This is a genomic window from Pseudomonas sp. USHLN015, assembly GCF_037153275.1.
GTDB classification, from domain to species: Bacteria; Pseudomonadota; Gammaproteobacteria; order Pseudomonadales; family Pseudomonadaceae; genus Metapseudomonas; species Metapseudomonas tohonis.
This window is the reverse complement of sequence record NZ_JBBCKP010000005.1, coordinates 392,804-450,474: the sequence shown is the minus strand read 5'-3', so window position 1 is coordinate 450,474 and position 57,671 is coordinate 392,804. Positions and strand designations below refer to the sequence as shown.

Below are 57,671 nucleotides of genomic sequence, written 5' to 3'. Positions count from 1 at the left end.
CGGCGACGCCGGCGCCACCATCACCAAGTACGAGCTGACCGACAACGCCGGTGGCCGCTTCGCCATCAACGCCACCACCGGCGTGGTGACCGTCGCCGATGGCAGCAAGCTCGACTACGAGGCCGCCACCAGCCACAACATCACCGTAAAAGTGACCAGCTCCGATGGCAGCACCAACACCCAGGTGTTCACCATCAACCTGAGCAATGTGAACGACAACGGCGTGGTCATCACCGACAGCAACGCAGCGGCCAACACCGTTGCCGAGAACGCTGCCAACGGCTCCACCGTGGGTCTCACCGTACTGGGAACCGATGCCGACGCCGGCGCCACCATCACCAAGTACGAGCTCACCGACAACGCCGGTGGCCGCTTCGCCATCAACGCCACCACCGGCGTGGTGACCGTCGCCGATGGCAGCAAGCTCGACTACGAGGCCGCCACCAGCCACAACATCACCGTCAAGGTCACCAGCTCCGATGGCAGCACCAACACCCAGGTGTTCACCATCAACCTGAGCAATGTGAACGACAACGGGGTGACCCTCACCGACGCCAACTCCGCAACCAACCAGGTCAACGAGAACGCCACCAATGGCACCACAGTCGGCCTGACGGCACTGGGCGTTGACGGCGATGCCGGCACCACTGTGACCTACTCGCTGACCGACAACGCCGGCGGCCGCTTCGCCATCAACGCCACCACCGGCGTGGTGACCGTCGCCGACGGCAGCAAGCTGAACTATGAGGCCGCCGCCAGCCACACCATCACCGTGCTGGCCACCAGCTCCGATGGCAGCACCAAGACCCAGGACTTCACCATTGCCGTCAACGACGTCAACGAAGCCCCGGTGGTGGTCGCAGGCGCTGCCGTCACCGGCGCCGAGGACACCAACTACGTCTTCAGCTGGAGCGACTTCAAGGTCAGCGACGTCGATGCCAACAGCAGCCTGTCGATCAAGGTCGAGAGCCTGCCGGGCGAAGGCAAGCTGCAGGTCAAGTCGGGCAACAGCTGGGTCGATGTCAGCGCCAACACCACCGTCACCAAGGCGGTGGTCGACGCCGGCGGCCTGCGCTTCGTACCGGACAGCAACGAATCCGGCCACGACAGCTTCGGCAGCGCGAACAGCGGTGTCGGCCTGAACAAGCAGACCTATGCCGAGTTCAAGTACAGCGGCAGCGACGGCACCCTCAGCACCGCCAGCAGCACCATGAGCATCGACATCGCGCCAGTGGCCGACGTCCCGACGCTCACCGTCAAGTCGGCGGCGACTGCCAACCTGTTCACCACCACCTGGGAAAGCGCGCCGAACAGCGACAGCACCTCCCAGGACGTCACCAGCGCCACCTTCGAGAACTGGAGCCTGGTCACCACCGGCGACAAGCTCTCCGGCGGCAAGAACGTGTTCGAGGTCTGGGCCAACGGCGACAGCATGCAGAACCAGGCCGGCAACATGGTCAACGTCAAGCTGCAGGGCACCGGCAACAACGACGCCCTGGAACTCAACGACGCCGGCGGCAGCATGTCGCAGACCCTGGGCGTGACCCGCAACGTCGCCACCGAGGTCGGCAAGGTCTACGAGTTGAACCTGGACTACGCCGGTCGCCTGGGCTTCGACACCAGCTTCACCAAGATCGCCGTCTACCTCGGCAGCACCCTGGTGGGCGAATACGCCTCCACCAGCAGCCAGACCAGCCTGAACTGGGAGAACATCCACTTCAGTTTCGTCGGCACCGGCAACACCGAGGCCCTGACCATCAAGCTGGCCGGCACCTCCACCGACTCCAGCGGTCGTGGCGCGCTGATCGACAACATCACCCTCACCTCGTCCCAGGGCGTGGTGGCCGGCGATGGCGGCGTCAGCGGCAAGACCAGCATCGCCCTGGCCAACTACATCGGCGGGTCGCTGACCGACACCGACGGTTCCGAGAGCCTGAGCTACCAGTTGAGCAACCTGTCCAACGGTTCGACCATCGTCGTCGGCGGCACCACCCTCAGCGCGGTCAACGGCGTGTACACACTCACTGCTGCACAACTGGCCACCGCCAAGCTGCAGGTGTCCGGTGACGTGCGCGGCGACATCGGCCTGGACGTCAAGGCGGTCAGCACCGAACCCAACGGCAGCACTGCCAGCACGGCGTCCCAGCACCTGACGCTGAACATCGTCGATGGCGGCGTGGAGCACACCAGCTACACCACCAACACCATCACCATGGCCGACGCCACCGGCACCACCAGCCTGGGTGGCGGCTTGACCGGCGAGTACTGGGGCTACAGCGAGAACGGCACCAGCCGGCCGAACCTCACCACCCTGAGCCAGGTCGAGAACTACATCGAGGGCCGCTCCGGCAACAACAGCAGCCTGGTGGGTTCCAACACCAACGCGGCGAATGGCTCGGTCAACGCCACCTTCATCGCCAATGTCATCGACTACGGCCTGAAGAACGGCAACCCGGTGTTCACCGACGACCTGGGTGACAACCGCACCGTCAACAGCGGCACCACCATCGGCACGTCCGGCAACAGCCAGAACAACCTGTACGACTTCCTCACGGCGGCCAGTACCGGCAACGTCTCCAGCCTCAAGGCCGGCGGGGCGAACCTGGGTGACACCAGTGACGCCATCATCCGCGCCCACGGCTTCATCGACGTCGGCAACGGCGGAACCTACGACATCCGCATCACGGCGGACGACGGTTACCGCCTGCTGATCGATGGCCAGGACGTCGCCAACGCCGACAAGATCCAGTCCACCACCACCGACACCTACAAGAACGTCAGCCTCACCGGCGGCTTGCAGGCGCTGGAACTGCTGTACTGGGACCAGGGCGGCTCCGCCACCCTGAAGATCGAGCTCAAGCCCAGCGGCAGCGATGACTCGGCGTACAAGACCCTCGGTACCGGCGACTACCAGCTGTTCCAGGCCACCACCCTGTCCAGCGGCCAGGAATTCGTGGAAACCAGCACCGGCTGGGCGGTTCACACCATCCAGACCACCACCGGCACCGAAGCCAGCGACCTGATCAACGGCAGCAAGTACTCCGACATCATCAACGGCGGCAACGGCCACGACGTGCTCTACGGCAACGGCGGCAACGACCTGCTCAATGGTGGCGAAGGCAACGACCTGCTGATCGGCGGCATCGGTAACGACATCCTCACCGGTGGCGCGGGCGCCGACGTCTTCATGTGGAAGGCGGGCGATGTCGGCAACGACGTGATCAAGGACTTCAACGCCGCCCAGGGCGACCGCATCGACCTCAGCGACCTGCTGCCCGATGCCGCGCACTCCGGCAACCTCCTCGATTACCTCAAGGTCGACACCGCCACCAGCACCCTGCAGGTGAGCACCACCGGCAACGTCAACAACGGCGCCGACGTGACCATCAAGCTCGAAGGCGTGGACCTGACCCAGTACGGGTCCTCCTCCTCGCAGATCGTCAGCTCGCTGGTCGCAGGCTCCGATCCGCTGGTCAAGACCGAGCACCACTGATCCGCAACGCCCCTCCCCGTCGCCGCGAACCGGCGGCGGGGAGGCGGTCGGATCGCCACTGCCATTTTCCCCGCCTCCCTGCGCGTGTAGATTGCGCAGGTCTGCTCATGTCCTCAGGAAAGGGGGTTCCCCATGCTCTACGTTCAACAAGACGACCAGGGTCAACTGGTGCGTGTGGAAGCGGCCGAGTTCGAAGGCTCCACCGGCATGCTCCCCGCCGACGACCAGCTCGTGCTGGCCTGGTACTCCAACCAGACGGTCGAGGCCAGCCTGCTGCAGCTCAAGCAGAGCGACCAGGAAATGATCCGCGTACTGGAAGACCTCATCGGCCTGCTGATGACCAAGGGCGTGATCCGCATCACCGACCTGCCCCAGGCCGCACAATCCAAGCTGCTCAGCCGCAACCAGGCACGCGAGGCCCTGGGCGGCCTGAACCGCCTGATCAACGACGAGGAGTCCGGCGTCATCTGACCCGGCCCCTGCATCCCACTTTGCTGCCGCTGCGCCGGTCCCTAAACCGGCAACGGCACATCCGCTCCAACCAGCTCCTCCTCCCGTAATGCCCGCCAAAACGCCCGAGGCACCTCGGCGTGCAGTTGCGCCATGTACTGCGCCGGGCGTGCCGGCGTCGCGGTGCCGGGAATCACCGACAGCACCGCCGGGTGGGCCAGGCAGAACTGCAGCGCCGCCGCCCGCGAGTCGATGCCCCAGCGCGCGCACAACGCCATCAGCCGCTGCGCACGGTCCCTCACCTCATCGGGAATGTGGTCGTACTCGTAGTGGTCGCCCCCGGCCAGCACGCCGGAGTTGAACGGCCCGCCGACGACGATGCCGACGCCGCGCTCGAGGCAGGCCGGGAACAGTGTTTCCAGCGCCTCGCGATGATCCAGCAGGCTGTAGCGGCCGGCCAGCAGGAACAGGTCCGGGTCGGCCTGCTGCAGTGCCAGCCGGCAGGGTTCCACCCGGTTGACGCCCAGCCCCCAGCCCCGGATCAGCCCCTCCTCGCGCATCGCCGTCAGCTCCTTCGCGGCCCCCGCCATCGCCTCGGCGAAGTACTCGCGCCAGCGCGGGCCGTGCTGGTCCTCGGATACGTCATGGATGAACACCAGGTCGATGCGCTCCACCCCCATGCGCACCAGGCTGTCCTCCAAAGAGCGCCGGGTGCCGGCGGCGGAGTAATCGAGGATGCGTCGGTTGGGCAGCTCGTCGACGAAGGGCTTGGCGTTCTCCGGCGCGGCGGCGGGCTCCAGCACCCGGCCCACCTTGGTGCTGAGCAGGTACTCATCGCGCGGGCGGGTTCGCAGCAGCCGGCCGAAGCGCTCCTCGGCAAGGCCCGCGCCATAGTGGGGAGCGGTGTCGTAGTAACGGAAACCGGCCTGCCAGGCCGCCGCCAGCGTGGCATCGGCCTGGTCTTCGGCGACCGGGTGGAACATGTTGCCGAGCGGCGCGCCGCCCAGCCCGATACGCGGCAGCTTGATACGCATGGGGCCTCCTGAAGTCCGTGATCCGGTGTACTTCAGGGGACCGGGTGGCCCGGCGGATGGTTCAAGGCAACGGCCGGAAGGCGGGCCCGTGGCTCATCCCGCCAGGATCATCGCCAGGGCGCCGGCACGCCGAACAGCTGGCCCTGTACGCCCTGGATGCCCATTTCCTGCAGCACCCGCAGCTCGCCTTCGGTCTCGACGCGCTCGGCGATCAGCGGCAGGTCGATGCTGTGGGCGGCGCGCTGCATCGCCTCGATGAACAGGCGCTTGTCGTTCTCCGCATCGATGGCGCGGATGTGGCTGCCGTCCACCTTAAGGTACGCCAGGCCCAGGCGCGCCAGGTTGCCGATCATGCTGAAACGGCCACCGAAGTGCTGCAGGCTGAGGGCGAAGCCCAGCTCGCGCAGGCGCCGGGTCAGGTCCTCCAGCACCGCCTGCTCGGGCAGCTGGTCTTCCTCCAGCTCCAGGGTCAGGCGCGGGCCCAGCTGCGGGTTCTGGCGCAGCAGGTCGAAGGCGCGGTCGAGGGCCTTCTGGTCACGCAAAAGCGCCCCGGACAGGTTCAGCGCCAGGGGCTGGTCATGGCCGGCCATCTGCGCCAGCACCAGCTCCAGCATCACCAGGTCGAGCCGCGCGGACCAGCCGAAACGCTCCAGCCAGGGCAGGAAGCGCCCGGCGGGAATGCTCGCGCCCTGCTCGTCTGGCAGGCGCGACAGCACCTTGTAGTGCAGCACCCGCGACGGCTCGCGGCTGGCCACCACCGGCTGGAAGAACAGCTGGAAGCGGCCCTGGGCCAGGGCCTTGTCCAGCAGCGCATGCCAGGCATGGCGATCGTCGCCGACGTTGCCGGCGCGGGTCTGCTCGATGCACGCCCAGGCGCGATCGGCCTGGCGCTCGGCCTGGGCCAGGGCCTCGTCGGCGAGCATCATCAGGTCCTGCTGCGCTTCGCCCGGGGCGAAGGGCACGAGGCCCATATGCGCCACCGGCTGGGTGTCGGTGGCGCCGGTGCTGGCCAGGCTGGCCAGCGCGCCATCGAGGCGGCTGGCCAGTTGCTCGGCCTCCTCGCGCACCAGGCCCGGCGCCAGCAGGATGAACTCGCCACCCCGGCTGCGTGCCAGCAACTGGCCCGCGCCCTGCCCCGCGCTGTTGCGCACCAGTTGCTCGGCCACGGCCTTGAGCAGCTGGTCGGTGCGCTGGCCGCCCAGGCGCTGGTTGAGGCCGGCCAGGTCGTTGACCCGCAGCAGCAGCAGGTAGCCACTGCTGGCCTGATCCTCGGCGCTGAGGCGCGCGTGCAGCTGCATCTCGAAATAGCGGCGGTTGCCAAGGCCCGTGAGGCTGTCCTGGTAGGCCTCGTCGCGCAGGCGTTCGCTGCGCTCGGCCTGCTCCTGGAACAGCGCCTTGAGCTTCTCCACCATCTGGTTCATCGCCTGCACCACACGGCGCAGCTCCGGCGTGCGCGGCAGCTGCGGCAGGCTGAGGAACTCGCGACGGGCGATGGCGTGGGACTGCTCCACCATGTAGTCCAACGGGCGCAGCTGCCGGCGCAGCAGCACGGCGCCGAGGCCGGCGCTGACCAGGCCGCAGAGCAGCAGCCAGCCGAGGCTGCCCAGTGCGCTCTGCCACAGCTTGGCGATGGCGAACATCGGATGGCTCTGCACTTCGACCCTCGCCGCCTGGGTCCAGCCACGGCTGACGATGGCATCGCCGCCGGCCGACTCCAGGCCGATCAGCGAGACGAACCACTGCGGCACCTGGGCCGCCACCGCGTCGGGCACGCCGGTGCGCTCGACCATCACCTTGCCGGTGGCCATGTCGATCACGCGGATGCGCTCGAAATAACCGCTGTCGAAGATCGAGCTGACCATCAGCTCGACCATCGCGGCATCGTCGATGTGCGGGGTCAGCGACAGGCCCAGCGCCGTCGCCGCGTCCTGCGCGTGGGAACGCAGCTGGTTGACATACTGCTCGCGCGAGCTTTCCAGGCTGACCATGAAGCTGCCGCTGAAGGCGACGACCAGGAACAGGCAGATAGCGATCAACAACTGTTTGAACAGGGACATCTCGACTCCGCTATTCGCTCGTGGGAAAGCCTTCGGCTTTCATCTTTTTCAACAGGTCCTGCCAGCGGGACAGACGCTTGGCGTCGCCCACCTTCTTGCCACCACCCTGGTTGCTCAGCCACAGGCCCTCGCCGTTGAAGGCGTAGACCGGCAACAGGTCACTGCGCTGGGAGGCCGGCAGGATGCTGCCGATCAGGTTGTCAAGCACCAGGGGCACCGCATCGGGCTTCTCGTAATAGGTCAGCACCATGTGCGCCTGGTTCAGGCGCAGCGCCTTGACGTAGGTGATGCGCAGCTTTTCCGCCGGCACCCCGAGGTGACGCAGGCTGATGTACTTGGCGATGGCGTAGTCCTCGCAATCGCCCGCGCCCCGGCGCAACGCCTCCACCGGCGTGGCCCAGTAGTCCACCTGGTTCCACAGGGCGAGGTCGTCGGTGAAGCGCAGCTTGGCGTTGAAGAAGCGGTTGATCTCCTGCAACTGCTCCGCCTCGCTGGCCCCCACCTGGCTGGCCAGCAGGTGCTGCCAGTCATCGATGCGCTGCTTGCCATCGCCCAGGGGGCCATAGAGGGATTCGGCGCGGCGGCTGATCAGGGTGAAGTCCCAATCCGCCTGCAGGGCCCCGGCCAGCAGGGCGAGCAGCAACAGCGAAACCGGGACCAGAACGCCCGGCGTACCGCCAATCCGCCATTTGCCGAAACTGCTGAGCAAAATCCGATTTCCTGCCGATGGCGCCGCCACGCGGCCGCCGATAACGAGGCGCGAATGGTGCGGGCTGGGAGCGGAAAAAACAATGGCACAGTGCCCCTATCGGATCGGTGCCGTGCTCACCCCATAGGGGTTTCAACGTGGCCGGAAATCATGGAGGCCCGTAGGTTGGCCTGAGGTACGAAGCCCAACGCAGCATGCTCGGGCAGGGCGATCGCCGGGAGTAAATGCCGGGCCGGGTACGCCGATTGGTGGAGGTAAAAAGCGACCTCCACCCTACGCCGCGCCCAGCACCGTGCCGGTGTCGATTGGGCAGGTGCCGCCGGGAGCACCCAGGGGTAGCCCGGGCTTCAGCCCGGGAATGGAGGAGGCAGGATCAACGCAACCCGCGCAGGTGCAGGAAGCCGAACAGCAGCACCTGGGTACGGTCCAGCCAGGGGAAGGGACGGGCCTTGAGCTTGCGGTTGAACAGCGCGGCTTCGGCGACGTGGGCCACCAGCATCACACCGGCCACCAGCAGAAGCGGGCGATGCAGCGGCTCGCCGAAGGGGTAGATGACATTGAGGATCGCCACCAGCCAGAACATGGCCAGGGCGCCCTTGGCGAACGACAGGACGTGCATAAGGGGTCTCCATTGCAGGGTTGAGCCCAAGAGTGTGCCGACTCCGGCCGCGCTCGCCTTCCGCACTTTCGTTGGGAAGGCGGCGCTGCCGGGCGATCAGCCGCCCTGCGCCTGGATCGGCGGCATGTGCCAGCGCCCGTCGAGGATGTCGGCCTTCGGCCAGTACAGCCGACCGGTGACGCTGAACGCGCCCTGCTTCGGAATAGGCAGCCAGTTGCCCTGCAACGCGCCGTCGGGCGCATCGCTTTGCAGCAGGATGTCGAGGGAACCGTCGGGGTTGAAGGCCAGCGCATCACGGTCGCCCAGGGCGAAGCGGTTCAGCGGGTTGGCCACCAGGAAGCCGTCGCCGTCGTAGACGGTCAGCGACCAGAAGGCCCGCACCGGCGGCAGCGCGTCGGCGGCGAAGTGCAGGCGGTAGCGCTTGCCGCCCTGCAACGCTTCGCCCCGGCCATCCTTCACCGCGTTGGGGTAGATGGCGTCCTCCGCCAGGTTGGCGCCGAAGCCACCCATGGCCACCGCCGCGCGCAGGCCATGGTCCTCGCCGTAGCGACCGACCTGCATCGGCGGCACGCGCCAGCCGTCCTGCAACCGGGTCGGGTTGGCCAGGGCGTCGCGCACGCGGCGCTCGGCCAGCCAGATGCCCAGGTTCACCGCCTGGCGCCGCCACCAGGGCCACTCCGCCACCGGCTTGCCCGGCTCGACACCCAGTGCCTGCAACTGCCGGAGCATGGGTGCATCGGCAGCGGCCGGCGGGTTGTCGGCCATCAGCGCCGCCAGGCGCTGGAAGAAGGCGCGGCCATCCAGCGCGCGCATCTGGAACAGCGGCGGCGTCGACTTGCGCCCACCGGCGGCCGGCGCCAGCGAGGCCTGCACCTGTCCGGGGCGCCATTGCGCCAGCGGCGTGAGGCTGATGCCGGCCTGGATCGCGTGGACAGCCGGATAGTCCGCCGCGCCGTTGGTCTGCACCCGGCCCAGCAGCCAGGCCATGCGCGTGGGCGCACGCAGCAGGCTGAAACCTTCCGGCACCTGGCCCTGCCAGCGCGGCCCCACCAGCAGGTAGCGGCCGGCGGCATTGCCGGTGGTGCGCGGCCCGAGGGAGGCGAAGACGTTGGTCCAGGCATCGAGGAACTGCATGACGTTGTAGCGCCCGGTGGCCGGCAGCTCGAACACCAGCGGCCCCTGGCCCAGGTCCAGCCAGGCCACCGAGTAGAGGGTGTCGACGTTGGGCCGGACGATCTCGCGGAACCCCGCATCGGGAAAGCGCGGCACGTGCATCAGGCGGTTGATCGGCGCCATGTCGGCGGTGAAGCTGTCGCGGGTGATCTCGGTGAGCACCAGCGGGTAGCCGTACAGGTAGCCCTGGGCGGCGTTGCGGATCAGCTCGCGCTGGCTGAACAGCAGCAGCGCGGGCAGGACGATGAGCAGGGCCAGCGCCAACAGCGCCCGGCGAAGCAGCGGAGAGGTCTTCATGGCGATCTCGTGGGCGGCGCCTGGCACGGCGCCGCTGGGTCGGGTGGGTCAGCGCACCGTCAGGGCGATGGGGGCGTCCTCGAAGTCGAAGCAGCCGAGGAAGGTCTTGATGTCCAGCAGGTTGCCGTCGACCTTCACATCGCCCAGCAAAGCGCCCTTGAGCAGGCCGTTCTCGCCGCTGATCACGGTGTCGAGGTAGGTCTTGTCGAAGGTCAGCTTCAGCGTGGTGCCCTCGGGGATGCCACGGTGCAGCTGGGCCACGCCACGGCGCACTTCCAGCGCCCACTCCTCGCCGATGTCGGGGAAGACGAAGCCCAGGGTGAGGTTCACGTCGCCGCTCTTCTCCGGGTCGATGCGGGTCACCCAGTTCTGCAGGAAGATGCGCGCCGGCAGGTTCTTCAGCATGTCCGGCGAGAGGAAGGCGTTGCGCAGCCCCTGGGACATCTGCAGCGCGGCGTCGCCGTCGAGCTTGCCCTCCAGCTCCATGGCGCTCATCAGGTACCAGTTGCGCCAGTTGATGTTCATGCTGGCGTAGCCCAGGCGGCGGAAGCTGCGGGCCTTGATGTCGCGGGCGAGCGTGTCGTCATGGTCGACGCGGATGGCGTAGCCGGCCAGCTCCGCCGCCCATTGCCAGTCCCCCTTCAGGTAGGCGTCGCCGGCGGCCAGCAGCAGCTTGTCGCGCCCGCCCATCAGGGCCATCAGGCGCTTGGCCTTCTCCGCCGGCGGGATCGGGTCGAGGTCCACCGGGTCGCCCTGGAACCAGCCCAGGTAGCCCTGGTAGATCTGCCGCACGCTGTGCTTCACCGTGCCGTAGTACTCGCGCAGGTAGGGCTTGTAGCCGGCCAGGTGCGGCGGCAGCTTGACCTTCTCCACCAGCTCGTCGGGGGTCAGGCCCTTGTTCATCCAGCGCACGGTCTGGTCATGGATGTAGGCGATGGCGTCGCGGGTCATGCGCAGCACCTCCTCCACCTTGTCGCGCCCGGACACCGGCTGGCCGTGCAGCGGCACCATGTAGTCGGCCTGGAAGGCACGCAGCTTGTCGAGGCTCTGCACCCACACCACCGGGTCGCGGAACTTGGTGCCGCGCAGGGTGTGGACGTTGGGCAGGGTCGGGCCCTGGGTCACCTCGGCGCTGATCAGCACGCGGTTGTCCGGCAGGTAGAGGACGATCTCGTCCGGCGCCTCGCTGGGCACGTGGAGGAACTGCACCTTCAGCCCGGCGATGGTGGTATCGAGGGACTCCTTGAAGGTGACGGTCGGCGCGATGAAGGTGGAGGCACCGGCGTGGGCCAGCGGGCCGAGGCCGGCGTTCATGTCCTTCTGGTCGCCGGGTGGCAGGGCCACGCCGAAGCTGTAGCCCGAGCGCATGCTGAGGATCGGGCCGACCAGCGCGCCCTGGGTCACCACGTTGTCCAGCAGGGTCTCCTGGGCGTAGATCTGCACCTCGCCGCGCCTGACCTGCTCCTCGCTGACGAAGCCCTTCACGCCGTTGATGTGGTCCGGGTGGAAGTGGGTGTAGACGATGGCCTTGATCGGCTTGGCGCTGATCTTGCGGAACTCCGCCAGCACCTTGCGCGACTGTTCGGCGGACTCGCCCGTGTCGACGATGATCAACCCTTCCGGCGCCTCGATCATCACGCTGTTGGCGAGGTTCCAGCCCACCGCCGACCAGACGTTGTCGGCGATCTTGTAGACCTTCTCGTCGAAGTGCCGGGTGTGCTCGGCGAGCTCGGCGTTGATGCTCGGCTCCAGGGTCTCGTCGGGCAGCGCGGCGTTGGCGGCCCATGGCAGGGTGGCGGCCAGCAGCAGGCCGCCGAAGCGGGTGGTGATGCGCATGGTGTCGGCTCGTTGTTGTTATGGGAGGCGACAGGCTGGCAGGCGCCGGTCAATAATTCCAATGCATTCCCCTACCGAATTCGATGCGCAATACGCATGAACGACCTACGCCAGCTCCGCCACTTCGTCGCCCTCGCCGAACACGGCCACTTCGCCCGCGCGGCGGAGGCCGTCAACCTCAGCCAGCCGGCCCTGAGCCGCAGCATCCAGGCCCTGGAGAGCAGCCTCGGCTGCAACCTGCTGGATCGCGGGCCGCGGCAGATCACCCTCACCGCCCACGGCCGCTTGGTGCTGGAGCACGCCCGGCGCCTGCTGGACGGCCGCCGCGCCCTGCACAGCGCCGTGGCGCAACTGGAGAACCTCGACAGCGGCGAGCTGCGCCTGGGTGCCGGCCCCTACCCCGCCGCGCGCCTGGTGCCGCGCGTGCTCGGCCGCTTCGCCGGGGCTCATCCGGGTGTGCAGGTGCAGTTGCGCATCGAGGACTGGCACGGCCTGCGCAACCAGTTGCTGGGGGACGCCATCGAGCTGTTCGTGGCGGATGTGCGCGAGTTCGAGGGCGACCCGCTGCTGGACATCACGCCCCTGCGGCGCCATGCCGGCACCCTCTTCTGCCGGCCGGGCCACCCGCTGCTGCGGCGGCCGCGGCTGCGGGTCGAAGACCTGGCGGCCTACCCGCTGGCCGGCACGCAGTTGCCCGCAGAGGTGGCACGGACGCTGGGCGCGCTGAACGACAAGGCGCAACCACTGGGCATCGAGTGCAACAATTTCATGGTGCTCAAGGCGCTGGTGGCCGATAGCGAAGTGATCAGCATGGCGCCCTGGGACGTGCTCGCCGAGGACGTCGCCGCCGGCCGCCTGGCGGTGCTGCTGCCGGTGGACAACCAGGCCGCACGCTCGGCCTATGGCATCGTCAGCCACGCCGGGCGCAGCCTGTCACCGGCTGCGCGGGCGATGGTGGAGTACCTGCTGGAAGAAGACGCCCAGCCCATTACCGGCTATTGAAACGGGCCGCGTTGCCAGCGCATACGTTTCAGATATGTGCCCTAACGGCGGTTCTGCTGCGACCAGTCGCTGCGGTGCGGGCGGATGGGGTTTTCGTGGGGGCGCACCTGGTAGGCCGGCGGCACGGCGTAGTTCGGGCGGCCGCCGCCCTGGTTCCAGCCCTGCTGGGGCGGGCGGTTGCCGCCCCAGTTCTGCAGGCGCGGGGTGTAGTCGTGGCGGCGCTCGTTCCAGTCCTGCCCGGGTTGGTTGCGGTTGTCCCAGCGACGCGAGTCGTGGCGGTCGTCATGGCGGTCGTAGCGATGGTCGTTGCGGCCGTCGTAGCGGCGATCATGGCGCGGCGGCTGGTAGGGCTGCGGGCGCACCGGGTAGTAGCGCTGGGGCTGGTAGATGCGTTCGGTCCGGTAGTAATAGGACGGGTAGCCCTGGTAGTACCCCGGTTGCTGCACCACGTAGCCGCCACTGCCATAGCTGCGCGGATAGCCACGGTAATCGTCGTCGTAGTCGTAGACGGCACAACCACCCAGGGACAGGCCCAGTACAGCGATCAACATCGTTCGATAGGACATGGCGGCCTCCTTCGACCGCTGGGACGGCGCCAACGAATGTCGGCACCCGGGATTTCTCCCACAATCTTCGACACCAGTTCCTACGACCGGTGTGCATCCCTCCGTCGGCAAAATCCATTTCCAGTTATTACCACGCACCAGCATGAAGCGCCTTGCCCCAGAGGCGGGCATGCCGGGCGCGCGCACGTCACGCCGCCTCCCCCTCGGCTCCCGCCCAGGCCTCGTCGCGCCTGGGCCAGGCGGTTTTGGCACGGCCTTCGCTAGGTGACTGGCGTGCAGGAGCAACCCGGCGTGCCGGGGTCCGCGGCACCACAATTGGACAATGGCTGGCTAGGGTTCCGGCTCGCGAAAGCGAGTGGCTGGTCCGAGAGCCGGCGACCTCCTCCGAGGTTACACGGCGGGACAAAAGCCCGGGAGAACGCGCCCCTGCATGCAGGGAAGTGCCGCGCCGCTCCCGCTGTCCCTAACCGAACTGGAGGTCATCCATGCGCAAGCCCCGTCTGTTCGCCGTACTCGCTGCCGGCCTAGCCGCCGCCATCAGCTTCAACTCCCACGCAGCGCAGAAGGACAGCTTCAACGTCTGCTGGACGATCTACGCCGGCTGGATGCCATGGGAATACGGTGCCACCCAGGGCATCGTCGACAAATGGGCGAAGAAATACGGGATCGACATCAAGGTCACCCAGCTCAACGACTACGTCGAATCGATCAACCAGTACACCGCCGGCCAGTTCGACGGCTGCACCATGACCAACATGGACGCCCTGACCATCCCCGCCGCCGGTGGCGTGGACTCCACCGCACTGATCGTCGGTGACTTCTCCAACGGCAACGACGGCCTGGTGATCAAGGGCGAGGGCAAGACCCTGGCCGACCTCAAGGGCATGTCGATCAACCTGGTGGAACTCTCGGTCTCCCACTACTTCCTGGCCCGCGCCCTGGAGCGCGCCGACCTCAGCGAGAAGGACGTGAAGGTGGTCAACACCTCCGACGCCGACATCGCCGCCGCCTTCGACACCGACGACGTCCAGGCCGTCGCCACCTGGAACCCGATGCTCGCCGACATAAAGGCCAAGCCGGGCAGCACCGAGGTCTTCGACTCCAGCAAGATCCCCGGCGAGATCATGGACATGATGGTGGTCAACAGCGAGACGCTGAAGGACAACCCCGCCCTGGGCAAGGCCCTGACCGGCGCCTGGTTCGAGATCATGGCGCTGATGTCCAGCGACAGCGCCGAGGGCCGCGCCGCCCTGGAGCACATGGCCAAGGCTTCCGGCACCGATCTCGCCGGCTACCGCTCGCAGCTCGCCACCACCCGCCTCTTCTACACCCCCAAGGAAGCCCTGGAGTTCGCCACCAGCCCGAAACTGCCGGCGACCATGGACAAGGTGGCGAACTTCTCCTTCGCCCACGGCCTGCTGGGCGAAGGCGCCAAGGACGCCGAAGCGGTCGGCATGAGCTTCGCCAAGGGCGTGGTCACCGGCGACAAGGCCAACGTCAAGCTGCGCTTCGACCCGACCTACGTGCAGATGGCCGCCGAAGGGAAGCTCTGACCGTCGGCACGGTCCCGTAGGTTGGTGCCAAGCGCAGCGCGGCCCAACGTTGGGCCTCGTTCCTCGGCACCAACCTACCCGCCCCTATCACCGAGACCTCGCCATGCGCCTGATCAACCGCCACCCGGACCGTGCAGGAAGGCTGCTGCTGATCCTGCTGCCCTTCGCCCTGCTGTTGCTGGCCTACTTCACCGGCTCGGCATCGCGTCTGGCGGAGAACCCCAACGACAAGCTGCTGCCCAGCGCCACGCAGATGGTCGAGGCGGTGCAGCGCCTGGCCTTCACCGAGGACAAGCGCTCCGGCGACTACCTGTTCTGGCAGGACAGCGCCTCCAGCCTCAAGCGCCTGGCCACGGGCCTGGCCATCGCCGCGCTGCTGGGCCTGTGCCTGGGCATCGCCGCCGGCACCCTGCCGCTGTTCGGCGCGCCGCTGTCGCCGCTGCTCACGGTGCTGTCGATGGTGCCGCCGCTGGCGATCCTGCCGATCCTGTTCATCGTCTTCGGCCTAGGCGAGCTGTCCAAGGTGATGCTGATCGTCATCGGCATCGCCCCCTGCATCGCCCGCGACCTGGAGCAGCGCGCCCGGGAAATCCCCCGCGAGCTGCTGATCAAGGCGCAGACCCTGGGCGCCAACACCTGGACCCTGATCCTGCGGGTGGTGCTGCCGCAGCTGCTGCCGCGCCTGCTCATCTCCCTGCGCCTGGTGCTGGGCTCGGCCTGGCTGTTCCTCATCGCCGCCGAGGCCATCGCCTCCACCGACGGCCTTGGCTACCGCATCTTCCTGGTCCGCCGCTACCTGGCCATGGACGTGATCCTGCCGTACGTGGTGTGGATCACCCTGCTCGCCTGGCTGATGGACCTGGGCCTGCGCCAGCTCACCCGCCTGGCCTTCCCCTGGTACGAAGGAGCCAAGGCATGAGCGCCTTCATCGAAGTGAAGAACCTGTGGCAGGCCTACGGCGACCAGGTGGTGCTGGAGAACCTCAACCTCAAGGTGAACGAAGGCGAGTTCTGCACCCTGGTCGGCGCCTCCGGCTGCGGCAAGTCCACCTTCCTGCGCATGCTGCTGGGCCAGGAGACACCCAGCCGGGGCCAGCTGCTGCTGGACGGCCAGCCCCTGGTGGCCGAGCCCGACGCCAGCCGCGGCGTGGTGTTCCAGCGCTACTCGGTGTTCCCCCACCTGACGGTGCTGGACAACGTCGCCCTCGGCCTGGAGCTGCCCCGCTCGCCGCTGCTCGGCCGCCTCTTCGGCAGCGCCCGGCGCGAGGCCCGCGAGCAGGCCGCCGCCATGCTGGCCAAGGTCGGCCTCGGCCACGCGCAGGGCAAATACCCCGCGCAGCTCTCCGGCGGCATGCAGCAGCGCCTGGCCATCGCCCAGGCCCTGGTGATGAAGCCCCGCGTGCTGCTGCTCGACGAGCCCTTCGGCGCCCTCGACCCGGGCATCCGCAAGGACATGCACGACCTGCTGCTGGGCCTGTGGCAGGAAACCCGGCTGACCGTGTTCATGGTCACCCACGACCTCTCCGAAGGCTTCAGCCTCGGCACCCGGCTGATGGTCTTCGACAAGGTCCGCCACGACCCGCACGCGCCCAACGCCTACGGCGCACGCATCACCTACGACATCCCCCTGAACAGCGACCGCCGCGCCGCGCGCGCCGCCGTCGAAGCCCTGCCGGAGCGGGTCACCCGCGCCCTGCAGACCGCCCCGGCCCACTGAAAGGAGCCTGCCCATGACCGCATCCCTGGCCCTGCGCCCCACCCTCTATGAAGAAACCGTCCCCGGCGGCGGCCACACCTCCTTCGTCCTCAAGCGCGGCCAGTTGCTGCGCATCAGCGACATCGAGGGCGGCGCCAACGTCAGCCTGCTGCTGTTCAACGCCGCCGAGAAGAGCGAGCGCCTGAACCTGCCGGACAGCCTCAAGTGCCAGCACACCGCCAAGCTCACCGCCGGCCACTGCCTGTACTCGGACATGGGCCGCGTGCTCGCCGCCATCACCGCCGACAGCTGCGGCTGGCACGACAGCTTCGGCGGCGTGCTCAACGCCGAGGAAGTGCGCGAGAAGTACGGCCAGGGCCGCTACCAGGAACTGCGCAACGGCTTCTTCCGCAACGGCGTCGACAACCTGCTGGTGGAAATGGGCAAGTGGGACCTGAACCTGCAGGACCTGCTGATGTGCCTGAACCTGTTCAGCAAGGTCACCGTGGACGCCGACGGCTGCTTCCACTTCCAGCCCGGCCACTCGAAAGCCGGCGACTACGTCGAGCTCTACGCGCCGATGGACACCCTGGTGGTGCTCACCGCCCTGCAGCACCCCATGGACCCCGACCCCGTCTACGCGCCCAAGCCCGTGCAGCTGGCCTGGCACAAGGTCGAGAGCGACGGCATCACCCTGCTCTGCCGCACCTCGCGCCCGGAAAACGGCCGTGGCTTCCACAACACCGAACGCCTGTACATCTGAGGGCCGCCCGATGAACCCGACTCCCAGCGACAAACACCCCGAAGCCGCCGTCTACACGGCCGTTATCGCCGCCGGCGAACCCTTCATGACCGAAGTGAAGGCCGGCCAGACCCTGCGCCTGCTCGACCTGGAGGGCAACCAGGCGGTGGACACCCTCTTCTACAGCGCGCGCAACCCGCGCGAGCGCTATGACGTGCAACGCACCCTGCGCAAGCAGAACCGCGTCTACCTCGGCCCCGGCAGCGTGCTCTGGTCCAACCTCGGCAACCCGATGCTGAGCATCGTCGCCGACACCTGCGGCCGCCACGACACCCTCGGCGGCGCCTGCGCCCAGGAAAGCAACACCGTGCGCTACGCCCTCGGCACCCGCTACATGCACAGCTGCCGCGACAACTTCCTGCGCGCCAGCCTGCACGACGGCCGCCTGGCCAAGCGCGACATCAGCGCCAACATCAACTTCTTCATGAACGTGCCGGTCACCCCCGAAGGCGGCCTCACCTTCGAGGACGGCATCTCCGCCCCCGGCAAGTACGTCGAGCTGCTGGCTCACATGGACGTCATCGTCCTCATCTCCAACTGCCCGCAGCTGAACAACCCCTGCAACGGCTGGAACCCGACTCCGGCGCAGGTGTTGGTATGGGAGTGAATAAGCAGCGGCAAGGGGTGAGCGGCAAGCTGCAAGGGGTGCGGCGTTGGCTGTTCCTTCTGTGCCAGAGCCGTTCAGGGCAATGCCTCGGCAAGAACCCCGGACCACGACCGTAGGAGCGAGCTCTGCTCGCGAAGCCTCGCCAGCCACGGACGACCGTGGTGCAGACGAACACGGCGGGACGGCCCGTCATCCCTTTCGAGGGCTCCGCAATGTTTGAAAAACTCCTGATCGCCAACCGCGGCGCCATCGCCTGCCGCATCCTCCGCACCCTGCGCCAGCTCGACGTGCGCGGCGTCGCCGTGTACGCCGAGGCGGACATCGCCAGCCTGCACATCCAGCAGGCCGACGAGGCCCACAGCCTGGGCGACGGCCCGGCCGCCAGCACCTACCTGGTGGTGGACAAGATCCTCGCCGTGGCCCGTGAGAGCGGCGCCCAGGCGATCCACCCGGGCTACGGCTTCCTCTCCGAGAACGCCGCCTTCGCCGAAGCCTGCGAGGCGGCCGGCATCGCCTTCGTCGGGCCGACGCCTGCGCAGCTGCGCGTCTTCGGCCTCAAGCACACCGCCCGTGCCCTGGCCAAGGCCGAGGGCGTGCCCATGCTCCAAGGCACCGAACTGTTGGAAAGCCTCGACGCGGCGCTGGTGGCCGGCGAGCAGGTGGGCTACCCGGTGATGCTGAAAAGCACCGCCGGCGGTGGCGGCATCGGCATGCGCGTATGCCGCTCGGCCAGCGAGCTGAGCGAAGCCTTCGAGGCGGTGAAGCGCCTGGGGCAGAACAACTTCAGCGACGCCGGGGTGTTCATCGAGAAGTACATCCAGCGGGCCCGCCACCTGGAGGTGCAGGTGTTCGGCGATGGCCAGGGCGAGGTGATCGCCCTCGGCGTGCGCGACTGCTCGGTGCAGCGGCGCAACCAGAAGGTGCTGGAGGAAACCCCCGCGCCCAACCTCCCCGCCGGCATGGCCGAGGCGCTCTGCGCCGCCGCCATCCAGCTGGCCAGGGCGGTCAGCTACCGCAGCGCCGGCACCGTGGAGTTCGTCTACGACAGCGAGGCCGAGCGCTTCTACTTCCTCGAAGTGAACACCCGCCTGCAGGTGGAGCACGGCGTCACCGAACAGGTCTGGGGCGTCGACCTGGTGCGCTGGATGATCGAGCTGGCCGCCGGCACCCTGCCCCCGCTCGCCGAGCTGGCGAAGGGCCTGCGCCCCAGCGGCCACGCCATCCAGGCGCGGCTCTACGCCGAGGACCCGGGCCGCGACTTCCAGCCCAGCCCCGGGCTGCTCACCGCCGTGCGCTTCCCCGAGGCGGACGGCCGCGCCCTGCGCATCGACACCTGGGTGGAAGCGGGCTGCGAGATCCCGCCCTACTTCGACCCGATGATCGCCAAGCTGATCACCTGGGCAGCGAACCGCGATGAGGCCAGCGTCGCCCTCGACCGCGCCCTGGCCGACACGCAGCTCTACGGCGTGGAAAGCAACCGCGACTACCTTCGGCAGATCCTGGCCGACGCGCCTTTTGCCAGCGGCCAGCCCTGGACCCGCTGCCTGGAACACCTCGCCTACCGCGCCCACACCGTCGAGGTGCTCGGCGCCGGCACCCAGACCACCGTGCAGGACTACCCCGGCCGCCTCGGCTACTGGGCCGTGGGCGTGCCGCCATCCGGCCCCATGGACAGCCGCGCCCTGCGCCTGGGCAACCGACTGCTGGGCAATGCGGAAGGCGCCGCCGCGCTGGAAATCACCATGAGCGGCCCCACCCTGCGCTTCAACACCGACGCGGTGGTGGCCGTCACCGGCGCGCCGATCCCGCTCACCCTCGACGGCCAGCCGCAGCCACTGGACACCGCGATCCTGGTGCCCGCCGGCGCCACCCTCGCCCTCGGCACACTCGCCGGGGCCGGCGCGCGCAGCTATTTGTGCCTGCGCGGCGGCCTGCAGCTGCCGGACTACCTGGGCAGCAAGAGCACCTTCACCCTCGGCCAGTTCGGCGGCCACGGCGGCCGGGCCCTGCGGGCCGGCGACGTGCTGCACCTGGCGCCCTTGGCCGACCGCGCAGCCGGCGCCCGCCTGCCCGAGGCCCTGTACCCACCGCTGCCCGAGGTGCGCCGCCTCCGCGTGATCTACGGCCCCCACGGCGCACCGGAATACTTCACCCCGGCCTCTATCGAGACCTTCTTCGCCACCGCCTGGGAAGTGCACTTCAACTCCAGCCGCACCGGCGTGCGCCTGATCGGCCCGAAGCCGGAATGGGTGCGCGAAAGCGGCGGCGAAGCCGGCCTGCACCCCTCCAACATCCACGACAACCCCTACGCCATAGGCGCCGTTGACTTCACCGGCGACATGCCGGTGATCCTCGGCCCGGACGGCCCCAGCCTGGGCGGCTTCGTCTGCCCGGTGACGGTGGTCGAGGCCGACCTCTGGCAGCTCGGCCAGCTCAAGGCCGGCGACAAGGTGCGCTTCGAGCCGGTGGATATCGCCACGGCGCGGGCCTTGGCCAAGGCAGGTGACCGCGAATGCACCACTCTTCGTGGGAGCGAATTCACTCGCGACACAAGCGGCCATGAAATCGCGGATGAATGCGCGCCTAGAGGTGCGGCCGAGCTTTCGAGCCCCATCGTCCTCGACCTCGGCCAGGACGCCACACGCCTGGTCGCGCGCCTCTCCGGCGACACCCACCTGCTGCTGGAGATCGGCGCGGCGGAGCTGGACCTGGTGCTGCGCTTCCGGGGCCACGCGCTGATGCAGGCGCTGGAGGCCGAGGCGCTGCAAGGCGTCATCGACCTCACCCCCGGCATCCGCTCGCTGCAGGTGCACTACCAGCCGGAAACCCTGCCCATGGAACGCCTGCTGCAAGTGGTCGCGGGGCTCTGGGACGGCGTCTGCGCCGCTGGCGATCTCACCGTGCCGTCGCGCATCGTCCACCTGCCGCTGTCCTGGGACGACCCGGCCTGCCAGCTGGCCATCGAGAAGTACATGACCACGGTGCGCAAGGACGCGCCCTGGTGCCCGAGCAACCTGGAGTTCATCCGCCGCATCAACGACCTGCCCAACCTCGACGAGGTGCAGCGCACGGTGTTCGACGCCAGCTACCTGGTGATGGGCCTGGGCGACGTCTACCTCGGCGCGCCGGTGGCCACGCCGCTGGACCCGCGCCACCGCCTGGTGACCACCAAGTACAACCCGGCACGCACCTGGACGGCGGAGAATTCCGTGGGCATCGGCGGCGCCTACATGTGCGTCTACGGCATGGAAGGCCCCGGCGGCTACCAGTTCGTCGGCCGCACCCTGCAGATGTGGAACCGCTACCGCGAGGTGGCCGCCTTCGACGGCAAGCCCTGGCTGCTGCGCTTCTTCGACCAGATCCGCTTCTACCCGGTGAGTGCCGACGAACTGCTGCGCATCCGCCGCGACTTTCCCCTGGGGCGCTTCCCGCTGCGCATCGAGCACAGCGAGCTGCGTCTGGCGGACTACCAGGCCTTCCTCGCCACCGAAGCCGAGGGCATCGCCGCCTTCCGCGCCCAGCAGCAGGCGGCGTTCAACGCCGAGCGGGAACGCTGGATCGCCTCCGGCCAGGCGCATTTCGACAGCGAGGACCCGGCGCCGGAGCTGGGCGAAGACGCCCCTCTGGACGCCGGCCAGCACGCCATCGAAAGCCATATCGCCGGCAACCTCTGGCAGGTGCAGGTGGAGGCCGGCGCCAGCGTGAAGGCGGGCGACGTGCTGGTGATCCTGGAGTCGATGAAGATGGAGATCCCCCTCACCGCCCCGCGCGATGGCGTGGTCCGCGAAGTCCGCGTGCAACCCGGCTCGCCGGTCCGCGCCGGGCAACGGGTGGTGGTGCTGGAGGAGGCGTAGGGCCAGGCACGGCGCCTCATCCTGTAGGGGCGAATTCATTCGCCCAGCGCTGCGCAGCAGCGCCTCTCAGCGAGCAGAGCTCGCCCCTGCAAGATAGCGCCGGTGCCTGTCCCACCGAAAAGCGGGCGACTGAAGTCGCCCCTACAACAGACCCCATCTCCGCGTCGTCCATAAAGCGACCCCTGTCGCGCGCCCGCACGCTGCGCATTGCCCATCCACCTCGACGGTTCTAGAGTGCACGGCGGCAACGCACGCAAAAGGACCCGCCATGCAGCCGCAGAACCGCGACCAGGCACAACAACGCGCAGACGATATCCAGGCCTTCCAGCGTGAAGCCGCACGCCTGCGCCAGGAGCAGGCGCTGCCCCTGGACGACGCGCAGATGGCGCGCCTGGGCGAACACCACCGCCGGGTGCTGGCCGACTTCCACGGCCGCTTCGATATCGACCCCGACACGCAGGCCCGCCGCCTGTCCCTGAGCATGCGCATCGCCTCGCTGCTGGGGGCACTGGCCCTGGGCGCCAGCCTGCTGTTCTTCTTCTACCAGTTCTGGGGCCTGCTGCCGGAGACCGCACAGGTTGCGATCCTGGTCGCCGCCCCGCTGCTGGGCCTGGCGCTGACCTGGCAGGTGCGCCGCCGCGACCCGTCCGGCTACTTCAGCAAGCTGGCGGCGATGCTCACCTTCGTCGCCTTCGTGCTCGACCTGGTGATGCTCGGCCAGGTGTTCAACATCACGCCCTCCGACCGCGCCTTCCTCGCCTGGGGCGCCTTCGCCCTCCTGCTCGCCTTTGGCTGCGACGCGCGCCTGCTGCTGGTGGCCGGGCTGGTCTGCCTGATGGGCTTCATCTCCGCCCGGGTCGGCAGCTGGGGCGGCTGCTACTGGCTGCAGGTCGGCGAGCGGCCGGAGAACTTCCTGCCCGCCGCCGTGGCGGTGTTCCTGGTGCCGCAATTCATCAGCCAGGCCGGATACGCCGGTTTCTCCGCCACCTACCGCCTGGTGGGGCTGATCACCCTGTTCCTCACCTTGCTGGTCCTCGCCAACTGGGGCAGCGCAAGCTACCTGCCCGGCAACCACGACCTGATCGAGGGCGGCTACCAGTTGGCGGGCTTCATGCTCTCCGCGCTGGGCATCTGGCTCGGTGTGCGCCGCGACTGGCCGGAAGTGGTCAACGGTGCCCTGACCTTCTTCATCATCTTCCTCTACACCAAGCTCTTCGACTGGTGGTGGGAACTGATGCCCAAGTACCTGTTCTTCCTGCTGCTCGGCCTGATCGCCATGCTGATCCTGCTGGTCCTGGGACGCCTGCGCCGCAGCTGGCTGAAAGAGGAGGAACGCCCATGAGTGTCTTCGACCGCACGTACGCCCTGCCCGCCGCCCTGGCCCTGGTGCTGGCCACCAATGCCGTGGTGCTCGGCGGCGCCTGGTACAACCGCTCGGGCGAGCCCGAAAGCAGCCTGCGCCTGACCCAGCGGGAAGTGCACCGCGACTTCGACAGCTTCGGCTGGGGCCGGGACGAGAACAGCGGCCTGGCGCTGGACCTCGACTGGCGCGTGCTGCCCCTCGACGATGAGACCGGGCGCTACCGCGGCGACTGGCTGGAGGCCGACCGGCTCATCGAGCTCGGCTTCCCGCCCTACGAGGCGGGGGGTGGCGAAATCGACCTGAACACCCGCGAAGCCTTCCTGGTCCTGGAGCTCGACGGTCCCGCCCACCAGCAGGCCCTGCGCCGCGCCGAGGAGCAGCTGCGCGAGGCGGGCGAGGCCCTGGCCCGCGACCCCGGCGACGAGGAACGCCAGGAACGCGAAGCGGACGCCCGCAAGGCCCTGGAAGAAGAGCGCGAGACCGCCAGCCGGCTGTTCGTGGTGGACGTCGGCCTCGATGCCGAGGCGCTGCGCGCGCGCCACCCCAATCGCCAGCGCTACGCCGTGGTGCGGGGCGAGATCTACGCCTGGCTGCGCACCGACGGCACCAGGACGCGCATGGTGGGCCAGGTCTCGCGGCTCGCGGTGCCGGCCGTGCAGGTGCCCCTGCGCTGGCGCGAGGCGCTGGACCGCCAGGTGCGCGACAGCGCCTACCTGCCGTCCAAGGGGCCGCTGGAGCTGCAGCTGAACTTCGGCAAGCGCCTGGAGCCGTGGATCAGCGAGGTGGTCGTACCCGCAGGATGAAAGACCGGGCACGCCACCCGTGACGCGGCCCCGACGAGTGGATAGCATAGTGCCATTCGACCAGGGACCCCCTCGCCCGATGCCTTCCAGCCCCCGTTCCAGAAAGAGCCAGCACCTGCTGGTAGTGCTGCTCGTGCTGCTGCTCGCCAGCGGCTTCCTCGTCACCTCGCTGGTGAGTTACTACGCCTCCCTGGAGTCGATCCGCGACAGCATCGTCAACACCGAGCTGCCGCTGACCTCGGACAACGTCTACTCGGAGATCCAGAAGGACCTGGTACGGCCCATCCTCATCTCCTCGATGATGAGCCGCGACACCTTCCTGCGCGACTGGGCCATGCAGGGCGAGCAGGACCCGGGGCAGATGACCCGCTACCTGCGCGAAGTGCAGGAACACTACGGGGCCTTCACCAGCTTCTACATCTCCGAGCGCACCCAGACCTACTACCAGGCCAAGGGCGTGCTGAAGAAAGTGCGCGAGGACGAGCCACGCGACGTCTGGTACTACCGCGTGCGCGACATGAAGGAGCCCTACGAGATCAATGTCGACGTCGACATGGCCAACCAGGACCGCCTGACCATCTTCATCAACTACAAGGTGCTGGACTACGACGGCCGCTTCATCGGCGCCACCGGCGTGGGCCTGACGGTGGATGCGGTGGTCAAGCTGATCGACGCCTACCAGGAACGCTACGAGCGCTCCATCTACTTCGTCGACACCAGCGGCAAGCTGGTGCTGACCAGTGCCCAGGGCGGGCCGATGGGGGCGCAGGTCGGGCAGAACCTGGCGGATATCGATGGCATGCGCGACCTGGTGGCCAAGTTGCCGCGCCCCCAGGGCGGCGACTTCACCTGGAGCGAACAGGGCGACAGCCACTACCTGAACGTGCGCTTCATTCCCGAACTGGACTGGTACCTGTTCGTCGACAAGGCAGAGGAAGGGGCGCTGTCGCACATCCGCAACACGCTGTACCTCAACCTGCTCATCTGCCTGGCGGTCACCAGCGTGGTGCTGATCCTGCTCAACCTGCTGGTGCGCCGCTACCAGCTACGCATCGCCGCGCTGGCCACCACCGACGTGCTCACCGGCCTGCCCAACCGCCGGGGCTTCGACATCCTCGCCGGCCAGGCACTGCAGGAGGCCCGCCGCGAGCAGCGCCCACTCACCGCCCTGCTGCTGGACCTCGACCATTTCAAGCAGCTCAACGACAGCCACGGCCACCTGGCCGGCGACCAGGTGCTGCAGGGTTTCGCGCAGAACCTGAAAAGCGGCCTGCGCCAGTCGGACATCATCTGCCGCTGGGGTGGCGAGGAGTTCATCCTGCTGCTCAAGGACACCGGCACCGCCACGGCCTTCGAACTGGCGGAGAAGATCCGCGAGCAGGTGCAGGCGCAGCGCTACCGCTTCGAGGGCAAGGAACTGCAGGTGACGGTGAGCATCGGCCTGGCCGAGATGCACCAGGACGACAGCCTGCACAGCCTGATCGGCCACGCCGACCGCGCGCTCTATCGGGCCAAGCAGGCAGGACGCAACCGTGTGTGCAGCGAGCCGGGCGGCGGGGAGTGACGGGAGGCGGAACGGTTGGCGACGGTGAGCGCGGTGCGGCTCAGGCCATCACATCGATGGTGTTGCCGAGGTTCGGCGGGTTGCTTGAGACCGGCGACGGCACCGCCTCCAGCAGCGCCAGGGCGCTTTGCGACTGAATGTCCATCGACTGCTTGAGCACGGCGATCTGCACCTTCATGGCGAGCTGGGCGGCGCTGGCGTCGGAGATGGAAGCGGCGGATACGTCCACGCTTTTCGAGTCCCGGGGCGGTGTGTTCGGGGTGGATTCTGAGGCCCATCGGGCCCCCTGAAAAGCACCGTCAGTCGCCTGAAACCCGCGCCGTTGCGCTTGCGGCGGCATTCTGGGCCGCTCTTGTAGGGGCGACTTCAGTCGCCAAGCAGCCCGCAGGGCTGCCCTGTCGGCCACCGGGGCCACAGCGTTGCCCATGGGCGAATGAATTCGCCCCTACACCAACCGTCCGGTCAAACCGTGCCGATCCGCATGGGTTTCGCTTGGCTCTACCCATCCTGCGTGCTTGCATTGAGTTCACCTCGACGTCGGTTGCCCTGCCCGCTCAGAAATCCCGCTTGTAGAACAGGTCCAGGGAGCTGGCGAGGCCGCTGGCGGCTTCGATGTACAGGCGCTTGGTGAGTTCGTAGCGCAACGCGACGACGCTGGTGGGTTCGAGCACGCCGAGGCCGTAGCGGATGCTGAGGCGGTCGGTGAGCACGCCGGTGGCGCCGTCGTCGCCGATCTGGAAGTCCTTGAGGCCGAGCTTCTGCGCCAGCTCCGAGGTCAGCGGCGCGCTGCCAGACAAGCCCAGCGCCAGTGCCGCCTGGCCCAGCGCGTTGCCGTCGCTGCCGCGCTCCAGCGGACGGCCCAGCACCAGGTAGGACAGCGCCTGCTCCTGGCTCATGGCCGGGGTGGAGAAGACCTGCGTGGTGGGCTCGTCGGCGCGGCCGTTGAGGCGGATGCCGGCGGTGACGTCACCGATCTTGCGCACCGCCTCGACGTCCAGGTAGGGCTGGTCCAGCGGCCCGGCGAACAGCAGCCGTGCCCGGCGCAGGTCGAGGCGCTGGCCATAGGCGCGGTAGCGGCCGTTCTTCAGGTTGAGCTCGCCGCGCCCGGCGAGGTTGTCGCCCACCTTGAGGTGGCCGACGAGGTCGGCGGTGAGGCCGAAGCCGCTGAAGGACAGGCGCTCCTGGCCCACTTCGACGTCGACGTCCATGGCCAGTTGCAGTGGCGCCTGCTCGTCCTCCTGCTCACCCACCAGGTGCGCGTCCGGCGAGACCTTGACGGCCTGGGGCGGCAGCTCGCGGATCTTGATCTGCCCCCGGGGCACCCGCACCTTGCCGGTCAGTGCCAGGCGCTGGTCGGCCATGCGCACGCGCAGGTCGGGGTCCACGTCCAGATTGGCGTAGGGCTCGACCACCACCGGCAGCGCGTTGCCGCGCACCGCCAGGTCCATGTCCAGGCCCTGGCTCCAGGCCAGGGTGCCGGAAAGGGTGCCGCGGCCCTTCTCGCCGCTGCGCCAGGCGCCGCTCAACTCCAGGCTTTCCCCGGCGATGCGGGCATCCAGGGTCAGGTCCTCGATGCGGGTCGGCAGGTCGCCGCCGGCCAGCTTGCCGCCGTGCAGGCGCACCTGGCCCAGCACGTTGGGCGCGAGCAGGGTGCCACCCAGGGTGCCGGCGCCGTCCAGCTGGCCTTCCAGTTCCTCGACGCCGGTGACGAAGGGGCGCAACACGGCGAGGTCCAGGCCCTCCAGGCGGAAGTCGCCGGACAGCGGCTTGCGCAGCGGGCGCGGGTCGATGCGCGCGTCGACCTGCAGGCGGCCGAGGCGCTCGCCCTGGAACAGCAGGCGGCTGTCGATGCCCTGGGGCCGCAGGGTGCTTTCCAGGCGCATGGCCTGGTAGGGGAAGTCGACCCATTTGCCGTCCCTGCCCTCCTCGCGCAGGCGCAGCACGCCGTTGCTGGCATCCAGTTGCACGCGCCCGCTGGGGCCACGGGCCGGGAGTTCGAGCTGCAGGTCGCCATCGAGGGTGCCGTGCCAGGCGAAGTCGTCCGGCAGCCATTCGGCCAGGCTGTCGAGGGGGAAGTCGCGCAGGCGGTAGTCGAGCTTCGGCTCGGGGAGCAGGCGCTGGTCGCCGCCACAGAGACTGGCGGGGCCGGAGCGCCAGCAATGGGCGCCCAGCTCCAGGCGTCCATCGGCCAGGCGCTGCAGCTTCGCAGGCTGTTCCAGGCGCCAGTCCTGGCCGCCGCTTTGCAGCTCGCCCCGGCTCAGCCGGCCGCGCCAATCGCCTTGGTCCAGCACGCCGTCGAGGGCCAGCTGCAGATCGAGCAAGGGGCCTTGTAGGCGGGTATCCAGTTGCTGCCGTTGCCGGTCGCCCGAGGCCTTGAGGCTGAGGTCGCCCAGGGCCTTGTCGCCGGTCTGGAGCTGGCTGGCGTCCAGTTGCAGGGTGCCGTTCTGCCGAGCATCCAGCCGCGCCTGCAGGGTCAGCTGGCGCAGGCGCTGGTCACGCAGGCCGAGACGCTCGCCCTTGAGATCCAGTTGCCCCTGGGGCGCGTCGGCGCTGCCGGCTACCACCAGCTTGCCGGTGAGGCCGCCGAACAGGCCGGGCCAGAGCTGGCCGAGCCGGCCCAGGGCGATGTCCAGCTGGCCATCCAGGCGCTGGTCGAGGCGGCCCTTGCCGTCGATACGGTTGTCGCCCAGGCGGGCCTGCAGCTGGCCCAGCTCCCAGCGCTGGCCCGCACCCTCGGCCACGGCCTTGAGCAGCGCCGGCTGGCCGCGCAACTGGCCCTTGAGGTCGAGGACGGCCTTGAGTTCGAGCTGCTGGCGATAGCGCCCCTGGCTCGCCAGGGTGCCGGCCAGGCGCCCCGGCAGCTCGGCCAGCCAGTAGGCCGGGTCGAGGTCGTCGAGGGCGAGAGCGGTGTCCCAGTCGAGGCCATCGGCGAAACCGAGTTGCAGGCGGCCCCGGGCCTTGCCCTGCCCGGCCTTCAGTTGCAGGTCGGGCAGCTCCACGCGGGCCAGGTCGCCCTGCAACGGGCTGGCCAGGCTGAAGTCGCCGGCCGGCCCCTTGAGCGCGGCGTCGATCTGGCCCTGGTAGCGGCCTTCGCTGAAGTGCACCTCGCCGTCCAGGCGTTGCAGGGCCACAGGCGGCTCCTGTTCCTGGGGGTAGAGGCGCGGCCAGGGGAAGTCGCGCCAGGCGAGCTGCGCGTCGATGGCCAGGGCCTGCTGCCAGTCGATGCGCCCCTGCAGTTGCACGCTCTGTTCGGCGGCGGCGCTGAGCAGCAGGCGCTGGACTTCGGCCCCGGCGGCGGTGACCTTGCCGGCGAGATCGAGGGCGACATCACCGCCCTGCCCCGGCAGGTTGGCGCGGCCCTGCACGGCGTAGCCCTGTTGCAGGTCACCCTTGGCGTCCAGCTCGATGCGCTGCAGGGTCAAGGTATCCGGCAGCTCGGCCTGGGCCTTGAAGGCGGCGGCCCTGATGCGCGCGCTGGCGGGCAGGTGCGGCGCCAGGGGCTGCAGTTGGCCGTCGAGGGTGGCGGCCAGGTAGCCGCTGCTGGTCGCATGGGCCACGAGGGTGCCCTGCAGGTCGCCTTTCGCCTCCAGGGCCAGGGACCAGGGCTGGCCGTCGACGGCGGGCAATTGCAGGCTGCCGCTGGCCTCGAGCGGCCAGCCGTCGCGAGGCTGCAGGGTGCCCTCGAGCGCCAGGGCGAGATCACCGAGGCGCAGGCCGGCTTCCTCTATATGCAGGCCGTCGGCCAGCCACTGGGCACGCAGGTGCAGGCCGCTGAGCTGTTCGCTGCCGTCCAGCTCGAAGCGCTGCACGCGCACCTCGCCCAGGCGGATCGCCAGGGACAGGTCCAGGGCCGGCAGTTGCAGTGGCTCGTCGGAAGGCTCGCCGCCCGGGGCCAGGCTCAGGGCCACGGCCTCGGCCGCAAGCGTGTCGATGCACAGGGTCAGCTGGAGCAGGCACCCAGGCGACCACTCCAGTACCGGGGCCGTGATCGACAGGCTGTCGCCGTCCTGCTGCCAGGCCAGGCGCTCGGCGCTCCAGCGCCCACCGAGCGTGCCGCTGAAGCCTTCCACGGTGAGGCCCGGCACCCGCGCCAGCAGCCAGCGGCCGCCGGCTTCGCTGAACAGCAGCGCAGCGACGCCCGCCAGCGACAGGGCGAGAGCGCCGGCCACCGCGAGCAGGCCGAGCCTGAGGCCGCGCCTCACAGTTCGGGGCCCATGGAGAAGTGGATGCGGAAGCCGCCGGGGTCGTCCAGCGCCTTGGCCAGGTCGAGGCGGATCGGCCCCACCGGCGATACCCAGCGCACGCCGATGCCGGCACCGGTCTTCATCGCAGCGTTGAGCGAGTCCATGGCGTTGCCCCGGTCGACGAAGGCGGCGATGCGCCAGCGCTCGGCCACCGGATACTGGTACTCGGCGCTGCCCACCACCAGGTAGCGGCCGCCGACCTTGTTGCCCTGGCGGTCCTCGGGAGACAGGGTCTGGTAGTCGTAGCCGCGCACGCTCTGGTCGCCGCCGGCGAAGAAGCGCAGCGAGGGCGGGATGGCGCCGAAGTCGGTGGTGGCGATGCCGCCGAGCTGCACCCGCGCCAGCACCCGGTGCCCGCCGGGCAGGGTGTAGAGCCCCTTGGCCAGGGCGCTGGCGTAGGTCATGTCGGCATTGGAAAGGATGCCTTCCTTGGCCGCGCGCAGGTCCGCCTGGAGGTGGTAGCCCTGGCTGGGGTCGAGGCGGTTGTCGCTGCGGGTGACGCTGTAGCCGATACCGGGAATGAGGAAGCTGCTGCGCCCATCCGGGCTGCCGTCGCCGAAGTCGTAGCTCTCCTGCTCCCAGCGCAGGGAGACGACGCGCTGCCAGTCGTCCGGCAGTTTCGATTGCCACTGGGTGCCGAGGGTGAAGCGGCGGCTCTCGACGTCCACCAGTTCCTCGCGCTGGAAGCCGCTGGTGAAACGCAGGCTGTCGGTCAGCGGCGGGTCGAGGGGGATTTCGTACCAGGCACCGACGTTCTGCCGCGCCGCGGACACTTCGGTCTCGGCGCCCAGGCGATGGCCCTGGGGGTTGACCCAGTGGCGCGTCCAGTTGGCCCGCGCGCGTGGCCCGACGTCGGTGGAGAAACCGACCCCGAGCCCCATGGTGCGCGGCTTGACCGCACCGAGCTGGACCTTGACCGGTATCCGCCGGCCCTCCTCCGGGTCGGGCAGCGCGTCCACCCGCACCTCGTCGAAATAGCCGCTGGCCTGCAGGTTCTGGCTGAGCTTGGCCACCAGGTCGGCGTCATAGGGCGTGTTGGGGGAAAAGGGCACGAGTCGCGCCAACAGCTCTTCGTCGAAAGGCGTGTCGCCCTGGAAGCTGACGCGGCCCAGGTCGTAGCGCGGGCCACTGGCGTACACCAGTTCGATATCGGCGACGCCGGCACGGGGATCGATATCGAGGCGCTGGGACGTGAAGGCGCCATCGAAGAAGCCATAGCGCAGGGCCTGGTTCTGGATGAGCTTCTTGGCGTCCTCGTAGGCGCCGTGGTTGAGCGGCTGGCCAGGCTTCAGCGCCTTGCTCCCGGGCACGCGGAAGGCCTTGAGGGCACTGGCTTCCCCGTCGACGCGCACGTTCACGTTGCGCAGGCGCACCGGCTCGCCGGGCACGACGTCCAGCTGCAGCCTGGGGTCGTCGCCCGGTAGTACGCGGCTGTCGATTTCCGCCTGGTAGTAACCCAGAGCCTGCATGGCCTGCCGTGCCTGCTCCTCGGCGGCACGGCGGTAACGACGCAGGGCGATTTCGTCACGGTCACCGAGGCTGCCGATGAAGGCCTCGATATTGGCCTTCACCGCAGCATTGGCGGGGGTCACCTTGACGTCCAGCGAGGCCTTGGCCAGCGCGGTCGAACAGAGGCACGACAATCCGAGCGCGAGCAGCCCACGCAATCCTTGGCACACATTCATGCGCGGGATGCTAGCACGGCTTGCCGGGAGTCTTCCTAGGCGTTCGCCTGCAGCGCCGGCGTCGGGTTGGGATGGAAGAACACGTGCTCCCGCACCGGTCCGAGGGCCACTTCGCCGATCTCCTCGTAGCCCTGGCGCTTGTAGAAATCCAGGTAGCGCGCGTTGCCGGTATCGAGCACCACGCCCTGTGAGCCGGCGTCCTCGGCACACCAGTCGTGCAGCGCCTGCAGCAGCTTCTCGCCCAGGTGCTTGCCCTGGAACTGCGGGTGGATGCCCAGCAGCGGCAGCACGTGGTAGGGCCCGGGCGGCAGGCAGGCGAGCACGGCGTCGTGGTACTCCAGGTAGCGCTTGGTGCAGCGGAAGCCGGTGGTCATCAGCATGCGCAGCCGCCAGCCCCAGCTTTCGGTGATGTCCAGCCGGCGCTGCGGCGGCGCGATCAGGGCGATGCCCACCAGGCGGTCCTCGATCAGCAGGCCGATGGCCGGCAGGTCCTCGAGGAAATGCTGCTGCACCAGCTCGCGCACCGTGGCACGCACGCGCTGGTCATAGCCGGCGCGCTCGGCCTCGAAGAGGTAGGCGAAGGTGGGTTCGTGGCGGTAGGCGTGGTAGAGCAACGAGCGGGCCTCGCGGGCATAGCCGCCGTCGAGCATGCGGACTTCGACCGGCGCGGTGGGAACGTATCCAGGCATTCACGGTGACCTCGTTTGTTATGTGGTTATCAGGCCCACAGGCAAGGTAGCACCGCCCCCAGGGCCTCGCCACACGGGTGGCAGGGCGTGCCGACGATGGGCTAGGATCGGCGTTTTTCCAGGGTGGCTCAGTCATGAAGATCGTTTCTTTCAATATCAACGGCCTGCGTGCGCGTCCTCACCAGCTCGAAGCGCTGATCGCCAAGCACCAGCCGGACGTGATCGGCCTGCAGGAAACCAAGGTCGCCGACGACCAGTTCCCCGAGGCGGACATCCGCAAGCTCGGCTACCACGTGCACTACCACGGCCAGAAGGGCCACTACGGCGTCGCCCTGCTCTCGCGCCAGGAGCCGCTGGCCCTGCACAAGGGCTTCCCCAACGACGGCGAGGATTCCCAGCGCCGCTTCATCTACGGCACCTTCGCCGATGCCCAGGGCAACCCGGTGACGGTGATGAACGGCTACTTCCCCCAGGGCGAGAGCCGCGACCATCCGATCAAGTTCCCCGCCAAGCAGCGCTTCTACGCCGACCTGCAGGAACTGCTGCTGGGCCGTTTCCAGCCGGACCAGCCGCTGGTGGTGATGGGCGACATCAACATCTCGCCGGAAGACTGCGACATCGGCATCGGCGAGGAGAACCGCAAGCGCTGGCTGAAGACCGGCAAGTGCAGCTTCCTCCCGGAGGAGCGCGAATGGCTGGCGACCCTCAAGAACTGGGGCCTGGTGGACAGCTTCCGCCACCTCCACCCCGAGGTGAACGACCGCTTCAGCTGGTTCGACTACCGCAGCCGCGGCTTCGAGGACGACCCCAAGCGCGGCCTGCGCATCGATGTGATCCTGGCCACCAGCCCGCTGCAGGCACGCATCAGGGACGCCGGCATCGACTACGAGCTGCGCGGCATGGAGAAACCCTCCGACCACGCGCCGATCTGGCTGGAGCTGAGCTGATGGCGCTCCGCTCGCCATCGATCCTTCCCTCCCACTCCCGCAATTGACACCCCCCGCCCGAGCCCCTAACGTTGCCCCGCTGCCCACCCTGGGCAGCCGGGATTGGCGTCCCGACCAGACTTGAGAAGGCACTGAGCATGGCTCGGTGCCTGGCATGGTCGCACCCGTTTTATGGGTGGACCGTGCAGGGCATCTTCCGATGCGCCGGTTCTCTTGTCCCGGAACGCCAACCTGTACGGTCCACCCACCCTGATTGGCGTCAGGGCGTGGAATTCTGAAGAGACGGGAGTCAATCATGACCATCACCACCTCGATTCCGCCCCACCTGAAAGGCGATCTGAGCTACCTGTCCCACCATGAAGCGGCCTACGGTCGTCTGCGGGCACTGCTCGACATGCTCAGTTTCCTCGCGGCCATTCCTGATCACGGCACGCCTTCGACGAAGGTGTTGGCGGGCGCCTTCACCTGCCTGGAATACCTCGCCGAAGACGTCATCCGGCTCTACGATGCCGACCTCGCCGCCCCTAGGCATGGGCGATAGCCCGGAAACGGAGGCAAAAAAAAGCCCATCTCGCGATGGGCTTTTTCAGTTGCGCCGCACTCAGACCAATTCGATCTTCGGCGTGGTGCCGAGGGTCATGATGTTCTCGATGGCCGCGTCCAGGGTCGGCTCGGAATCGTAGAGGTGGCTTTCGAGGATCACCTCGCGCCCGGCCTTGAGGCGGAAATAGTTCTTGCCACCGGTGGCCATGCGGCGCTCGTAGCGATCCTCGTTGGCGCAATGGTTGCGGAACAGCGCGATGGCGTTCTCGGCGCTGTCCCGGCAGGGGTAGCGGCCGCTCTGCAGCACGACCTGCGCCTCCCGGGTCTTCAGGCGGAAGCGATATTCACCATTGCCGTACTTCTTCAGCTCGAACCAACTAGCCATTTCCAACTCCTTAGCTACGCGTGGATGCACCCCGAAAACGAGGCCTGGTGCCTGGCACGGGCGAGCGAGGGACGCTTGAGCTTCCTTGCCTGCCGCCCGGCCAGACAAAGTTGCGAACCATACCGACGTCCCCGCGAGCGGTATGCCGGCCGAGCGGGGCATACGGCGTAGGCCCTGGTCCATGCGGGGGCCGGAAAGGGCCCAGGGCAGCGCGCCCTGTCATATCTTCGTCACCTCGCTGACTTAATCTCGCGGCATTTCCCAGCCACCCCTAGCGATAAGGCCCGCCGCACGATGCGCGACCTCTGTGAACGTGATATCTGGAGCCGGACCCTCAGCCTGCTGCTGCTCGGTTTCGTCTGCTACGCCCTGCCCTGGTCGGTGTTCGCCGCCCTGCCCCTGCCCGCCGACAAGAACCCGGTGCTGCGCATCCAGGGCTCCAACACCATCGGTGCCAAGCTCGGCCCGGCCCTGGTACGCGGCCTCATGGAGGAGGAAGGCCTGGGCGGCATCCGCCAGGAGCCCGGCACCCAGGAAAACGAAGTGCAACTGGTGGGCAGCGCGCCCAACGGCCGGGAAGTGCGGATCACCGTGGCCGCCCACGGCTCGGGCACCGGTTTCGTCGCCATCAAGGACGGCAGTGCCGATCTCGCCGCGTCCTCGCGCCCGATCAAGGACGCCGAGGCCGGCGACCTCTCGGTGTTCGGCGACCTGAAGAGCCGCTACGGCGAGCATGTGATCGCCATCGACGGGCTGGCCATCGTCGTCAACCCGGGCAACACCCTGACCAGCCTGAGCACCGAGGAGCTGGCACGCGTCTTCGCCGGCGAGGTGAAGACCTGGGAAGAGATCGGCGGCAAGGGCGGCGCCATCCACCTGTACGCCCGCGATGACAAGTCCGGCACCTTCGACACCTTCAAGGAACTGGTGCTGGCCGCCCACGGCAAGAGCCTCGCTGCCTCGGCCAAGCGCTTCGAATCCAACGACAAGCTCTCCGAAGCCGTCAGCGCCGATGCCGCCGGCATCGGCTTCGTCGGCCTGGCCTCCGTGGGCAAGTCCCGCGCCGCAGCCATCGCCGATGGCGAATCCCAGGCCATGGCGCCGTCGGTGACGCAGATCGCCACCGAGGACTACCCGCTCTCGCGCCGCCTGTTCTTCTATATGAAGCCCGGCGAGAAGAATCCCTGGGCCCAGGCCCTGGTGCGCTTCGCCCAGGGCCCACGCGGCCAGGCGATCGTCGCCCAGACCGGCTTCGTCGCGCAGACGGTGCAGGCGGTGAAGGTCGCCGCCCAGCCCGACATGCCCAGGGACTACCAGCAGCTGGCCCGCGACGCCCAGCGCCTGTCGGTGAACTTCCGCTTCCAGGAGGGCAGCGCCAACCTCGACAACAAGGCCCTGCGCGATGTCGAGCGCGTGCTGGACTACCTGAAGGAAAACGGCAAGCTGAGCAACCAGGTGACCCTGGTGGGCTTCGGCGACCCCAAGGCCGATCCGGGCCGCGCCGCCCTCCTCTCCAAGCTGCGCGCCATGGCCGTGCGCCGCGAGCTGGCCAAGGCCGGCGTGTCCTTCCGCGAGATCACCGGCCTGGGCGATGAACTGCCGGTGGCCGCCAACAGCGAGGAAGGCCGCATCAAGAATCGCCGTGTGGAAGTCTGGGTCTACTGATCGGATCGACATCCAGCGTCATCCTCGCCCCCGTCCGGATCGGTTCCGTACGGGGGCGATTTCTTTGGGCCAGAGGTTTGGGAATGGCGGCGCTGTGCGCCGCTTGGCGACTGAAGTCGCCCCAACAGTCGCCCCTGTGAATGCCCCACGCCGGACATGACCGATGTGTAGGGTGGAGGTCGCTTTTTACCTCCACCAGACGGAGTCCTGCGCGGCACGTCACCGTGCCTGGAACGCCGCATCGATGAACCTCGTGGAAGGCCGGGCACCTCGTCCCGGAAAGCACGGCTGAACATTCCCTTCGCACTCCCCGCCCCTTCCGCAGTCGATAACCTTGACCGCGCGCAATGAAATGAAACGTTGCCGGTTTTCCTGATTCCATCGCTGCGCTAGCCTTCCCTCATGTGACGCCGGGCCCCTCTGACGGTTTGCACCCGCCATGTCGGAGTCACTGTTGAGCATTCAACACGACAAGCAAGGAGGGGCTCATGTCAGCTCTGCACACGTTCCTGTTCGCGGATTTCCTGGGCACCGCCACCTGGCTGTGGCTGGTGTTCATGACCATCGTCCTCGGCCTGCTGGTGTTCGACCTCGGCGTCCTGCACCGCGACCAGCATGAAATCGAGATGCGCGAGAGCCTGCTGCTCTACAGCGGCTACTTCTGCGTGGGCGTCGCCTTCGGTGGCTGGGTCTGGTTCGAGCTGGGCGCCCAGGCGGCGCTGGAGTTCTACACCGGCTTCCTGGTGGAGCAATCGCTGTCGATGGACAACGTGTTCGTCATGGCGATGATCTTCGGCTTCTTCGCCATCCCCCGCCGCTACCAGCACCGGGTGCTGTTCTGGGGCATCCTCGGGGTGATCGTGCTGCGTGCGCTGATGATCGGCCTGGGCACCGCGCTGGTGAAGGAGTTCGACTGGATCCTCTACATCTTCGGCGCCTTCCTGCTGTTCACCGGGGTGAAGATGCTGTTCAGCCGCGAAGAGGCCGAGCGCGACCTGTCGCAGAACCGCGTGCTGCAGTTCGTGCGCCGGCACATGCGGGTCACCGACGAGATACATGGCGCGCACTTCTTCGTGCGCCTGAAGGACGCCTCCGGCCACACCCTGCTCTGGGCCACCCCGCTGTTCCTCGCCCTGGTGCTGATCGAACTGGCCGACCTGGTGTTCGCCGTCGACAGCGTGCCGGCGATCTTCTCCATCACCCAGGACCCCTTCATCGTCTACACCTCGAACATCTTCGCCATCCTCGGCCTGCGCTCGCTGTACTTCGCCCTGGCCGCGCTGATGCACCGCTTCGTCTACCTCAAGTACGCCCTCGCCCTGGTGCTGATCTTCATCGGCGGCAAGATCTTCCTGCACGGATTCATCGGCAAGATTCCCGCACTGCTCTCCCTTGGCGTAACCTTTGGCCTGCTTGCCGGTGGCGTACTGCTGTCCCTGTTCAAGACCCGCGACCGCCCGCAGGCTTCATCAGCCGGAGACTGAGAATCGATGCGAGACGTGCAGATCGTAGTGCTCGAACAACGAGGTCGGGTGATCTGGCAGGTAAAGATGGGCCAACGCGGGGTGAGCTTCCACGAAGAACTCGCCGCGCGGACCTTCGCCGCCCAGTTGCACATGCGCCTGGAGTGGCTGCGCCAGCAGCGCGATGCTGCCAACGCCGTTTCCCAGGAACCCTCCCAGCCCCTTCAGGAATGACTCCAGATCGTGCTTGACCCTCACGCGACGTCAGGCCCGAGGATGCCGCCAGGCACGCGAGGAGAGACAAGGACATGCCTTTGAAAGTCGGTGAACTGGCCAAGCGCTGCGGGCTGACCGTGCGTACGCTGCACCATTACGACCAGATCGGCCTGCTCCGCCCTTCCGCGCGCTCGGGTTCCGGTTACCGCCTCTACGGCCGCACGGACATCGCCCGTCTCCACCAGATCCAGGTACTGCGCAAGCTGGGACTGTCCCTGGGCGAGATCGGCGCGTGGCTGGACGAGGCGCCGGTGTCGCTTGCCCCGCTCATCGAGCAGCAGATCCGCCAGCTCGATAGGGAAATCGCCCACCGGCAGCTCCTGCGCGAACGCCTGGCCACCCTCGGTGGCCAGTTGCAGAGCGGCCAGGAGCCGGAGCTCTCCGAATGGCTCACCACTCTGGAATTGATGAACATGTACGACAGCTATTTTTCCCCCGGGGAACTCAAGGAATTGCGCCTGTACGCGGACGAGGCGCGGCGGCGCGAATGGGCCGCGCTCGTGGCACGGGTCCAGGCGCTGATCGCCAGGGGCGTGCCACCCCAGGCGGACGAGGCGCAGGCACTCTCGCGCACCTGGATGACCATGCTCGAAGCGGATACCGGCGCCAATCCGGTGCTGTTCGCCAAGCTCAACGCCATGCACGAGGCGGAGCCGGCGCTGCGGGAGCAGACCGGCATCACCCCACAGACCATGGCCTACGTGGTCCAGGCCTTCAGCGAGACCAAGCTGGCGATCTACCAGCGCTACCTGACGCCCGAGGAATTCGCCTTCCTCAAGGCCAACTACGGCACGCGCCTGCACGAATGGCCGCCGCTGATCGCCGAGGTGCACCAGCAGATGGAATCCGGCGCTCCGGCTGACGACCCGGCCACCCTGGCCCTCGCCCGCCGCTGGCTGGAGCTGTTCCGCTCCTATGCCGGGGACGATCCAGCCACCCAGCAGAAGATCCGCCAGGCATTGGTGCAGGAGCCGGAACTGCGCCACGGCTCCTGGGCCAGCGACGCGCTGCTGGACTACCTGCGCCAGGCCATGGGGCACCTGATGGCCGCGCGCCGCTGAAGAGTTCCGCCACCTGAAACGAACGAGGCCCGCACGGTTTCCCGTGCGGGCCTCTTCGTTACTGCGCGGGCGATCAATGGCCGCTGCGCAGCATTTCCTTCGGTACGTACTTGCCGATCTCGAACTTGCCGATCGCCGCGCGGTGCACTTCGTCCGGGCCGTCGGCCAGGCGCAGGGTGCGCTGCATGGCGTACATGTAGGCCAGCGGGAAGTCGTTGGAGACACCGGCGCCGCCGTGGATCTGGATGGCGCGGTCGATCACCCGCAGGGCGACGTTGGGCGCCACGACCTTGATCTGGGCGATTTCGCTCTTGGCCACCTTGTTGCCCACGGTGTCCATCATGTAGGCCGCCTTCAGGGTCAGCAGGCGGGCCATGTCGATCTCCATCCGCGAGTCGGCGATCTTGTCGATGTTGCCACCCAGGCGGGCCAGCGGCTTGCCGAAGGCGGTGCGGCTGACGGCGCGCTTGCACATCAGTTCCAGCGCGCGCTCGGCCATGCCGATGGAGCGCATGCAGTGGTGGATACGGCCCGGGCCGAGGCGACCCTGGGCGATCTCGAAGCCACGGCCCTCGCCCAGCAGCACGTTCTCGTAGGGCACGCGCACGTCCTCGAACAGCACTTCAGCGTGGCCGTGCGGGGCGTCGTCGTAGCCGAACACCGGCAGCGGACGGAGGATCTTCACCCCGGGGGTGTCCACCGGCACGAGGATCATCGAGTGCTGCTGGTGGCGCGGCGCGTCCGGGTTGGACAGGCCCATGAACACGAGGATCTTGCAGCGCGGGTCGCAGGCGCCGGAGGTCCACCACTTGCGGCCGTTGATCACCCATTCGTCACCCTGGCGCACGGCGCGGGCTTCCATGTTGGTGGCATCGGAGGAGGCCACGCCCGGCTCGGTCATGGCGAAGGCGGAGCGGATCTCGCCGCGCAGCAGCGGCTCCAGCCATTGCTTCTTCTGTGCTTCGTTGGCATAGCGCACCAAGACTTCCATGTTGCCGGTATCCGGCGCGGAGCAGTTGAACGGCTCCGGGCCGAGCAGCGAGCGTCCCATGATCTCGGCCAGCGGCGCGTATTCCATGTTGGTCAGGCCGGCGCCGAGTTCGGACTCGGGCAGGAACAGGTTCCACAGGCCCTCGGCGCGGGCCTTGGCCTTGAGCTCTTCCATGATCGCGGTGGGCTGCCAGCGATCACCCTCTGCGACCTGTTGCTCGAATACCGGCTCGGCCGGATAGACGTAGGTGTCCATGAACGCGGTGACGCGTTCACGCAGTTCCTGAACCTTGGGGGAGTAGGCGAAATCCATGCGGAGCTACCTTCTGACGGATGTTTTCTGGGTACGGGTGAGGTGTGGAAATGATGCTAGAACAGCGATTAAGATTTATCTAACCTATTTTCGCCGTGTATAAACATTCATCACCGATATATGATCCGCCGATAAAAACAGCCTACGGAGTGCGCTCGAAAATGAATCTGAACAAGGTCGATCTCAACCTCTTCATCGTCTTCGACGCCATCTACACCGAGGCCAACCTGACCCGCGCCGGGCAGATCGTGGGCATCACCCAGCCCGCCGTTTCCAACGCCCTCGCCCGCCTGCGCGAGACCTTCAACGACCCGCTCTTCGTGCGTACCGCCCAAGGCATGGTGCCCACGCCCATGGCGCAGAACATCATCGGCCCGGTGCGCAACGCCCTGCAGCAGCTGCGCATCTCGGTCCAGGAAAGCCGCACCTTCAACCCCGGCCAGGCCAACAAGACCTACCGCATCAGCATGACCGACCTCACCGAGACGGTGATCCTGCCGCCGCTGTTCCAGCGCCTGCGCCGGCTCGCCCCCAACGTGCAGATCGAAAGCTTCCTGGCCAAGCGCCGCGAGACCACCAAGGAGCTGGCCGCCGGGCGCCTGGACTTCGCCGTCGATGCCCCGCTGAACACCGACCCGCAGGTGCGCCACGTCAAGCTGATGGAAGACCGCTACGTCTGCGCCATGCGCCGTGGCCACCCGCTGGCGAAGGAGAAGATCAGCCTCGACGAATACCTGTCGCTGACCCACATCCACATCTCCAGCCGCCGCAGCGGCCTCGGCTACATCGACCTGTCCCTCGGCAAGATGGGCATCCAGCGCAAGATCGCCCTGCGTTCCCAGCACTACCTGATGGCCTCCACCGTGATGCAGAACACCGACATGGCGATGACCGTGCCCGAGCGCTTCGCCCGCCGCCACGAGCTGCACTACGTCGAGCTGCCGGTGAACGACGTGCCCTCCCTGGAAACCCACCTCTATTGGCACGAGAGCACCGACCAGGACCCGGCCAATCGCTGGATGCGCGAGCAGATGATCGAGATCTGCCAGCAGGTCACCGCCCAGGAACAGCGCGCCGAAAAAGCCGAGAAGGCCTGACCCGCCACCCAGGGACGCCCCCATGCCGACTCATCGATCCGCCTGGGCGCTGTCCCTGGCGCTCGCCCCGCTGGCCCAGGCCGAAACGCTGCAGGTCGAGCCGCTGGTGATCACCGGCAGCCGCTACCCGGCCAGCGGCTTCGACCTGCCCTTCTCCGTCGACCGCATCGAGCGCGAGCAGGCCAGCCTCGGGCAGCCCGGGGTCAACCTCTCCGAGGCGCTCAACGCGGTGCCCGGCCTGGTGGTGCAGAACCGCCAGAACCAGGCCCAGGACCTGCAGGTGTCCTCGCGCGGTTTCGGCGCCCGCTCGGCCTTCGGCATCCGCGGCATCAAGCTGATCGCCGACGGCATCCCCGCGTCCAACCCGGACGGCCAGGGCCAGGCGGCCACCTTCGACCTCGACACCCTCGACCACATCGAAGTGCTGCGCGGCCCCTTCGCCAGCATCTACGGCAGCAACGCCGGCGGCGTGATCCAGGTATTCTCCCGCGACGGCCAGGGCGCGCCCAAGGTCTCCAGCGAAACCTCCCAGGCCGCCTGGGGCACCCGCCGCACCCGCGTCACCGCCGAGGGCGGCAACGACCAGGGCGGCTTCCTGGTCAACCAGTCCCACTACGAAAGCGACGGCTACCGCAAACACAGCGCCGCCACCCTGGACAAGACCTTCGCCAAGCTCACCCTCTACCCCGACGACGCCAGCAAGCTGGCCCTGACCTTCAGCCAGCTGAACCAGAACGACACCCAGGACCCGCTCGGCCTGACCTGGGCCGGCTACCAGGCCGACCCGCGTGGTGTCGCCGACGCGGCGCTGAACTACGACACGCGCAAGACCATCGACCACCGCCAGGCCGGCCTCAACTACGAACACGCCTTCGACGCCGGCACCTGGCAAGCCACGTTCTATGGCGGCACGCGACGGGTGATCCAGTACCAGGCCATCCCCTCCTCCGCCCAGGCCAGCCCGCGCAGCGCAGGCGGCGTGATCGACTTCGAGCGCAGCTTCCACGGCGCCAGCACCCGCTGGCTGCAGGACTTCGACCCTGGCCTCGGCAACCTCACCCTCACCACCGGGGTGGACTACGACCACTCCAGCGACGACCGCCATGGCTACGAGAACTTCGTCGGTACCCAGCTGGGCGTGCGCGGCAACCTGCGCCGGGACGAGCGCGACGAGGTCAGCAGCATCGCCCCCTACCTGCAGCTGGGCTGGCGCCTGGGCGACTTCAACCTGCAGGGCGGCCTGCGCTACAACGAAGTGGCCTTCGATGTGGATGACCGCTACATCCGCCCCGGCAACGGCGACGACAGCGGCTCGGTCACCTACCGCGACCTGACCTCGACCCTGGGCGCCAGCTACGCGCTGACGCCCGATCTGAACCTCTACGCCAGCTGGGGCAAGGGCTTCGAGACGCCAACACTCAACGAGCTGTCCTACTCCGGCCCCGGCGACAGCTTCGGCTTCGACCTCGATGCCGCCAGCAGCCGGCAGTACGAAGTCGGCATCAAGAGCCTGCTGGGCGAGGCCACCCGCCTCAACCTCGCCCTGTTCCGCATCGACACCGAGGACGAACTGGTGGTCGACGCCGCCAGCGGCGGCCGCACCCGCTACCAGAACGCCGCCCGCACCCGGCGCCAGGGCCTGGAGCTGTCCCTGGACAGCGCGCTCGGCGAAACCCTGCACACACGCATCGCCTACACCCGCCTCAGCGCCACCTACGACCAGGGCTTTCGCAGCGGCGGCCGCGACATACCCGCCGGCCGCCACCTGCCCGGCGTCCCCGCCACCAGCCTCTGGGGCGAATTGGAATGGCGCCCGCGCGAAGGCATCGCCACTGCGCTGGAAGGCCTCTATCGCAGCAAGCTCTATGTCGAGGACAGCAACAGCGCCCGCCCGGCACCCGGCTACGCCCTGCTCAACTGGCGCGCCCGCTTCGAACAGAAACTCGAGCGCCTGACCTTCAGCCAGACCCTGCGCCTGGACAACCTGCTGGACCGCCGCTACATCGGCTCGGTCATCGTCGGCGACGGCAACCAGCGCTACTACGAACCCGGCCCGGGCCGTGCCTGGTATGTCGCGGCGGGTGTGGAATATGCGTTCGATTGAATGATCCGCGAACCCGTCGGGTTGCACCCGACCTACGGCCTGAAGGCCCGCACGGGCCTCATCGCGGATGAATCCGCTCCCACAACAGGAGCGGGCAAATGAATTCGCTCCTGCACCCTCCCCCCGTAGGAGCGAGCTCTGCTCGCGAACCCCGTGCCCCGTAGCCCGGGCTTCAGCCCGGGGTGCTCCCCCTCGGCTACGGCTCAGGGCATGAGCGCGTGCTGATCCCGACTCCGCCTGGTGGAGGTAAAAAGCGACCTCCACCCTACGCCCCTTGATAGTCGGTGCAACGGCAAGGGCGGGCGCATGCGTTCGCCCCTGAAGCCTGCCAGGCATCACGCCAGCGCCGGCTCCTCCAGGCGCATCGGCCGCCAGTGGCGCAGCTTGCGGTAGAGCGTCGGCACCACGAACAGGGTGAAGAAGGTGCCCACCAGCAGGCCGCCGACGATCACCATGCCGATCTGCTGGCGGCTCTCGGCGCCAGCGCCGGTGGCGATCGCCAGGGGCAGCGAGCCGAGGACCATGGCGCCGGTGGTCATGAGGATCGGCCGCAGGCGCTGCACCGAGGCTTCCATCACCGCCTCGTCCAGGCTGCGGCCTTCGCGCAGCAGCTGGTTGGCGAACTCGACGATGAGGATGCCGTGCTTGGTGATCAGCCCGATGAGCGTGACCATCCCCACCTGGGAATAGATGTTCAGGGTGCCGCCGAACAGCTCCAGGGCGAGCAAGGCGCCGGCGATGGAAAGCGGCACGCTGAAGAGGATGATCAGCGGGTCGACGAAGCTCTCGAACTGCGCCGCCAGCACCAGGTAGATGAACACCAGGGCCAGGGCGAAGGTCAGCGCCACCCCGGCGCTGGATTCCTTGAAATCGCGGGAGGTGCCGGTGTAGTCGAACTGGGTCTCCGGCGGCATCACCTCGCGGGCCACGCGCTCCAGGTGGGTCAGCGCCTCGCCCAGGGTGTAGCCGCTGCCGACGTTGGCGCTGAGGGTCACCGCGCGCAGCTGGTTGAAGTGGTTGAGCTCGCGCGGCGATACCGTCTCCTTCACCTCGATGAGGTTGGAGAGCTGCACCATGCTGTCGTCGCGGCCGCGCACGTACACGCGGTTGAGGTCGTCGGGGTTGCTGCGGTCGACGTTGGCCAGCTGCACCAGCACGTCGTACTGCTCGCCGTTCTGCTTGAAGCGGGTCACCTGGCGGCTGCCGAACAGGCTTTCCAGGCTGCGGCCGATGGTGGCGACATCGGTGCCCACGGCGGTGGCCTGCTCGCGGTTGACCGTGACCTTGAGCTGCGGGGTGTTGAGCTTGAGGTCGGTGTCGATGCTCTCCAGCCCCGGGTAGTCGCGGATGCGCGCCAGCAGGGTGTCCACGTACTGCTGCAGCTCGGCGTATTCCAGGGACGAGCGGATGACGAAGTTCACCGGCTGGTTGCGTGCGCTCTGCCCCAGCGGCGGTCGGTTGACCGGGAAGGCACGCACGCCGGGGATGTCCTGCAGCTTGGGCAGGAGCTCGTCGCGGATCTCGAACTGGCTGCGGCTGCGCTTGTCCCAATCCTCCAGCTTCATGAACGACAGGCCCTGGGCCACGGTGGGGAAGCCCACCACCACCATGTAGCGGTTGGTCTCGGGGATGGACTTGTAGGCGTCCTCGAGCATCTTCGCGTAGCGGCTGGTGTACTGCAGGGTGGCGCCGTCCGGGCCGTTGAGGGTGCCGACTATGGTGCCGGTGTCCTCGGTGGGCGCCAGCTCGCTGCGCAGGCCGGAGAACATCCAGGCGCACAGCAGCAACACGCCGACCAGGAACACGGCGATCAGCACCCAGGCGCGCAGCACCCGCTCCAGCAGGTGGCGGTAGCTGTAGGTGAGGCCGTCGAGGAAGCCTTCGACCAAGTTGTACAGGCGCCCATGGCGCTCCCCGGGCCGGTGCGCCTTGAGCAGTTGGCCGCACATCATCGGCGACAGCGTCAGGGCGACGAAGCCGGAGACCAGCACCGCGCCGGCCAGGGTCCATGAGAACTCGGTGAAGAGCTTGCCCGAGGTGCCCTGCATGAAACCGATGGGCGCGTAGACGGCCGCCAGCGTCAGGGTCATGGCGATCACCGCGAAGGCGATCTCGCGGCTGCCCTTGAACGCCGCCTGCACCGGCGACAGGCCCGCCTCGATGTGCCGGTGGATGTTCTCCAGCACCACGATGGCGTCGTCCACCACCAGGCCGATGGCCAGGACCATCGCCAGCAGCGTGAGGGTGTTGATGGTGAACCCCATCAGCGCCATCAGCGCACAGGCGCCGATCAGCGACACCGGGATGGTCACCAGCGGGATCAGCGTCGCCCGCAGCGAGCGCAGGAACAGGAAGATGATCAGCACCACCAGCACAACGGCTTCCCAGATGGTGGCGTAGACGTTGGAGATGGACTCGCGGATGAACAGCGAGTTGTCGTTGGCGATGGCCATCTGCATGCCCTCGGGCAGCAGCTCGCGCACTTCGGGCAATGCGGCGTTGAGACCGTCGGAAATCTCCAGCGGGTTGGCCGTGGCCTGGCGCACCAGGCCCAGGGACACCGCCGGGCGGCCGTTGAAGCGCACCAGCGAGCGCTCGTCGGCGGCGCCGATCTCGGCGTGGCCTACATCGGACAGGCGCAGCAGGTAGCCACGGCGGTCGTCGATGATCAGGTCGTTGAATTCCTCGGGGGTCTTCAGGTCGGTTTCCGACAGCACGCTGAACTCGCGCTGCACCGACTCGATGCGCCCGGCAGGGATCTCCACGTTCTGCCGGCGCAGGGCGTCCTCCACGTCCTGCACGGTGAGGTCGTGGGCGGCGAGCTTCTCCGGGTCCAGCCAGATGCGCATGGCGTAGGTGCGCGCGCCGCGTATCTGCACCTCGGAGACGCCGGGGATGGTCTGCAGGCGGTCCTGGACCACGCGTTCCAGCACGTCGGTGATCTCCATCGCCGAGTGCCGCTCGCTGTAGAAGGCGATCCACACCACCGGCTGGGCGTCGGCCTCGACCTTCTGCACCACCGGCTCGTCGATCTCGGTGGGCAGCAGGCCGCGCACCCGGCCCAGGCGGTCACGCACGTCGTTGGCCGCCTCGTCGGCGTCGGTGCCGAGGCGGAACTGCGCGGTGATCTGGGTGTTCTCCGAGCGGCTGATGGAAGACACGAAGTCCAGCCCCTCGATGCCGGAGAGCACGTCCTCGATGGGCTGCGCCACCTGGGACTCCATGATCTCCGGGCTGGCGCCGGGGTAGATGACGTTGACGGTGACGATGGGTACGTCGATGTTCGGGTACTCGCGCACCGTCAGGCGCTGGTAGGCCATCAGCCCGAGCAGCACCACCACCAGGGAGAGGACGGTGGCGAATACCGGGCGGCGGATGCACAGGTCGGACAGGGTCATAGCTCACCCCGCGCGACGGTACGCACCTCCTGCCCGGGCCCGGCCTTCTGCCAGCCCGCGGTGATCACCTGCTCGTTGCCCTGCAGGCCCTCGCGCACCTCGGCCTTGCCGCGCTGGCGCTGGCCGATGCGGATCTGCCGGCGCTCCACCTTGCCGTCGACGACGATGGCGACGAACAGTTGCTGGCCGACCGGGATCACCGCCTCCTCGGGAATCAGCAGCGCGTCGGGACGCTCTTCGAGGATCACCGAGACCCTGACGAACTGGCCGGGCTTGAGGCGGTGGTCGGCGTTGCCGATCTGCGCGCGGATGGCCTGGCTGCGGCCGACTTCGTCCAGGCGCGGGTTGAGGGCGATGATGCGGCCACGGAAGCGCTCGCCCAGGTAGGCGTCGACGCTGATCTCCACGGCCTGGCCGAGGTGCACCTGGGACACGGCCTTCTGCGGCACGCGGAAATCCACCTTGAGCGGGTCGAGCACCTCCAGGTTGACGATGTCCTGGCCGGGGCTGAGGTAGTCGCCGGTGCTCACCTGGCGCAGGCCGAGGAAGCCGTCGTAGGGCGCGCGGATCTGGGTCTTGTCGAGGCGCGCCTGGGCCAGGGCCAGGCTGGCGCGGGCGGCCTGCTGCTGGGACTGCGCCTCGTCCTGGGCCTGGGCGTTGCTGGCGCCGCGCTTGAAGAGCATCTGCGCGCGCTGGTAGCTCTTCTCCGCCAGCTCCAGGTTGGCGCGGGCCTGGTCCAGCTCGGCGCGGGCGATGGCGTCATCGAGGCTGACCAGCAGATCACCGCCCTTCACGTGCTGCCCTTCCTTGAAATGCAGGCTGGCCAGGCGCCCTTCGATCTCCGGGCGGATGGTCACCGACTCGTCGGAGCGCAGCGAGCCGAAGGTCACCAGCTCGTCCCGCACCAGCGTGCGCTGGGGCTCGGCCACCTCCACCAGCGGCGGGTTGGCGGCGAAGGCCGGACAGGTGAGCAATCCACACAGCAGCAACGGCCAGGCGCGGCGACGAGCGATCATCAACAGCCTCTTTTCGAGTCGTTCTTGTCGGAAATGAAAAAGTCTACCGGGAGTATCGGCGGACTTTTGTCAGGGGCACGTAAAGATAGAGGCAGTCTGTGACGCTTTGTATCGGAACGGATGCATTTCGCAGGCGGGCAAGGCGGCGTGGGAGCGGTTTCAACCGCGATGCCCCGCAAGGGGCCTTTTTCGCGAATGAATTCGCTCCCACGAAGATGGCGCCCGGTACCGCGTCGTGCCCAGCTCCGCCCGCGTGCCGGCGATCAGCCTTCGCGCGCGGGGCTCGCTCCTGCGAGGTGCGCCGTGCTTACTGGCGCATGCCGCGCCCGCTCACCAGCAGGCGGATGCAGGCGATATAGAGGATCACCGTGGTCAGGGTCATCAGGCCGATGGCGATGCCGATGTTGATGTCGGAGACGCCGAGGATGCCGTAACGGAAGGCGTTGACCATGTGCAGGATGGGGTTGGCCAGGGACACCGTCTGCCAGAACGGCGGCAGCAGGCTGATGGAGTAGAACACCCCGCCCAGGTAGGTGAGCGGCGTCAGCACGAAGGTCGGGACGATGGAGATGTCGTCGAAGTTGCGTGCGTACACCGCGTTGATGAAGCCGCCCAGGGAGAAGGTGGTGGCGGTCAGCAGCACCACCAGCACGGTCACACCCAGGTGGTGCACCTGCAGCGTGGTGAAGAACAGCGACAGCAGGGTCACGATCACCCCCACCGCCAGGCCGCGCAGCACGCCGCCGATGGTGTAGCCGAGGAGGATGGTGTGCGGCGAGACCGGCGACACCAGCAGCTCTTCCACCGAACGCTGGAACTTGCTGCCGAAGAAGCTGGAGACCACGTTGCTGTACGAGTTGGTGATCACCGACATCATGATCAGCCCCGGCACGATGTACTCCATGTAGCTGAAGCCGCCCATGTCGCCGATCTGCCGGCCGATCAGGTTGCCGAAGATGACGAAGTACAGCGCCATGGTGATGCCCGGGGGCAGCAGGGTCTGCGGCCAGATGCGGGTGAAGCGACGGACTTCGCGGTAGACGATGGTGTTGAGGGCGACCAGGTTGGCGCGCAGTTCGGAACTCATACGGCCACCTTCGACAGGTTCTTCTCGACCAGGGACACGAACAGTTCCTCCAGGCGGTTGGTCTTGTTGCGCAGGCTGAGCACGTCGATGTGCAGCGCCGACAGCTGGCGGAACAGCTCGGTGATGCCCTGGCTCTTGTCCACCTGCACCTCCAGGGTGTGGTGGTCCACCAGGCGCGCCGGGTAGCCGTTGAGCTGGGGCACGCTGGCCAGCGAATCCTTGAGGTCGAGCAGGAAGGTCTCCACGTGCAGCTTCTTCAGCAGCGCCTTCATGCTGGTGTTCTCGACGATGGTGCCGTGGTCGATGATGCCGATGTTGCGGCACAGCTGCTCGGCTTCCTCGAGGTAGTGGGTGGTGAGGATGATGGTGATGCCCTTGGCGTTGAGCTCGGTGAGGAAGCTCCACATCGAGCGGCGCAGCTCGATGTCGACGCCGGCGGTGGGCTCGTCGAGGATCAGCAGGCGCGGCTCGTGGATCAGCGCACGGGCGATCATCAGGCGGCGCTTCATGCCGCCGGACAGCTCGCGGGAGGCGGAATCGCGCTTCTCCCACAGGCCCAGCTGGGTGAGGTACTGCTCGGCGCGCTCCTTGGCGACCTTCGCCGGGATGCCGTAGTAGCCGGCCTGGGTCACGACGATGTCGAAGACCTTCTCGAACTGGTTGAAGTTGAACTCCTGGGGCACCACGCCGAGGCAGCGCTTGAGCGCGTAGGGCGAGGTGTCCAGGTCGTTGCCGAACACGCTCACCGTGCCGCTGGTCTTGTTCACCAGGGTGGAGAGGATGCCGATGGTGGTGGACTTGCCGGCGCCGTTGGGGCCCAGCAGGGCGAAGAAGTCGCCTTCGGCCACTTCCAGGTCGATGCCCTTGAGGGCCTGGAAGCCGTTGCCGTAGGTCTTGGTCAGCTGCCGGATGGACAGAGCAGATGTCATGACGTGCCTTTCAGAAGAGATTGAAATTGGCCTTGATGGCTGCGAACGCAACCATCAAGCCGCTTGATGGGTTGAGCCTAGCATCAGGTCAGCGCGGTCATCACCGCCTTGCGGTAGGCCGGGCGTTCCTTGAGCCGCGCGTACCAGGCCTCCAGGGCCGGCAGCTCGGGGCGCTCGATGGGCATCTCGAACCAGGCGTAGATGAAGCTGCCCAGGGGGATGTCGCCCATGGCGAAACGCTCGCCGGAGAGGAACGGCTGTGCGGCCAGCGCCCGTTCGGGCATCGCCAGCAGCTCGCTGCAACGGGCCAGGGCGGCGGCGATCCTGGCCGGGTCGCGCTCCGCCGGCGGCGTACGCAGGGTGCCCCAGAACAGGTCGCGGAAGACCGGGGCGAAGGCCGATGTGGTCCAGTCCATCCACTTGTCGCCCTGGGCGCGCAGCGCCGGGTCCTCGGGATAGAGATCGCCCGCAGCGTAGCGCGCGGCCAGGTAGCGGACGATGGCGTTGGACTCCCAGAGCACCAGATCGCCATCCTCCACCAGCGGCACCAGGCCATTGGGGTTCTTCGCGCGGTACTCGGGATCGTTGACCAGCCCGAAGGCGCCCCCGGCATCGATCGCCTCGAAGGCGACACCGGCCTCCTCGGCGGCCCAGAGCGCCTTTCTCACGTTGGACGAATTCTTGCGGCCCCAGATCTTCAGCATCTGTAATTGTCCTGTCGTTTCACGAGGCGTCGATTCTAGAGGCAATCCCCCCCTCCTTGGCCAAGGATTTGCGTTGATAACGCATATCGACCCGAGCGGGGTGGCGGATGGACAAAGGCGTGCTTGGGGTGAAGCCCGACGCGGCGGGACCGGGCCACGATGCGTTGGGCCTCGCTGCGCCCGGCGCCGACCTACGGTGTCTTTACGGCAGCCGCCTCGCTGTGCAGGTCACCGCTCATGAACGCCGCACCGGGCTCGAACAGGTGCGGGTAGACCTTCGCCAGGTGGCCGAAGAACAGCGCCTCCGGCAGGTCCTCGAACTGGCCGTGGTCGGCGAGGTATTCCATGTAGCGCTCGCCCTGGCGGTTGAAGGGGTGGAAGACGCTGTCGCTGGCCCCGTCGAACTCCAGCGGCGCGACGTCGAACAACCGGCACAGCTCCAGGTTGAAGGCCGGCGTCGCCTTGACCCAGCGCCCGTCCAGGTAGAGCTCGGTGTAGCCGTGCATGGCGAACACCTTGCTCCGGAGCAACTGCAGCAGGCGCGGGGTGGCCAGGTGGTTGCGCACGTCCGCCAGGCCGATGCGCGCGGGGATCCCGCAATGCCGCGCGCAGGCCGCGAGTAGGATGGCCTTGGGCACGCAATAGGACTCACCCGCCGCCAGCGCGGTGCTCGCCTTGAGCGAGCCGGGGTCGCGGCTGAAGGCGTAGGGGTTGTAGCGGATGGCATCGCGCACGGCGTAGTACAGGCTGACCGCCTGGTCACGCGGCTGCGCGCTCGCGCCGCGGTTTTGCGAGGCGAACTCAACCACCAGGGGGTGGTCACTATCAACGAAGCGACCGGATCGCAGGTAGGGCTGCATGGCATCTCTCCAGGGTGAACCGCCCCAGTCTAGGGGCTGCCCCGGTGCCCGCCCAACGACGATCCGGCCAAGCTGACTGCCCATGTCGCCAGCTTTCACGGCGACGTCTACGCTCGTGACGGTCGCGCCTGTGCCGCACCGTCATCAAGGAGGATCACGCATGGTGTTCGTCTGGTTGCTCGTTCTGGTTCTCGGGGTCGCCTGGCTGGCGCACCGCCGCACCGCTCCCCTGCCCGCCCTGGGCGCGGTGGCCCTGTATCTCCTGGCCATGGGGGTGTTCAGCCACTCGCCGGGCTGGCTGCTGGCGATCCTCTGGGTGCTGTGGCTGGCGGTCGCCCTGCCCCTGGCCTTCCCTGAAATGCGCCGCAAGCTGATCACCGCCCCGCTGTTCTCCTGGTTCCAGCGCGTGCTGCCGCCCATGTCGGAAACCGAGCGCGACGCCATCGAGGCCGGCACCGTGTGGTGGGATGGCGAGCTGTTCAGCGGCCGCCCCGACTGGAACAAGCTGCTCGACTACCCGCGCCCGGCGCTCACCGCCGAGGAGCAGGCCTTCATCGACGGCCCCACCGAAGAGCTCTGCGCCATGGTCAGCGACTGGGACATCGGCCAGCGCATGGACCTGCCCCCCGAGGCCTGGGAACACATCAAGGCCAACGGCTTCTTCGCCCTGATCATTCCCAAGGAATACGGCGGCAAGGGCTTCTCTGCCTACGCCCACTCCCAGGTGGCCATGAAGCTGGCCACCCGCAGCGGCGACCTCGCCTCCACCGTGATGGTGCCCAACTCCCTCGGCCCGGCCGAGCTGCTGCTGCACTACGGCACCGACGAGCAGCGCCAGCACTACCTGCCGCGCCTGGCCCGTGGCGAGGACATCCCCTGCTTCGCCCTCACCGGCCCGCTGGCCGGCTCCGATGCCGGCGCCATGCCCGATGTCGGCATCGTCTGCAAGGGCCAGTGGCAGGGCGAGGAAGTCATCGGCCTGCGCCTGACCTGGGAGAAGCGCTACATCACCCTCGGCCCGGTGGCCACCCTGCTCGGCCTGGCCTTCAAGGCCTACGACCCCGAGCACCTGCTGGGTGACGAGGAAGACCTGGGCATCAGCCTGGCGCTGGTGCCCACCGACACACCCGGCGTCGAGATCGGCCGTCGCCACCTGCCCCTGGGCGCCGCCTTCATGAACGGCCCCAACTCCGGCAAGGACGTGTTCGTGCCGCTGGATTACCTGATCGGCGGCCAGCCCATGCTCGGCAAGGGCTGGATGATGCTGATGAACTGTCTCTCCGTCGGCCGCTCCATCTCCCTGCCGGCGGTGGGCACCGGCGCCGCCAAGTACACCAGCCTGGTCACCGGCCAGTACACCCGCGTGCGCGAGCAGTTCAACGTGCCGCTGTCGGCCTTCGAAGGCATCCAGGAAGCCATGGCGCGCATCGGCGGCAACGCCTGGCTGATGGATGCCGCGCGCATGCTCACCGCCAACGCGGTGGACCTGGGCGAGAAGCCCTCGGTGCTCTCGGCCATCCTCAAGTACCACCTGACCGAGCGCGGCCGCGAGTGCATCGGCCACGCCATGGACGTGCACGGCGGCAAGGGCATCATCATGGGCCCGAACAACTACCTGGGCCGCTCCTGGCAGGGCGCGCCGATCTTCATCACCGTGGAAGGCGCCAACATCCTCTCGCGCAACCTGATGATCTTCGGCCAGGGCGCCATCCGCTGCCATCCGTTCGTGCTCAAGGAGATGGCCCTGGCCGGTCGCGAGGACCACGACCGTGCCCTGGAAGAGTTCGACGACCTGCTGATGCGGCACATCGGCTTCGCCGTCAGCAACGCCGCCAGCACCCTGCTGCTGGGCCTGACCTTCGGCCACCTGGGCAGCGCCCCGGGCGATCGCCTGGCCCAGGGCTACTTCCGCAGCCTCAACCGCCTCTCGGCGGCCTTCGCCCTGCTCGCCGACTTCAGCATGATGCTGCTGGGCGGCGAGCTGAAACGCCGCGAGCGCCTCTCCGCGCGTCTGGGCGACGTGCTCAGCCACCTCTACCTGGCCTCCGCCGCGCTCAAGCGCTACCACGACCTGGACAGCCCCGAGCACCTGCGCCCGCTGCTGCGCTGGGCCCTGGAGGAAAGCCTGGGCAAGGCCGAGGACGCCCTCGCCGGCCTGCTGGCCAATTTCCCCAGCCGTGTCTTCGGTTGCCTGCTCGGCGTGCTGGTGTTCCCCTTCGGCCGTCGCCACAAGGGGCCCTCGGATGAACTGGACGCGGAGATCGCAGCCATCATCGGCCGCGACCGGGGCGACCCGGCGCTGGAGAACCTGCTCGCCGGCTGCTTCCGCCCGCAGGCCGAGGACGACCCGGTCGGCGCGCTGCAGCACGCCGTCGACGCCCTGGCCGCCGTGCAGCCGCTGCAGAAGAAGCTGCACAAGGCGGTCAAGGACGGCCAGGTGAAACCCGCTGCCGGTGAAAGCCTGATCGACGCCGCCCTGGCCGCCGGGGTCGTCGACGCCAGTGAGGCCCAGCGCCTGCGCGCCGCCGAGGCCGCACGGCGCAAGGTGATCGACGTCGACGACTACGCCAAGGACGAGCTGCTGCCGACCGAGGGCCGGGTCCGCTAGGGCCACCACCCGGCCAGGCGGGCGGGACAGCGGGCGCGGAGGGACTTATACTCCGCGCCCGTTTTCATTCCGCCCCAGGACGCACGCCATGGCCAATCCCTACCTCGACCACCACCTCGCCCTGCTCGCCCACCTGCGCGGCATCCTGGTCGCCCTGGGCGAAGCCGAGCAGGTTCCCGAAGAGAACCACGCCCTGTTCGTCGAGCGCTTCGACGAGCTGATGAGCGAACTGCCGCGCGACCCGGAATCCAGCCTCTACCTGGGCCAGGACCTGATCGCCCAGGTCTTCCACCGCTACCCGCAGATCGCCCACCTGGTCCCCCGCGACCTGCTGTGGTTCTTCGGCGGCGATTGCCTGCACTTCATGCCCGACGAAGAGATCGCCCTGTTCCAGCGCCTCGACGAGCGCCGCTTCGAAGCCGAGGAGAACGACGAGCCCTTCGACTGGAACCAGGAAAAGCAATTCCTCGCCCTGCCCGACGAAAGCGGCAAGCACTGATCCCTCGCGCCCATGGCCCGTGCCCGGCACGGGACTGGAGCCGCCGGCCGTCCCGGACCTAAGTCCGGGCCGCGCCCCACCGCAATGCCCGCCACCATGCAGGCACCGTCATCGCCCGAACGGCGTCCCACCGGGCCCGGCCTGTACCGCCACCCGCCTGCGTGCGGCGAGTGAATCCGTGGCTCGGGGCGCAACTTTCCCGCCGCCATGCTGCCGAAACGCTAGGCCCCATGGGCCCGCTCCCCAGCCGCCACCCCCGTGCTCCGGACCCGCCAGCCGATGACCGATGATGCGACCCGCCGTCCCGACGGCGCCCCGACCCCCTACTTCCTGCCCGGCAGCGGTGAGCTGGGCCGCCTGATCAATGCCCACGACTGGGCCGCCACGCCCCTGGGGCCCATCGAAGGCTGGCCGCAGAGCCTGAAGACCGTCACCGGCATGCTACTGCTCTCGCCGGTGCCCATCGTCCTGCTCTGGGGCGAGGCCGGCACCATGATCTACAACGACGCCTACTCGGTGTTCGCCGGTGGCCGCCACCCGCAACTGCTGGGCTCGGAGGTGCGCAAGGGCTGGCCGGAGGTCGCCGACTTCAACGACAACGTCATGAAGGTCGGCCTGGCCGGCGGCACCCTCGCCTACAAGGACCAGGAGCTCACCCTGCACCGCAACGGCCGCCCCGAATCGGTGTGGATGAACCTCGACTACTCGCCCGTGCTGGACGAGAGCGGCCGCCCCGCCGGGGTGATCGCCATCGTCGTCGAGACCACCGAGCGGGTCCGCGCCGAACAGCACATGCGCGCCGAACGCAGCCGCCTGCAGAGCCTGTTCGAACAGGCGCCGGGGCTGATGGCGCTGCTCGCCGGGCCGGACTACGTGTTCGAGCTGGCCAACCCCGTCTACCGCCGCCTGGTGGGCGACCGCGACCTGATCGGCCGCCCCCTGCGCGAGGCCCTGCCGGAGGTGGAGCGACAAGGCTTCATCGAGCTGCTCGACCAGGTCCGCACCAGCGGCAAGGCCTATGTCGGAACCGGCGTGCACGTCATGCTGCAACGCGAACCCGGCGGCGCCGAGGAAGAGCGCGTGCTCGACTTCGTCTACCAGCCGGTGGTGGATGGCCAGGGCCGGGTCACCGCCATCTTCGTCGAGGGCCAGGATATCACCGAGCGCGCCGCCGCCGAGGCCCGCGTGCGCAAGAGCGAGGAGCGCTTCCGCGCGCTGGTCAACGCCTCCTCCGACATGCTCTTTCGCATGGACCCGCACTGGACCGAGATGCGCCGCCTCGACGGCAAGGGCCTGATCGCCGACCTCCGCCGCCCCACCGCCAACTGGCTGCAGGACTACATCCCCGCCGAGGACCAGCCCCGGGTGCGCGCGGCCATCGACCAGGCCGTGCGCACCAAAGGCATCTTCCAGCTGGAGCACCGCGTGTACCTGCTCGATGGCAGCCTGGGCTGGACCTTCTCCCGTGCCGTGCCCTTGCTGGATGCCGACGGCGAGATCAGCGAATGGTTCGGTGCCGCCAGCGACATGACCGGGCGCCACCTGGCCGAGGACGCCCTGCGCGAGAACGAGGCGCGGCTGCTGTTCCTCGACGCCCTCGGCAAGGAAACCTCCCGCAGCGTCGATGCCGACCAGATCCTCGCCATCACCACCCGCATGCTCGGCGAGCACTTGGACGTGGCCGTCTGCGCCTACGCCGACATGGACCCCGACGGCGACGGCTTCACCATCCGCGGCGACTGGGCCGCCCCGGGCAGCCAGAGCATCGTCGGCCACTATCACCTTTCCGATTTCGGCCAACTGGCGGTGCAACGCCTCGGCGCCGGGTTGCCGCTGGTCCTGGACGACAACCGCGGCCAGCTGCCCCCCGAGGAGGCCGCCACCTTCCTGGCCATCGGCCTGGCGGCGACCATCTGCCTGCCCCTGGTCAAGGGCGGCCGCCTCACCGCGCTGATGGCCATCCATGACAGCGTGCCGCGCAACTGGACGCACAAGGAACTGGCCCTGCTCACCGAGGTGACCGAGCGCTCCTGGGCGCACATCGAGCGGGTGCGCTCGGAGATGGAGGCCCGTGACGGCGAGCGCCGCTTCCGCGCGGAACTGGAAGCCAAGGTGGACGAGCGCACCGCCGCCCTGGCCCAGAGCGAGGCCAGCATCCGCACCATCTTCGAGACCTCGCACCTCTACCAGGGGCTGATCGCCGCCAGTGGCGAGGTGCTGCACTTCAACGCCACCGCCCTGGCCGGCATCGACGCCAGCCTGGAGGAAGTGGCCGGCCGGCCCTTCTGGGAAACCCCCTGGTTCTCCGGCACCCCCGGCATGCCCGAAACCATCCGCGCGACGGTGCAGCGGGTCGCCACCGGCGCCACCGCCAACCTCGGCATGGCCCTGGAGCTGCCCGGCGGCACCCGGCTGTTCGACTTTTCCCTGCGCCCGGTGCTCAGCGACACCGGCGAGGTGGTCGCCATGGTCCCCGAGGCGGTGGAGAAGACCGCGCGGGTCAAGGCCGAGCAGGCCCTGCAGCAGGTGCAGAAGATGGAGGCCATCGGCAACCTCACCGGCGGCATCGCCCATGACTTCAACAACCTGCTGATGGCGGTGCTCGGCAGCCTGGAACTGCTGCGCCGGCGCATGCCCCACGAGGCCCCGCTGCTGCGCCTGCTGGACAACGCCCGCGCCGCCGCCGAGCGCGGCGCCTCGCTGACCACCCGCATGCTCGCCTTCGCCCGGCGCCAGGAGCTGCGCCGCGAGCGCATCGACCTGCGCCAGCTGGTGGAGGACATGACCGACCTGCTGCAGAGCGCGCTGGGCTCCACCATCGCCGTGGAAACCCTGTTCCCGCTGCAACTGCCACCGGTGGAGACCGACCCCAACCAACTGGAATCTGCCCTGCTCAACCTCGCCGTCAACGCGCGCGATGCCATGGGCGGCCAGGGCCGCATCTCCATCGCCGCCCGCGAGGAAGCCGCGCCGCCGGGCGACGGCCTCACGCCCGGGCGCTACCTGTGCCTGGCCGTGACCGACAACGGCGAGGGCATGGACGAGGCCACCCTCAAGCGCGCCACCGAGCCCTTCTTCACCACCAAGGGCATCGGCAAGGGCACCGGCCTCGGCCTGTCCATGGTCCACGGCTTCGCCGAGCAGTCCGGCGGCGTCCTGCGCCTGCGCAGCACGCCCGGGCACGGCACCACGGCGGAAATCTGGCTGCCGGCGCAGGAGTGGCCGCACGAGCAGGCGTCGCGGCCGTCGCCCGAGGTCAGCGAAGCGCTCGATGACTCGCCCACCGCCGGCCTGTCGATCCTCGCCGTGGACGATGACGACCTGGTGCTGACCAATACCGCCGAGATGCTCGAGGACCTCGGCCACCGCGTGCTCACCGCCCACTCCGCTCAGGAGGCCCTGGAACTGCTGGAGCGCGAGGCCTTCGACCTGCTGGTGACCGACCACGCCATGCCCTACATGACCGGCGCACAGCTGGCGCTGGAGGTGCGCTCGCGACGCCCCGGCCTGCCGGTGCTGATGGTCTCGGGCTACGCCGAACTGCCGGCCGGCGTGCGCCTGGACCTGCCGCGCCTGTCCAAGCCCTTCACCCAGCAGCAGCTCGCCGACGCCGTCGCCGGGCTGGCCACCC

Annotated in this window: 42 protein-coding genes and 1 riboswitch (2 of these 43 running past the window's edge); of the genes, 23 read left to right on the top strand and 19 right to left on the bottom strand. The window is 68.3% G+C overall.

Annotated elements, in window-relative coordinates; translation table 11 throughout:
* Together WFQ67_RS13080 and WFQ67_RS13075 are read left to right on the top strand one after the other, a co-directional pair.
* On the top strand, positions 1-3,493 hold the end of the coding sequence (locus WFQ67_RS13080) for a retention module-containing protein (RefSeq protein ID WP_337057106.1). The gene continues 12,257 nt to the left of window position 1, outside the view; only the last 3,493 of its 15,750 coding nucleotides appear in the window; its start codon lies beyond the left edge, outside the window; its stop codon occupies positions 3,491-3,493.
* A 132-nt stretch (positions 3,494-3,625) separates the two neighbouring features.
* A complete protein-coding gene (locus WFQ67_RS13075; protein ID WP_213625242.1) occupies positions 3,626-3,964 on the top strand; it encodes a tryptophan synthase subunit beta in 339 nt (112 codons plus the stop codon).
* Positions 3,965-4,005: 41 nt separating this feature from the next.
* Here the strand turns inward: WFQ67_RS13075 and WFQ67_RS13070 are convergent, their stop codons facing one another.
* The 6 genes from WFQ67_RS13070 to WFQ67_RS13045 all read right to left on the bottom strand — a co-directional run bounded on the left by WFQ67_RS13070 (position 4,006) and on the right by WFQ67_RS13045 (position 11,668).
* On the bottom strand, positions 4,006-4,977 hold the full coding sequence (locus WFQ67_RS13070; protein WP_337057105.1) for an aldo/keto reductase: 972 nt from the start codon (positions 4,975-4,977) through the stop codon (positions 4,006-4,008).
* A gap of 107 nt (positions 4,978-5,084) precedes the next feature.
* The gene (lapD, locus tag WFQ67_RS13065) at positions 5,085-7,034 is read right to left on the bottom strand and encodes a cyclic di-GMP receptor LapD (RefSeq protein WP_337057103.1); all 1,950 of its coding nucleotides are present in this window, start codon (positions 7,032-7,034) and stop codon (positions 5,085-5,087) included.
* Between the two features lie 10 nt (positions 7,035-7,044).
* Positions 7,045-7,677, bottom strand: coding sequence for a cysteine protease LapG (gene lapG / locus WFQ67_RS13060; protein WP_442969588.1), 633 nt, complete (start codon positions 7,675-7,677; stop codon positions 7,045-7,047).
* 439 nt (positions 7,678-8,116) lie between these two features.
* Positions 8,117-8,362, bottom strand: a complete 246-nt coding sequence (locus tag WFQ67_RS13055; RefSeq protein WP_111261253.1) for a DUF1145 domain-containing protein — start codon at positions 8,360-8,362, stop codon at positions 8,117-8,119.
* Positions 8,363-8,458: 96 nt separating this feature from the next.
* Positions 8,459-9,832, bottom strand: coding sequence for a DUF1254 domain-containing protein (locus tag WFQ67_RS13050; RefSeq protein WP_337057101.1), 1,374 nt, complete (start codon positions 9,830-9,832; stop codon positions 8,459-8,461).
* Between the two features lie 48 nt (positions 9,833-9,880).
* Positions 9,881-11,668, bottom strand: a complete 1,788-nt coding sequence (locus WFQ67_RS13045; RefSeq protein WP_337057100.1) for an alkyl/aryl-sulfatase — start codon at positions 11,666-11,668, stop codon at positions 9,881-9,883.
* A gap of 96 nt (positions 11,669-11,764) precedes the next feature.
* Between WFQ67_RS13045 and WFQ67_RS13040 the strand changes: the two genes are divergently transcribed.
* The gene (locus tag WFQ67_RS13040; protein WP_337057099.1) at positions 11,765-12,670 is read left to right on the top strand and encodes a LysR family transcriptional regulator; all 906 of its coding nucleotides are present in this window, start codon (positions 11,765-11,767) and stop codon (positions 12,668-12,670) included.
* A 41-nt stretch (positions 12,671-12,711) separates the two neighbouring features.
* Here the strand turns inward: WFQ67_RS13040 and WFQ67_RS13035 are convergent, their stop codons facing one another.
* The gene (locus WFQ67_RS13035; RefSeq protein ID WP_213625249.1) at positions 12,712-13,236 is read right to left on the bottom strand and encodes a hypothetical protein; all 525 of its coding nucleotides are present in this window, start codon (positions 13,234-13,236) and stop codon (positions 12,712-12,714) included.
* A gap of 319 nt (positions 13,237-13,555) precedes the next feature.
* Positions 13,556-13,655: riboswitch (guanidine-I (ykkC/yxkD leader) on the top strand.
* Between the two features lie 66 nt (positions 13,656-13,721).
* Between WFQ67_RS13035 and WFQ67_RS13030 the strand changes: the two genes are divergently transcribed.
* From WFQ67_RS13030 to WFQ67_RS12990, 9 genes are all read left to right on the top strand, one after another.
* Positions 13,722-14,789 carry a putative urea ABC transporter substrate-binding protein gene (locus WFQ67_RS13030; protein WP_337057098.1) on the top strand — a complete coding sequence of 356 codons (1,068 nt, stop codon included), beginning with the start codon at positions 13,722-13,724 and terminating at the stop codon, positions 14,787-14,789.
* Between the two features lie 103 nt (positions 14,790-14,892).
* On the top strand, positions 14,893-15,708 hold the full coding sequence (locus WFQ67_RS13025) for an ABC transporter permease (RefSeq protein ID WP_213625251.1): 816 nt from the start codon (positions 14,893-14,895) through the stop codon (positions 15,706-15,708).
* Positions 15,705-16,505, top strand: coding sequence for an ABC transporter ATP-binding protein (locus tag WFQ67_RS13020; protein ID WP_268194788.1), 801 nt, complete (start codon positions 15,705-15,707; stop codon positions 16,503-16,505). The genes WFQ67_RS13025 and WFQ67_RS13020 overlap by 4 nt, the downstream gene beginning before the upstream one ends.
* 13 nt (positions 16,506-16,518) lie before the next feature.
* Positions 16,519-17,247 carry an urea amidolyase associated protein UAAP1 gene (locus WFQ67_RS13015; RefSeq protein WP_337057097.1) on the top strand — a complete coding sequence of 243 codons (729 nt, stop codon included), beginning with the start codon at positions 16,519-16,521 and terminating at the stop codon, positions 17,245-17,247.
* Between the two features lie 10 nt (positions 17,248-17,257).
* Positions 17,258-17,893, top strand: coding sequence for an urea amidolyase associated protein UAAP2 (locus tag WFQ67_RS13010; RefSeq protein ID WP_044405798.1), 636 nt, complete (start codon positions 17,258-17,260; stop codon positions 17,891-17,893).
* A 212-nt stretch (positions 17,894-18,105) separates the two neighbouring features.
* On the top strand, positions 18,106-21,747 hold the full coding sequence (gene uca, locus WFQ67_RS13005) for an urea carboxylase (RefSeq protein WP_337057095.1): 3,642 nt from the start codon (positions 18,106-18,108) through the stop codon (positions 21,745-21,747).
* Between the two features lie 268 nt (positions 21,748-22,015).
* Positions 22,016-23,089, top strand: coding sequence for a DUF2157 domain-containing protein (locus WFQ67_RS13000; RefSeq protein WP_337057094.1), 1,074 nt, complete (start codon positions 22,016-22,018; stop codon positions 23,087-23,089).
* The gene (locus WFQ67_RS12995; protein WP_337057093.1) at positions 23,086-23,913 is read left to right on the top strand and encodes a DUF4824 family protein; all 828 of its coding nucleotides are present in this window, start codon (positions 23,086-23,088) and stop codon (positions 23,911-23,913) included. The genes WFQ67_RS13000 and WFQ67_RS12995 overlap by 4 nt, the downstream gene beginning before the upstream one ends.
* Positions 23,914-23,992: 79 nt before the next feature.
* Positions 23,993-25,477 carry a sensor domain-containing diguanylate cyclase gene (locus WFQ67_RS12990; protein ID WP_337057092.1) on the top strand — a complete coding sequence of 495 codons (1,485 nt, stop codon included), beginning with the start codon at positions 23,993-23,995 and terminating at the stop codon, positions 25,475-25,477.
* Positions 25,478-25,517: 40 nt separating this feature from the next.
* Here the strand turns inward: WFQ67_RS12990 and WFQ67_RS12985 are convergent, their stop codons facing one another.
* The 4 genes from WFQ67_RS12985 to WFQ67_RS12970 form a co-directional block, all read right to left on the bottom strand.
* Positions 25,518-25,706 carry a YjfB family protein gene (locus WFQ67_RS12985; RefSeq protein ID WP_111261238.1) on the bottom strand — a complete coding sequence of 63 codons (189 nt, stop codon included), beginning with the start codon at positions 25,704-25,706 and terminating at the stop codon, positions 25,518-25,520.
* Positions 25,707-26,031: 325 nt separating this feature from the next.
* Positions 26,032-29,679, bottom strand: coding sequence for a translocation/assembly module TamB domain-containing protein (locus WFQ67_RS12980; protein WP_337057090.1), 3,648 nt, complete (start codon positions 29,677-29,679; stop codon positions 26,032-26,034).
* Positions 29,676-31,406 (bottom strand): autotransporter assembly complex protein TamA, encoded by a 1,731-nt coding sequence (locus tag WFQ67_RS12975; protein ID WP_337057089.1) that lies wholly within the window; start codon positions 31,404-31,406, stop codon positions 29,676-29,678. Before WFQ67_RS12975 ends, WFQ67_RS12980 begins: the two co-directional genes overlap by 4 nt.
* Before the next feature lie 35 nt (positions 31,407-31,441).
* Positions 31,442-32,095 (bottom strand): GNAT family N-acetyltransferase, encoded by a 654-nt coding sequence (locus WFQ67_RS12970; RefSeq protein WP_111261235.1) that lies wholly within the window; start codon positions 32,093-32,095, stop codon positions 31,442-31,444.
* Positions 32,096-32,229: 134 nt separating this feature from the next.
* Here WFQ67_RS12970 and xthA point away from each other — a divergent pair, with 134 nt between their 5' ends.
* A complete protein-coding gene (gene xthA / locus WFQ67_RS12965; RefSeq protein WP_213625260.1) occupies positions 32,230-33,042 on the top strand; it encodes an exodeoxyribonuclease III in 813 nt (270 codons plus the stop codon).
* A gap of 295 nt (positions 33,043-33,337) precedes the next feature.
* A complete protein-coding gene (locus WFQ67_RS12960) occupies positions 33,338-33,583 on the top strand; it encodes a hypothetical protein (RefSeq protein WP_337057088.1) in 246 nt (81 codons plus the stop codon).
* A gap of 60 nt (positions 33,584-33,643) precedes the next feature.
* Here WFQ67_RS12960 and WFQ67_RS12955 read toward each other — a convergent pair whose 3' ends face one another.
* Positions 33,644-33,970, bottom strand: a complete 327-nt coding sequence (locus WFQ67_RS12955; protein WP_173179111.1) for a YegP family protein — start codon at positions 33,968-33,970, stop codon at positions 33,644-33,646.
* A 294-nt stretch (positions 33,971-34,264) separates the two neighbouring features.
* On the opposite strand from WFQ67_RS12955, the gene WFQ67_RS12950 reads away from it, so the two are divergent.
* The 4 genes from WFQ67_RS12950 to WFQ67_RS12935 all read left to right on the top strand — a co-directional run bounded on the left by WFQ67_RS12950 (position 34,265) and on the right by WFQ67_RS12935 (position 38,435).
* On the top strand, positions 34,265-35,635 hold the full coding sequence (locus WFQ67_RS12950) for a phosphate ABC transporter substrate-binding/OmpA family protein (RefSeq protein ID WP_337057087.1): 1,371 nt from the start codon (positions 34,265-34,267) through the stop codon (positions 35,633-35,635).
* Between the two features lie 488 nt (positions 35,636-36,123).
* Positions 36,124-37,119 carry a TerC family protein gene (locus WFQ67_RS12945; protein WP_337057086.1) on the top strand — a complete coding sequence of 332 codons (996 nt, stop codon included), beginning with the start codon at positions 36,124-36,126 and terminating at the stop codon, positions 37,117-37,119.
* A gap of 48 nt (positions 37,120-37,167) precedes the next feature.
* Entirely contained in the window at positions 37,168-37,332 is a 165-nt protein-coding gene (locus WFQ67_RS12940; protein ID WP_337057084.1) for a hypothetical protein, read from the top strand.
* Between the two features lie 74 nt (positions 37,333-37,406).
* Positions 37,407-38,435, top strand: a complete 1,029-nt coding sequence (locus WFQ67_RS12935) for a MerR family transcriptional regulator (RefSeq protein ID WP_337057083.1) — start codon at positions 37,407-37,409, stop codon at positions 38,433-38,435.
* Positions 38,436-38,508: 73 nt separating this feature from the next.
* Here WFQ67_RS12935 and WFQ67_RS12930 read toward each other — a convergent pair whose 3' ends face one another.
* Entirely contained in the window at positions 38,509-39,738 is a 1,230-nt protein-coding gene (locus tag WFQ67_RS12930) for an acyl-CoA dehydrogenase (RefSeq protein WP_173179121.1), read from the bottom strand.
* 161 nt (positions 39,739-39,899) lie between these two features.
* Between WFQ67_RS12930 and WFQ67_RS12925 the strand changes: the two genes are divergently transcribed.
* Positions 39,900-40,835 carry a LysR family transcriptional regulator gene (locus tag WFQ67_RS12925; protein ID WP_111261227.1) on the top strand — a complete coding sequence of 312 codons (936 nt, stop codon included), beginning with the start codon at positions 39,900-39,902 and terminating at the stop codon, positions 40,833-40,835.
* A gap of 22 nt (positions 40,836-40,857) precedes the next feature.
* On the top strand, positions 40,858-42,939 hold the full coding sequence (locus WFQ67_RS12920) for a TonB-dependent receptor family protein (RefSeq protein WP_337057082.1): 2,082 nt from the start codon (positions 40,858-40,860) through the stop codon (positions 42,937-42,939).
* Between the two features lie 335 nt (positions 42,940-43,274).
* On the opposite strand, the gene WFQ67_RS12915 is transcribed toward WFQ67_RS12920, so the two are convergent.
* The 6 genes from WFQ67_RS12915 to WFQ67_RS12890 form a co-directional block, all read right to left on the bottom strand.
* The gene (locus tag WFQ67_RS12915) at positions 43,275-46,337 is read right to left on the bottom strand and encodes an efflux RND transporter permease subunit (RefSeq protein WP_337057081.1); all 3,063 of its coding nucleotides are present in this window, start codon (positions 46,335-46,337) and stop codon (positions 43,275-43,277) included.
* Positions 46,334-47,353 carry an efflux RND transporter periplasmic adaptor subunit gene (locus tag WFQ67_RS12910; RefSeq protein ID WP_337057080.1) on the bottom strand — a complete coding sequence of 340 codons (1,020 nt, stop codon included), beginning with the start codon at positions 47,351-47,353 and terminating at the stop codon, positions 46,334-46,336. The genes WFQ67_RS12915 and WFQ67_RS12910 overlap by 4 nt, the downstream gene beginning before the upstream one ends.
* A gap of 307 nt (positions 47,354-47,660) precedes the next feature.
* A complete protein-coding gene (locus WFQ67_RS12905; RefSeq protein WP_213625269.1) occupies positions 47,661-48,440 on the bottom strand; it encodes an ABC transporter permease in 780 nt (259 codons plus the stop codon).
* Positions 48,437-49,369 carry an ABC transporter ATP-binding protein gene (locus tag WFQ67_RS12900; protein ID WP_213625270.1) on the bottom strand — a complete coding sequence of 311 codons (933 nt, stop codon included), beginning with the start codon at positions 49,367-49,369 and terminating at the stop codon, positions 48,437-48,439. Before WFQ67_RS12900 ends, WFQ67_RS12905 begins: the two co-directional genes overlap by 4 nt.
* 83 nt (positions 49,370-49,452) lie before the next feature.
* On the bottom strand, positions 49,453-50,073 hold the full coding sequence (locus WFQ67_RS12895; protein WP_271103230.1) for a glutathione S-transferase family protein: 621 nt from the start codon (positions 50,071-50,073) through the stop codon (positions 49,453-49,455).
* A gap of 191 nt (positions 50,074-50,264) precedes the next feature.
* Positions 50,265-50,933, bottom strand: a complete 669-nt coding sequence (locus WFQ67_RS12890) for a transglutaminase-like domain-containing protein (protein WP_337057079.1) — start codon at positions 50,931-50,933, stop codon at positions 50,265-50,267.
* 160 nt (positions 50,934-51,093) lie between these two features.
* Between WFQ67_RS12890 and WFQ67_RS12885 the strand changes: the two genes are divergently transcribed.
* The 3 genes from WFQ67_RS12885 to WFQ67_RS12875 all read left to right on the top strand — a co-directional run.
* On the top strand, positions 51,094-53,541 hold the full coding sequence (locus WFQ67_RS12885; protein WP_337057078.1) for an acyl-CoA dehydrogenase: 2,448 nt from the start codon (positions 51,094-51,096) through the stop codon (positions 53,539-53,541).
* A gap of 88 nt (positions 53,542-53,629) precedes the next feature.
* Positions 53,630-54,040 carry a PA2817 family protein gene (locus tag WFQ67_RS12880; RefSeq protein WP_213625274.1) on the top strand — a complete coding sequence of 137 codons (411 nt, stop codon included), beginning with the start codon at positions 53,630-53,632 and terminating at the stop codon, positions 54,038-54,040.
* 279 nt (positions 54,041-54,319) lie between these two features.
* Positions 54,320-57,671, top strand: partial view of a PAS domain-containing protein gene (locus WFQ67_RS12875; RefSeq protein WP_337057077.1) — the 5' portion only. It continues 20 nt past the right edge of the window; only the first 3,352 of its 3,372 coding nucleotides appear in the window; it begins with the start codon at positions 54,320-54,322; its stop codon lies off the right edge, out of view.

Coding starts and splice junctions, on each gene's coding strand:
- WFQ67_RS13075 (WP_213625242.1), top strand. CDS start 3,626: ATGCTCTACGTTCAACAAGACGACCAGGGTCAACTGGTGCGTGTGGAA.
- WFQ67_RS13035 (WP_213625249.1), bottom strand. CDS start 13,236: ATGTCCTATCGAACGATGTTGATCGCTGTACTGGGCCTGTCCCTGGGT.
- WFQ67_RS13070 (WP_337057105.1), bottom strand. CDS start 4,977: ATGCGTATCAAGCTGCCGCGTATCGGGCTGGGCGGCGCGCCGCTCGGC.
- WFQ67_RS12925 (WP_111261227.1), top strand. CDS start 39,900: ATGAATCTGAACAAGGTCGATCTCAACCTCTTCATCGTCTTCGACGCC.
- WFQ67_RS13040 (WP_337057099.1), top strand. CDS start 11,765: ATGAACGACCTACGCCAGCTCCGCCACTTCGTCGCCCTCGCCGAACAC.
- WFQ67_RS13025 (WP_213625251.1), top strand. CDS start 14,893: ATGCGCCTGATCAACCGCCACCCGGACCGTGCAGGAAGGCTGCTGCTG.
- xthA (WP_213625260.1), top strand. CDS start 32,230: ATGAAGATCGTTTCTTTCAATATCAACGGCCTGCGTGCGCGTCCTCAC.
- WFQ67_RS12955 (WP_173179111.1), bottom strand. CDS start 33,970: ATGGCTAGTTGGTTCGAGCTGAAGAAGTACGGCAATGGTGAATATCGC.
- WFQ67_RS12930 (WP_173179121.1), bottom strand. CDS start 39,738: ATGGATTTCGCCTACTCCCCCAAGGTTCAGGAACTGCGTGAACGCGTC.
- WFQ67_RS12990 (WP_337057092.1), top strand. CDS start 23,993: ATGCCTTCCAGCCCCCGTTCCAGAAAGAGCCAGCACCTGCTGGTAGTG.
- WFQ67_RS12975 (WP_337057089.1), bottom strand. CDS start 31,406: ATGAATGTGTGCCAAGGATTGCGTGGGCTGCTCGCGCTCGGATTGTCG.
- WFQ67_RS12890 (WP_337057079.1), bottom strand. CDS start 50,933: ATGCAGCCCTACCTGCGATCCGGTCGCTTCGTTGATAGTGACCACCCC.
- WFQ67_RS12960 (WP_337057088.1), top strand. CDS start 33,338: ATGACCATCACCACCTCGATTCCGCCCCACCTGAAAGGCGATCTGAGC.
- WFQ67_RS12970 (WP_111261235.1), bottom strand. CDS start 32,095: ATGCCTGGATACGTTCCCACCGCGCCGGTCGAAGTCCGCATGCTCGAC.
- WFQ67_RS12920 (WP_337057082.1), top strand. CDS start 40,858: ATGCCGACTCATCGATCCGCCTGGGCGCTGTCCCTGGCGCTCGCCCCG.
- WFQ67_RS12895 (WP_271103230.1), bottom strand. CDS start 50,073: ATGCTGAAGATCTGGGGCCGCAAGAATTCGTCCAACGTGAGAAAGGCG.
- WFQ67_RS12915 (WP_337057081.1), bottom strand. CDS start 46,337: ATGACCCTGTCCGACCTGTGCATCCGCCGCCCGGTATTCGCCACCGTC.
- WFQ67_RS13000 (WP_337057094.1), top strand. CDS start 22,016: ATGCAGCCGCAGAACCGCGACCAGGCACAACAACGCGCAGACGATATC.
- WFQ67_RS13045 (WP_337057100.1), bottom strand. CDS start 11,668: ATGCGCATCACCACCCGCTTCGGCGGCCTGCTGCTGGCCGCCACCCTG.
- WFQ67_RS13050 (WP_337057101.1), bottom strand. CDS start 9,832: ATGAAGACCTCTCCGCTGCTTCGCCGGGCGCTGTTGGCGCTGGCCCTG.
- WFQ67_RS12935 (WP_337057083.1), top strand. CDS start 37,407: ATGCCTTTGAAAGTCGGTGAACTGGCCAAGCGCTGCGGGCTGACCGTG.
- WFQ67_RS12880 (WP_213625274.1), top strand. CDS start 53,630: ATGGCCAATCCCTACCTCGACCACCACCTCGCCCTGCTCGCCCACCTG.
- WFQ67_RS12885 (WP_337057078.1), top strand. CDS start 51,094: ATGGTGTTCGTCTGGTTGCTCGTTCTGGTTCTCGGGGTCGCCTGGCTG.
- WFQ67_RS12945 (WP_337057086.1), top strand. CDS start 36,124: ATGTCAGCTCTGCACACGTTCCTGTTCGCGGATTTCCTGGGCACCGCC.
- WFQ67_RS13010 (WP_044405798.1), top strand. CDS start 17,258: ATGAACCCGACTCCCAGCGACAAACACCCCGAAGCCGCCGTCTACACG.
- lapD (WP_337057103.1), bottom strand. CDS start 7,034: ATGTCCCTGTTCAAACAGTTGTTGATCGCTATCTGCCTGTTCCTGGTC.
- WFQ67_RS12995 (WP_337057093.1), top strand. CDS start 23,086: ATGAGTGTCTTCGACCGCACGTACGCCCTGCCCGCCGCCCTGGCCCTG.
- WFQ67_RS13015 (WP_337057097.1), top strand. CDS start 16,519: ATGACCGCATCCCTGGCCCTGCGCCCCACCCTCTATGAAGAAACCGTC.
- WFQ67_RS12900 (WP_213625270.1), bottom strand. CDS start 49,369: ATGACATCTGCTCTGTCCATCCGGCAGCTGACCAAGACCTACGGCAAC.
- uca (WP_337057095.1), top strand. CDS start 18,106: ATGTTTGAAAAACTCCTGATCGCCAACCGCGGCGCCATCGCCTGCCGC.
- WFQ67_RS12950 (WP_337057087.1), top strand. CDS start 34,265: ATGCGCGACCTCTGTGAACGTGATATCTGGAGCCGGACCCTCAGCCTG.
- WFQ67_RS12905 (WP_213625269.1), bottom strand. CDS start 48,440: ATGAGTTCCGAACTGCGCGCCAACCTGGTCGCCCTCAACACCATCGTC.
- WFQ67_RS12910 (WP_337057080.1), bottom strand. CDS start 47,353: ATGATCGCTCGTCGCCGCGCCTGGCCGTTGCTGCTGTGTGGATTGCTC.
- WFQ67_RS13030 (WP_337057098.1), top strand. CDS start 13,722: ATGCGCAAGCCCCGTCTGTTCGCCGTACTCGCTGCCGGCCTAGCCGCC.
- WFQ67_RS13055 (WP_111261253.1), bottom strand. CDS start 8,362: ATGCACGTCCTGTCGTTCGCCAAGGGCGCCCTGGCCATGTTCTGGCTG.
- WFQ67_RS13020 (WP_268194788.1), top strand. CDS start 15,705: ATGAGCGCCTTCATCGAAGTGAAGAACCTGTGGCAGGCCTACGGCGAC.